A 46713-nucleotide genomic window follows, 5' to 3' on the forward strand; every position below is an offset into this window, starting at 1 on the left:
CTTACCGAAGTCGACCATCTCTTCATAGAAGTCGGCACGCAACTTCTCCGTAGCCAGTCGCTTCTTTAATAAAGCCACTTCCTGCTTGAGCTTCTCATAATCTGCAGGAGTCACATCCTTGCCTTGCTTCTTCATCTCTTCAGCGATTTGGGGGTTACACGACTCAAAGGTACGAAGAATTCGATAGAAAGAAGAACGCGACAGACCTGTTTCCTGAAAAATCTCTGCGCGTGATTTTTTCTCAACATAATACATCTCATAGATCCGATGATGATTTTTCACCCGATCCAGGGCAGATGACAGACATAATGGTTGATTCTTTTCCATAATTTGGGAGTTTAGGAGTCAACCTATTTTAAAAGAAGACAGGCTTACAATGCGCCGAAACCGATACAGCATGGTTGTTTTTATCGAATAAGCAGCTATTTTGGCATATCTTCTCAAAAATAAGCGTAACTTTGCAGCCTCATTCCTAACGAAATAGAGAAGTAAAAATATAATTTAAAGAAAAGAGTATGAAAGCAAAACAGTTGGCTATGTATGCCTTGATTCCATTAATCGCGGCATCGTGCATACAGGATGAGGCATTGAACTCAGAAGCGGCTATCGACGCCTGCATTGGCAACGATGTACAATTGGTTGACATCAATGCCGACTCAAAAGTAATCAATATATACGTACACAAGGCAGCCGACCTGTCGAAACAAAACTTGAAGTTTGTCTATCCGCAGGGCGCCACTCTGAAAGTAGATAAGAGGGAACGGGGCGATACGGAAAAAACGTACGATTTCAGCACCCCTCCCCATTCACGAAACTTTACGGTCACCTCGGAGGACGGGAAGTGGCAACCGACCTACAAAGTCAATGTGATTCCTGCGGAATTGCCGACCTCCTATCATTTTGAAAAATTAATCGTCTCTGCCGACACGCCATACGACATCTTTTATGAGTTCGATCGGGGAACCTCACAGGAAATCTCCAAAGTATTGCAATGGTCGAGCGGGAATCCGGGATATAAACTCACGGGAATGCCGAGTACGAACACAGACTACCCGACACAACAAACGGCTCACGGATACAAAGGAAAAGCTGTTAAATTAATCACTTGCGATACGGGCAGCCTCGGCGCAACAGTAGGCATGCACATTGCCGCAGGCAGTCTGTTCATCGGAGCCTTCGAACCGGGCAGCGCATTGAAAGCTCCCCGCAAAGCGACAAAGTTCGGCTACCAGTTCTACAAACGCCCGCTGGAGTTACGCGGATATTACAAATATAAAGCCGGTGAGGTATACACCGAAAACGGGAAGCCTAAAAGCGGCATCAAAGACAAATGCGATATTTATGCCGTCATGTACGAAGCCGACAATAATTCATTTACGCTCGACGGCGACAATGTCTTTACATCCGACAAGCTGGTGATGAAAGCGCAAATCGACCCCAAAGACATTATTGAATCGGAAGAGTGGACAGCATTCAACTTACCTTTCAAACCGGTCAAAGGAAGAAATCTGGATATGAAGAAATTAAAGGAAGGAAAATACAAAATCAGCATCGTGCTCTCTTCGAGCGCAGACGGAGCTTATTTCAAAGGAGCTATCGGGAGCACGCTTTATGTAGACGAAATGGAACTTATCTGTGACAAATAAAAAGACAAAAGAAATGAGAAAATATACCTCGACCGGCATCATCACGGCATTATTACTGATGATTGCCTTTACCGCAAAAGCTCAAGAAGACAGAACCAAAGGAATCATATGGGCATCGCTCCACGGATGGGAATATGAGATGAAAGCGGGATTCAGCATCGGAGGAACCTCTCCTCTTCCTCTGCCCGAAGAAATACGCAAAATAGACAGCTATGCGCCGGGAATCGCGATTTCCATCGAGGGAAACGCTACCAAATGGTTCAACAACGAATGGGGATTGACGGTAGGAGCACGACTGGAAAACAAAACCATGACTACCGAAGCCACCGTAAAAAACTACGGCATGAAAATAATCAATACCAATGGAGGAGAGCTGGAAGGGCTTTGGACAGGCGGTGTGAAAACACAGGTGAAAAACTCCTATCTTAGCATTCCGGCTGTTGCCAACTACAAAATAAGCAAACGTTGGAAAGTTTCGGCAGGTCCCTACATCTCCTACCTCATCGAACGGAACTTCTCCGGACATGTATATGAGGGACATCTTCGCACTCCCGACCAGACCGGTTCGCGGGTAGACTTCAGCGGCGAAAGCATTGCAACCTACAACTTCTCCGAAGATCTTCGCAAATTCCAATGGGGAATGCAGTTGGGAGGCGAATGGAAAGCTTTCAAGCACCTGAATGTTTACGCAGACCTCACTTGGGGATTGAATGACATCTTCAAGAAAGAATTCGACACCATTACATTTGCCATGTATCCCATCTATCTGAATGTAGGATTCGGGTATGCGTTCTAATATACTTCTAATATACGGTATTAATAAAAAAAGATGGCACGCTTCGTACATGAATCGTGCTATCTTTTTATATACGTCATTCTACAATCAATTCAAAATCGTCTACTATCAAAGTACTTCCCGGAGCTCCGCTATATTTATCTCCGTTCTTACTTGAAGAACAAATAATCGCAAAACGATACTTGGCTGTGGGATCGTATACCTTTTTATAATCGAACTTCAAATCAAAAGACTTCCAGTCCGCTTGATTGCCTCCTTCCAAAGAAGCGATGGCGACAACTCTATCGGAGGTGTATATATTATCCTCTCCGGAAGCGCCTGTGAGGCAGTCGCTCAGGTCTGCCTGATATTCGTCCGTCACATACAACACTGCCTTAATAGCAAATTCATCTGCAACCCCCGGCTTTTTGACGGGTTTATTGGGCACAGTTCCTTCTGCAGAATAATACTCTTCGCCCGCTGTATACTTGTACCAACCCTTCAGAGACTTAGGCTTTTTATCGAAAGGAATACCGAATTTCGTACTTTTCAAAGGATTAGACACATCTAAACGAAATTCACCCAAAAACAAAGATCCGGTTGTCACTTTAGGAGTTGCGGGGAACCAGAGAATAGGCGGCGCACCTTTTGTATCCACAGTTTCTATCTTTGCTGCCGACTTACCGGAATGCGCATCATCTGTTTGAGTAACCACATACTTCTTCGCCTTATCGAAAATTAAAGAGACTCCCGCATTGCTCGAACTCCATCCTGCCGGTGCATAATATGTTTTATCACCTTCGCCGCCGGCTTTCATCCAAGTTTCGAAATCGTTTTTCAACTGAAACAAAGGAGTAGAAACGTTATACTTCTTTACAGTACCATCTTCTGCCGTCAGTGTATAGGTCACAATCTTACCATTTGAGAAATCTTGTTCTTCGGAAGGATTCGGAACGATCTCCGTCCTGTCAGAGAAAGTAATCGTCGGAGTCATTTTTTCCAGTTTATTCTGCTTCGTTCCATCCTGAACACGGAAGAAAATCGTGCCGGATACCTCATCAATAACAGGCTGCTGAGTGATAAAATCGTATTTCTCATCGAAAGTAAACGATAAAATCTTCGCTTCGGAACTCTCGCTTCCGCTCAGTCTCTCACCTTCATAATTCACTTCCACTTTCATCGAAAGCTCGGCAACATCCACTTTGATATCCATATTAACACTTCCTTTTCCAACAGTGCCCGACACGGAGGTTTCGCACTTTCCTACCACGAGATTCAAAGTCTGTTTGCCTGTGAACAAATAAATATCACCTTTTTGACTTAATTCACATTTATCCACCGAAATATCTCCAATGACTAAATCATCTTCACCCACACGAATAGAGAAGTTTCTCAATTCCAACTTTATTGCGCTGTCTGAAGCTTTCGTTATATAAACTTTCTGAACCAAATCATCGGCAACCGGTTCGGGGATACCCACAATATACACATCCATCTTTCCCTTATACGTACCGGCAATCTCTTTTTCCACCGGATACTTTATCTCATCGTTATCGCTGCTACAAGCAGTGAAAAGACTCATTGAACTAATCAATGCCAATAAACAAAATAAAACTTTTTTCATAATAAAAACTTTTTTAATTACTAATACCAAGTATTCCTCATTTCTGCAAAATAAAGCGGACAAAACATCTTCTGCAGAACAAAAACTCTGCAAAGTAAGCAATTAACTCCCACTCCCACAAGGTCTATTCTTTATTTTATATGGTCTATTCTTCAGATTATGGCATTGGCTCAACAACAAAAGCTCTATAAGCGCATAAATATACACCGGGCTTTTATCGGCTATATGGATAAAAAACAGCAAGGCTGCCTCATCTTCATGGGCAGCCTTACTGAATTAACGTGTATCCACAACGGGCATGAGACTAAAGACTACTCTTCCTGTTCGTCTAAGGACTCTGCATATTCCATCTCTCCTTGAACAATAAAAAAGATTTCTTCGGGATCGTACTCCCCCATCTCATCTTTACGGGCTTCTTCCACGATGTATGATACAATCGCGTCCAAATCTACTTCTATACAGCCGTCTTTATCGGGTTGTACATCTAGAATACCACTTTCGGAATAATATTCATCGATCAAATCGATAAAATAATACAATTCATCGTCGGAGAATTTCTCTTTCAGCTCTTGGGGCAAATAGTTCTTGATAAATTCAATTGTTTTTTCATCATCGGCATCTGCCAATAAAAAATCATCTTCCAGTCCCATGTCTTTAAGAATTAAGTGATACGTAATATATGAATAAAGCGCCCCGTATTAAAGGAGCTTCTCTATTTTCTCCACAAAAACCGGCTTACCGACAGCACCTACCTGCTTGTCTACAATCTCACCGTTTTTGAAGAAGAGCACAGTAGGAATGTTTCTAATTCCATACTCGGCGGAAACGTCATCATTCTCGTCGACATCGCATTTCCCGATAATCACTCGATCTTTATATTCTTCCGCCAATTCTTCAATGATTGGACCTACCATTTTGCAAGGGCCGCACCAAGGAGCCCAAAAGTCTATAACCACAGGCTTGCCTTCGGCCAACACTTCTTTGTAATTGCTGTTTGTAATTTCTAAAGCCATTTTCTTAATTTTTTATATACGAATATAACGTCATTATTAGGATATTGTTCACGCCACAAATATAATTAATTTATATGGAATCCCAGTTCCGGCCGTTCTTTTAAATAAGATATCAACTCCCTGCCCACCGACAGCTTCACCGGACGTGAGAACAGATCTACGCACATGCGATTCGCATCCGTATCATCGGTTATTTTGAAATAAAGCTCCGTTGTTCCGGGCTTTTCTTTAATCAATGTAGAAAGCTCGGCAATCAATGCTGAATTCAACGCAGATAAAGGAATAAGAACAGTCATCTTCTGCACCAGCTCCTCCTTTACATCCGGCAGAAGCTCGATAGAGGTAATTTTAACCTCCAACTCGTCTTTCCTCCATTGTTTCGGTTGGCAACGCGCTTTAATATACAAGAATGTTCCTTCATAGAGATACCCTTGATAAGCGACCCAGTCGTTTCCCCAAAAGGGAATCTCAGCCGAACCGGAATAATCTTCTATTTTGGCTATTCCATACGGATTGCCATTTTTGCTGATTCCTTTTCGGACACCGGTCACGATGCCCCCCATCGTAATTTCCCGTCCCGACAATGCCGCCTTATCCTCAAGCTCTGCCATTCGTGTATTGCATACGTGCTCCAACACAATAGAAAACTCATCCAGCGGATGAGCGGAAATATAAATTCCCACCAACTCCCGTTCCCGATTCAAACGATCAAGATCATTCCACCTCTCCACATTTTGAGGGATTTCAGGAGTTGCAATATCAATCAGATTTTCACCACCAAACAGAGAGTTGACTGCATCCGCTTTATCTGCCTGATAACGGTTTCCATACCGCATCAGCGTTTCCAAAAAGACTTCGCCTTTGGAATTGACTGCGAAATATTGCTCTCGTTTCAATTCCGGGAAACTGTCAAAGCCACCTGCCAAAGCCAGACACTCCATATTCTTTTTATTACAGGCATTCAGATTCACTCGCTGCACAAAATCGAATATGCCTTTAAACGGCCCGTTGTTCCGGCGCTCTTCCACAATACTTTGTACAGCTCCTTCTCCGACACCTTTTACGGCTCCCAATCCGAAACGGATATTCCCTTCGTTGTTGACCGTGAATTTCAAGTTACTTTCATTCACATCCGGACCTAAAGTCTGAATACCCATCGCTTTACATTCGTCCATCAACTTTGTGATATCCGTAATGTTCGACAAACTCCGGCTCATCACCGCCGCCATATACTCAGGCGGATAGTTGGCTTTTAGGTAAGCCGTTTGGTAAGCTACCCACGAGTAGCAGGTCGCGTGCGATTTGTTGAAAGCGTAAGAAGCGAATTTCTCCCAGTCTGCCCAAATCTTCTCAAGCACTTTCGGATCATGCCCGTTTTTCTGTCCTCCTTCGATAAATTTAGGCTTCATATGATCCAGTTTGTCGCGCAATTTTTTACCCATCGCTTTACGAAGAGCGTCGGACTCTCCGCGGGTAAAGCCGGCAAGCAAACGCGATAGAAGCATCACTTGCTCCTGATATACCGTAATACCATACGTATCTTTGAGATATTTCTCCATGACAGGGATATCATACTCGATGGGCTTGCGTCCGTGCTTGCGATCGATAAAATCAGGAATATAATCCATCGGACCGGGACGGTAAAGAGCATTCATAGCAATCAAATCTTCAAATGTAGAAGGCTGCAATTCACGCAGATATTTCTGCATACCGGCAGATTCAAACTGAAATGTGCCGATGGTCCGTCCTTCACTGTAGAGCTTATATGTAGCCGCATCGTTGATGTCGATCGCATCGATATCTACTGTCTTGCCATATCGCAAACGAATATTTTCAACAGCTTCTTTGATAATAGAAAGAGTCTTCAACCCAAGAAAGTCCATCTTGATAAGTCCGGTATCTTCAATCACCGAGCCTTCGTATTGCGTAACGAGCATTTTTTCACCGGTTTCCTTATCATCGGCAGTACTTACCGGAACCCAATCGGTGATATCGTCGCGACAGATAATGGTTCCGCAAGCATGCACGCCCGTGCCTCTGACATTGCCTTCCAACATTTTGGCATATTTAATCGTATCACGTACCAACGGATCGGAGGAAGCCTCTGCGGCCTGCAATTCAGGCACATACTCAATAGCATTTCTCAAATTCATTTTTTTATCCGGAATTTTGTCCGGAATAAGTTTGGTCAAGCGATCGGACTCCGAAAGCGGTAATTTTTGAACTCGGGCAACATCTTTGATCGCCAACTTTGTCGCCATGGTTCCGTAGGTGATTATATGAGCAACTTTCTCCTGCCCATACTTGTTGGTCACCCAACGAAGCACTTCTCCACGACCATCATCGTCGAAGTCCACATCAATATCAGGCAACGAGATTCGGTCGGGGTTCAAAAAGCGCTCAAACAGCAAATCATATTGAATAGGATCAATCTGAGTAATTCCCAAACAGTAGGCTACTGCCGAACCGGCTGCCGATCCTCGTCCGGGACCGACCGAAACTCCCAACTCCTCACGCGCTGCATTGATAAAATCCTGCACAATCAAGAAGTAACCCGGGAAACCCATTGTTTTCATGATATACAACTCGAAGTTGAGGCGCTCTCTCACCTCATCCGTCAATGGATCGCCATACCTTTTCTTTGCACCGTCGAAAGCAAGTTTAGCCAAATAATCACCTTCCAATTTAATACGATATAATTTATCATACCCGCCCAAGCGTTTAATTTTATCCAGCCCTTGCTCTTCGCTCAACACTACCTGCCCGTTTTCATCTTGCGTAAACTCATCAAACAAATCCTTTTCCGTATATTTCCGCCGATATCCTTCTTCCGTCCCGAAATCTTCAGGAATAGCAAAGGTCGGCATGATAGGAGCATGATCAATGGAATAATACTCTACCTTATTTAAAATCTCCAACGTATTACTCAAAGCTTCGGGTACATCGGCGAAAATTTCATTCATCTCTTCACGCGTCTTCATCCATTCCTGCTTAGTATAGAGCATACGGGTAGGGTCGTCTAAATCTTTGCCTGTGCTAAGGCAGATCAAACGATCGTGAGCTTCCGCACTTTCTTCATCCACAAAATGAACATCATTTGTACAAATCAGTTTCACCCCAAACTTCCGGGAAAACTCCATCAAATATTTGTTCACTTTCACCTGCATCGGGTAGCATTCATGATTGGCACGGGGCACCGTAGCTTTATGACGCTGCATCTCTAAATAAAAGTCATCGCCAAAAACTCTTTTATACCATTGTATAGCTTCTTCAGCTTCGGCAAATTGATCGGCCGTAATTCGCCGTGGAACCTCTCCTCCCAAACAGGCTGTACTGACAATCAATCCTTCGTGATATTTTTCCAGTTCGGTTCGATCGGTGCGCGGACGCATGTAATAACCACGCGTCCAAGCATGCGATACCAGTTTAATCAAATTGTGATACCCTTGTTTATTCTTTGCAAGCACCACCAAATGATAACCGCTTTGGTCCGGTTTTCCCTCTTTCAAGTCCATTGTCCGGCGAGCCACATACATCTCACATCCGATGATAGGCTTAAACAATTTACTCTCAGCCTCCGCTATTTGGGCCTTGCAATCTGCTATCTCCTCTTCTTTATTTCCCGATTGCACGGTGCCGTCCTCTATTCCTGCGATCCGCTTCTTCAGCGCTTTTATTTCTGCCTGTGGTCCGCTATTCTTCTTATTGACATAATTGGTAAACTCCTTTATTCCAAACATACTTCCATGATCGGTCACAGCAATCCCTTTCATCTCGTTTTGCATGGCCTTGTCGACCAAACGGCTGACACTGGCCTGCCCATCCAAAAGCGAGTATTGCGTATGAACATGTAAATGGACAAAATCCTGCATAATAATACTGATAAGTAAATAAATTAATGCCATAAAATTACGACCTCCCCCATTATAAACCAAAATAAACTCCAAAAAGTTATCAACACTCGCATTTCTATCCTCAATTACTTGCTGATATTTTAAAATAACTCTATTTTTGCAGCGAATATCATTAAAAAGCATACATGAGCCGACTGAAAAAATTAAAAAAGATACGCATTCACCGGGAAGGAACACATATTTTAGCGGGTAGTCTTCTACTGCTGCTATTGATCAATGCATCGCTTTATTGGGGAATAGATTGCAAAATACCTTTCTATGCAGCAGCAATAATCAGCATTTTCATTTATTTGCTGATGGTAAACTTTTTCCGCTGTCCCATTCGCTTCTTCGGTGAAGATACCGAAAAGATCGTCGTAGCTCCTGCCGATGGGAAAATCGTTGTAGTAGAAGAGGTGGAAGAAAACGAATACTTCCACGACCGCCGATTGATGATTTCAATATTCATGAGTATTGTAAACGTACATGCCAATTGGTATCCCGTAGACGGAACAGTTAAAAGGGTGTGCCATCATAACGGCAATTTCATGAAAGCTTGGCTACCCAAAGCCAGCACCGAAAACGAACGCTCTACCATTATCATTGAAACACCGGAGGGAATAGAAATATTAACCCGCCAAATCGCAGGAGCCATAGCACGCCGGATTGTCACCTATGCCGAACCGGGTGAAGAATGCTACATTGATGAGCACATGGGGTTCATAAAATTCGGCTCACGGGTAGATGTATATTTACCTTTAGGAACAGAAGTTTGTGTTTCTGTGGGGCAATTAACCACCGGAAACCAGACGGTTATTGCCAAACTCAAATAATCCGGTCAGAATGACACATTCCATAAAAAGCAATCTTCCCAATACAGTAACCTGCCTGAATCTTTTCTCCGGCTGCATTGCTTGTGTTATGGCCTTTCAGGCTCGGTATGATTTGGCTTTATTGTTTATTATCCTAAGCGCAATATTCGATTTTTTCGATGGACTATTAGCTCGTTTACTCCATGCACATTCCGCAATTGGAAAAGATTTGGATTCATTGGCCGATGATGTCAGTTTTGGAGTTGCCCCTTCGCTAATCGTTTTTTCCCTCTTTAAAGAGATGGTTTATCCGGCATACATCCTTTCTTTGGCTCCTTATATACCGTATGCAGCTTTTCTTATTTCTGTGTTTTCGGCTATACGATTAGCCAAATTCAATAACGACACACGACAAACCACTTCTTTTATCGGTCTTCCGGTACCTGCCAATGCATTGTTTTGGGGATCTTTAGCAGTAGGAGGACATTCTTTTCTGATTTCCGATTATTGTCATCCCGTCTGCTTATTGCTTTTGGTATGTCTTTCATCCTGGTTACTGGTATCGGAAATTCCAATGTTTTCTCTTAAATTCAAGAACCTTTCCTGGAAAGACAATAGAATCAGTTTCATTTTTCTGCTGGGATGCGTACCCCTTCTGATATTCTTAGGAATAAGTAGTTTTGCAGCAATTATCGTATGGTATATTCTGCTTTCCCTTCTAACAAGAAAAGGAGAATAAACAATATTCCGGCACGATTGTTGTAAGATTACCTAATATCGTGTTACTATAAACAAAACTAAACCCTATGAGTATAATTTTATTTCTACTCTTTTTTTTCATTATAATTCTCTTATTCGGGCTTTCTATCATAATAGCCATTCTAAGAGCTATTTTCGGATTCGGTCGCAACTCATCCCGACATCAGCGTGCAAACTTCGAACAGAGAGACACTCACCAACATACAAATAGAAAAGCGAACTCTCACTCCGGATATGATTATGAAGTCGACGATTTTTCCGATAGTGGGCAAAAACAAAGCTCCAAGAAGATATTCAGCAAAGACGAAGGAGAATATGTAGACTTTGAAGAAATAAAAGACGATTCTTCTGTGTAATAACAATATATACAAAGAGATTACTTCTTTCTCTTAGTGATAAAAAAATCTTTCATTAACTGGGCACAATGGTCTGCCAATACCCCTTTCACAACTATCGTTTTAGGATGTAAAGATTGAGAGGCATATTTTTGATACCCACGTTTTTCATCCTCCGCTCCAAACACAAGTTTCCCCATCTGCGCCCAAGCGATAGCCCCCGCACACATTACACATGGTTCTACCGTTACGTAAATAGTGCATTCATTTAAGTATTTTCCGCCAAGCACGTTGGCAGCAGCGGTAATAGCTTGCATCTCGGCATGAGCCGTCACATCATTCAATGTTTCAGTCAAATTGTGTGCCCGGGCAATGATTCGCTCTTTACAAACAACCACAGCACCCACAGGAACCTCTCCTCTTTCGGCAGCTTTCGAAGCCTCTATTAAGGCTTGCTTCATAAAATAAGCGTCATCCAATATCATATTAACGTCTCATATCGTGTTCACCAAAAAGTGTCGGATAATCTTCTTCCATATTTTTATGGATGAACATCAAAATCGTTTCGCGCAACCAACGTGATTTATTGGTTATCTTATATTTTTCCAGATAGCGATCGACGATTAACTGCTCATCTTCGCTCAACAAAATACTCATACGACGTTCGCGTTTGACGCATTCCGGATGTAAATTTAAGCTTCTTCGACTCTTTTTTTTCATATCTTCTGCAAAATTACTTTTACTTCCGTAAAAACAAAGAATAAAAACAGTAAATTTGCAATGATGAGTCTACATTATAGACATTTACACATGTATAAACAGATAAATAGTGATCATGGCAGAGCATAATGAATTGGGAAAGGCAGGAGAAGACGCAGCAGCTCTTTATCTGAAAGATGAAGGATATGTTATTCTTCACCGTAATTGGAGAAGGGGGCATTTGGAGTTAGATATTGTAGCTGAAAAAAATAACGAATTAGTCGTTATAGAAGTGAAAACCCGCAGAAATACCGAATTCGCTCTTCCACAAGATGCAGTAAACGCATTAAAAATAAGGCGGACCGTACGCGCCACTGATACGTATATGAAACTGTTTCAAATAGATGTTCCGGTACGATTCGACATTATAACTGTGGTAGGTGAGAAAAAGAATTTTAAAATAGAGCATATAAAAGAGGCGTTTTACCCTCCCTTGTTTTAGTCCCAATGGGACGGAAGCAATCCAAACAAAGGGAGATGCCTGCCAACAACTCTCTCAGAGTTAATAGCCGATCCTTTTATTAAACGATATAATTGCTATCTTTGTACGCCAATCTAAAAACATCAAAAATGATTTATCAGCTCTTTGCTCCATCAGAAATCAAAACGAGCATTCAATTACCATCTTCTAAAAGCATCAGCAATCGCGCGCTGATAATCAACGCATTGAGTAAAGGGAGGTATCCCATCGAAAACCTATCCGACTGCGACGACACACGGGTAATGATAAAAGCATTGAGTGAAGAAAAAAAGACAATCGATATTATGGCAGCCGGAACAGCCATGCGCTTTCTGACAGCTTATTTAAGTGTAAATCCCGGGAAATATATTATCACAGGCACAACAAGAATGCAACAACGTCCTATTGAAGTACTAGTCAATGCACTTCGTGAATTAGGAGCTGACATAACGTATGTGAACAACGAAGGTTTTCCCCCGTTGCTTATAAAAGGGAGAGAACTAAAAGGTAATGAAATCACATTGAAAGGAAACATCAGCTCTCAGTACATTTCTGCCCTACTTATGATAGGACCTGTCCTTCAGAATGGATTAACACTTCGCCTGAGTGGAGAAATTATTTCTCGTCCTTACATTGATTTAACCTTACAGATAATGAAAGATTTTGGCGCAAAAGCAGAATGGGTAACATCCAATAGCATCACTGTCGCTCCACAACCTTATTGCAGTACTCCTTTTAAAATAGAAAATGATTGGAGCGCAGCTTCCTATTGGTACCAGATAGCGGCTCTATCAGGCAAAGCTGAGATAGCATTACCGGGATTGTTTAAAAGTAGCTTTCAAGGAGATAGTCGTGGAGCGGAATTATTCTCCCGTTTAGGAATTACAACAAAGTTCACCGCCCAAACAGTGGTGATTACAAACGAGAATACCCGCCCACAATACTTTGAAGAAAACCTTATTGATATTCCCGATTTAGCCCAAACATTTGTGGTTACTTGCGCTTTATTAAATATCCCCTTTCGCTTTTCAGGATTGCAAAGTCTAAAAATAAAAGAAACAGACCGAATAGAAGCTTTAAAAACAGAGCTCAGGAAATTAGGTTATATACTGAAGGATGAGAACGATTGCAGCTTGGTATGGGACGGTACCCGCTTTGAAGCAGAAAAGCATCCTATTATTCAAACTTATGAAGACCACCGGATGGCAATGGCTTTTGCTCCAAGTAGCTTTATTTTTCCCGGCATCAGAATTGCGAATCCCGGCGTTGTCTCTAAATCGTATCCCGGTTATTGGAAAGACTTAACAATGACCGGATTCCAAATTAAAGAGATAAAATAAATATCCTACCTGTTCCGGTCTTTCACATGTGTCGATTCATTAATAGATTTGAACGAAATATGTTCGCGGATGATTACAAGTCCCGAGACGCAGTTATTTAAAGTTTTTCTAAAAAATGCTTTATGAATGTAGAATCTGTCAGAGAATATTGTTTGAGTAAAAAAGGCGTCACCGAATCTTTTCCGTTCGATGAAACATCGCTTGTCATGAAAGTAATGGGGAAGATGTTCGCTCTTATCGACTTGGAAAAAGCCAATGTCATTGCGTTAAAATGCGATTCCGAACGCGCCTTCAATCTACGTGAACACTACGCAGGGATTGAAGGAGCCTATCATTTCAATAAAAAATACTGGAATAGCGTACGATTCGATATGGATGTAAACGACCAACTTTTAAAAGAGCTGATCGATCATTCGTACGAAGAAGTCATAAAAAAATTCACTAAGAAATTACGCGCCGAATATGATTCCATTCTTTGAATTGTTTCCTATGCCGCTAATACATCTCCATAAAACCCATTCTACGAATACTTGGCTACGGGAATTATGCCAACGACAAAACGTAGAAGCATGGACTACCGTCCTCGCCGATTTCCAGACCTCCGGAAGAGGGCAGCGGGGTAATTCGTGGGAATCGGCTGATTCTAAAAACTTATTATTCAGTTTTGTTATTTTTCCTGATTTTCTCGAAGCGAGTCGACAGTTTCTGATCTCTCAAATTATATCTTTAGGCATAAAAGAAGAATTGGATACTTATACGAAAAACATTTCCATCAAATGGCCGAATGACATCTATTGGAAAAACAAAAAGATAGCAGGCATACTCATCGAACACGATCTGATGGGAGAAAAACTATGCCGAAGCATTGCAGGCATTGGGATCAATATCAACCAAGAAATATTTTACAGCTCAGCTCCCAATCCTGTTTCATTATTCCAAATCACAGGCAAACAATATGAAACCGTTGGTATTTTGAAAAACATTTTGCTTCGGATTCAATCTTATTATAACGACCTTTGTATGAATAGTACCGACTCAATCGAGGCATGTTACAAGGAATCGCTTTTCAGAAAAGAGGGACTTCACCCATATAAAGATGTTAACGGAGAATTCTTCGCGCGAATAGTAAACGTAGAACCTCAGGGCAAACTGATTCTGGAAGATGAAAATTTAAAAATGAGGGAATATATGTTTAAAGAAGTAGAATATTTATCAATATAACACTATACAATTATCAAATTAACATTATCTTTGACGATTATTTTTTGTTATCTAAAAACAGTCTCAACCCAATGAAAATAACATCTTATAAATTATCCGGCGTTTTGCTTATCTTGCTGACAACCATCCTAATGTCTTGCAAAGACGATGAAACGCTACAAGGAAGTGGAATTACGAAACAAGAATGGAGTGAAGGCCAAACATATACCATTCTTGCAGGAAAAGAGAAGACGGTCGCTTTTACTACAAAGGCCAGTTGGATAGCTCAAAGCAGTTCTTCTACATTAGTATCATTAAATAAAAACTCCGGAGGAGCGGGACAAAACACGCTAATCATAAGAGCGCACAACTCATCGGATAAAGAAGCGATCATTACCATTCGCGTAAGCGGTTATAGCACCCAAAGCAGTTTTAAAGTCAAAATAAAGATTAATGAAGAGGATAAAGACAGGGAGATAAACTATCTTGTAGATGACTATTTAAAACGAATGTATTTATGGAATGAAGAGTATAAGACTCTTACTCCTGATTTCACGTTAGCCTACGATAAGTTTGTAAAGCAAACACTCGTAAGCATGCGAACAAACAATTTAGATAAGAAAGTTCATCAAGAAAGTGACGGACAGATTCGTTATTCATTATACTCCTATATACGTAAGCTTGATCCGGATTTACAGTCGGATACGCGAGCAGGAAAAGATAAGATAGAAAAAGAGAAAGAATACAGCTATGGCTTTGTCGGACTACAACCAGTGCAAGAGCTCTCTTCATCAAAAGGGTTCTTTGTGATACAAGGAGTACATCCCGGTTCATCGGCAGATCAAGCCGGCTTGAAACGAGGAATGGAAATACATAAAGTCGGTGGAGAGTCGATTTCTATAGAAGAATGGGAGGATATATATATCAGTTTAATAGCCGGTGATTCCCGGTCTACACAACAAGTGACCGATAAAGACGGAAAAGTTTATAATATCAACTCCGGACCGATAGAAGTGAATCCGGTTATTTACAGTCATGTAAAGAATATCCATTCGCATAGAATCGGGTATTTGGTATATAGCAAATTCGATGCCGGATTCGATCAGGAATTGTTCGATGTATTCAAGAAATTCAAAAAAGAAAACATTACGGACCTCATTCTTGACCTCCGCTACAATGGAGGAGGGCATGTAATATCCGCTCAATTAATCTCCAGTTGCATTGCCGGAAGCACATACGAGGGAAAGGTGTTTTCTTCATACCGATACAATGAGGAGCGAATGAAAGCAATCGGCAACAAAAAGAGAACAGACCCGTTTTTATACTCCACATACGAAAATCTGAACACTTCGCTTGCTGAAGGAGCGATGAACTTATCCAAGGTCTATTGCCTTGTCAGCGGGCAGACAGCCTCAGCCAGTGAACTTGTGATTAATTCATTAAGAGGTATCGACATAGAAGTCATCCTCATCGGTGGGCAGACAAACGGCAAAAACGTAGGAATGGAAGGAACCGAGTTCACAACTAAAGCGGGAACCTACGAATTCTTCCCTATCACTTTTCAATCCTATAATGCCAAAGACTTTGGAGACTATGAGAACGGATTCGACCCCGACCATATTATAAATGAGAATAATCCTCGAGGCAAACAGTTCGAAGGATACAAAGAATTCGGTGCTGAAGACGAACCATTATATGCAAAGGCCATCGGCCTTATCACAGGCAAACCCTCTAAGATGGATAGAAGTACACGGGCGGAAATAGAGCAACCGAAACTGATACTACAGGTTCCTGAGATCCGGCAGATTGGAATGATAAAATAAATACAGCAAATAGAAAAAGAGGTGAACCGTACATCATCGGTTCACCTCTTTTTCTACGATAGATATTTTATCTAATGTCCTTCGGGCTTCTGTAGAAGGAAACTTTGATACAACCTTTTGCAGAGAAACGCGTGCGCGCCGGTAAGCGTTGGAAAAAAGCTTCGACATCTTATCACGGTAATTGGCATATTGCATCTTTGTTGGAGCAGAAAGTTTTTTATAGTCATTCTCCAGCTGCTCTTTCTCTTTCTCTGCCATCAAGTAATAATAATTGCCCAGAAATATATTCGCAGCCAGATTATCGCCATCCAATTGTAATATTTGTTCGTATATACCGACTGCTTCTTTCTCATGACCACGTCCTACTTGCATCTCAGCGCAACTCACCAGATAGTCGATATGATCAGGCTGCTTCTGCAACAATTCTCTGTAAAACAAATAAGCTTTATCGTAATTCCGATTCTTTTTATACCCCTCAGCCAACTCATAAGCCAACTTTAAAGCAATAGCATTGCTCTTATCTACATTTGTCCAATAAAACATTTCCGAACGCTCTATTTTGAGTTTGACAGCCTGACGAAAATAACTGACCGCCTGCCCTTGTTGATTGGATTCAATGGCAGTGGCAGCTTTATACAACATTTCGTCCGCAGTCTGTGCCGCTACCACCACAGGTAACGAAAATAAAGAAAAAAAAATAGCTATTAGGGGCTTCATAATCTGATGTATACCGAAATTATTTTTAGGATTATGCAAAGATAGGAACAAATGGATAAAATAGAAAAAGAAACATGAAAAAACGCAGATATGAACTTGACCGGATATAAAACATACCCTCTTTTCTGTACATATCCACGCTTCAACAAAGCAGATACGAGTCCTTTTTTAGTTCAACTCTTTAAATCATTTTGTATCCGAATGTTCTAAGGACTCTACAGGCTGAATTTCATTCCAGGGTTTGAAAGCGACCCTGACATCCTTATGCTCATTGATAACAAAAGTCTGTTCCGGTTCCACCGAGCGAATAACGACACCGTTAATTTTCCAATACTTAATTGTCCATGACTTGGAATGACTGGCAACAAAATGCACTTTCGTTCCTTTTACAAGCTCTGCCGGAGATTCCAGTTCTTTAACCGTCTCTGAAACCTTATCACTCGGCACCGGTTTAGCCGAAAGCGTACCTTCACCCTGATCTACTCCGAATACCAGCACTACTTTTTCTACTGTGGGAGGGGGAGGAAGAGAAGGAGAATTATCGTCATCGTCGCAAGAAAACGCAAAAAGCGCAAGTCCACATAACAAAATAACGGCAGGGAACAGATACCTAATCCGCTTCCTTAAGCCGACTCTTTCTTTTCTCATAGATGTTTTCATAAGTTAATAGTTTAGTTTACAAACAAATATACGATTTTATTATGAATAAACAAGCTTTTGAACAATAAAAGATGTTATTAGCAGTTCTTATTTTACCTTATTTTATTGATTCTTTGAACTGCTATTAAGGATATAATAAAAAAACATACCTTTGCCTGAGAAAAGAACAATCTCCACCCGAAAAACGTTGCAACAAGATGAGAGAAAAAAGACAAACTACCATAAACAGGCAGATTCTACAGATCGCACTTCCTTCAATCGTTTCCAATATTACCGTGCCTCTTTTAGGACTTATCGATGTGGCCATCGTAGGACATTTGGGCGCTCCGGCTTACATCGGGGCCATTGCCGTAGGAGGCATGCTATTTAATATCATTTACTGGATTTTCGGATTTCTGCGCATGGGCACAAGCGGAATGACTTCACAGGCATACGGACGGCATGATTTGAACGAAACCACCCGGCTGCTGATACGTGCCGTCGGTATGGGAATGTGTATTTCTCTCCTCCTGATTGTCTTTCAATATCCGATATTGAAAATAGCGTTCATACTGATACAAACTACTGAGGAAGTGAAGAATCTGGCTACAGTCTATTTCCATATTTGCATTTGGGGAGCTCCCGCCACACTGGGGCTTTACGGCTTTGCGGGTTGGTTTATCGGCATGCAGAATTCGAGGTTTCCCATGTACATCGCCATCATTCAAAACATCATCAACATCTTCGCCAGTCTTTGTTTCGTTTATCTGCTGCACATGAAAGTAGAGGGGGTAGCTGCCGGAACACTTATTGCCCAATATGCGGGATTCTTTATGGCTATTTGGCTCTGTCTGCGTTACTACCGCATCCATCGCAAACAAACATATTGGAAGGAAGTGATACGTAAGCAGGCCATGTACCGTTTCTTTCAGGTAAATCGGGATATTTTTCTCCGGACGCTCTGCCTGGTCATCGTCACCCTGTTTTTCACATCGGCGGGGGCTGCGCAAGGAGAAATCATATTAGCAGTCAACACATTGCTTATGCAGCTCTTCACTCTCTTCTCTTACGTCATGGACGGATTTGCCTATGCGGGCGAAGCGTTGGCGGGGCGGCATATCGGTGCACGTAACCGGACTGCACTTCGGAATACTGTCCGGCAACTTTTCCGCTGGGGCATCGGACTCTCTTTGAGCTTCACCCTGCTGTATACCATCGGAGGAAAACCCTTTTTAGAATTACTCACCAACGAACGGTCGGTGACCGATGCGGCCGAAGAGTACTCCTATTGGGCCATAATCATTCCCATAGCGGGATTCGCAGCTTTCTTATGGGACGGAATCTTCATCGGTGCTACCGCTACGCGCGGCATGCTTTATTCGATGTTCATTGCCACCGGCGGTTTCTTCGCCGTATATTACACTTTCAACTCCTTTCTGGGAAACCATGCCCTATGGCTTGCCTTTATTATCTACCTCTCGGCACGGGGCATTGCACAAACCGTACTCGGAAAGCGGATATTAAGCACAACCGACGTATAACTATCCGTGGCAAGCAATCTCCGAACCGACATTCCGCAACATTCTTCAAACAGTTTGCCTCCATTTCCATTTTTCTGTTGTATCTTTGCCTTAAACAAAAAATCAGAAAATATGGCAAAGTATAGAAGAATTCTGCTGAAACTCAGCGGAGAAAGCCTGATGGGAGAAAAGCAATACGGCATTGACGAAAAGAGACTGGCTGAATATGCCACCCAGATTAAAGAGATTCACGAACAAGGCATACAAATAGGTATCGTAATCGGCGGAGGAAATATTTTTCGCGGACTGAGCGGAGCAGGACGAGGATTCGACCGTGTAAAAGGCGACCAGATGGGCATGCTGGCAACCGTTATCAACAGTCTGGCTCTGAGTTCCGCATTGGTGGCCGTCGGAGTAAAAACACGCGTGCTGACCGCCATACGCATGGAGCCTATCGGTGAGTTTTACAGTAAATGGAAAGCCATCGAATATATGGAAAACGGCGAAGTAGTCATCATGTCCGCCGGAACGGGTAATCCCTTCTTCACCACAGACACCGGATCCTCACTTAGAGGTATTGAGATCGAAGCCGATGTAATGCTGAAAGGCACCCGGGTAGACGGAATTTATACTGCCGATCCGGAGAAAGATCCTACTGCCACTAAATTTGCCGACATCACTTACGATGAAGTATTAAGCCGTGGACTGAAAGCGATGGATCTGACAGCCACTTGTATGTGTAAAGAAAACAACCTGCCTATCATTGTGTTCGATATGGATACGGCGGGAAACCTGAAAAAAGTAATCGCCGGCGAAGGAATAGGCACATTGGTACACAACTGATCGTTATCCGATACGCAACACCCTTAACCGAAAACGATAAAAGAGAATCCGGGTGATGCATCCGTATGCAGATATTTGGCGACACACCCATTCAGACCCGCCCACAGGCGACATCATCGAAACCCGACCGACAGGTATAAATGGCATTAAACTCAATCTACACCAATCGGCGGGCTTTCTTGTATAAACAGAAAACCTGAGATACTTGTAAAGCACATTTCAAATTGTCAAGAAGAAGTTCGGAATCAATGTTCCTCCGTAGCTTTCATTCACACTTACCCGGCAATATCTCGTTTAGAAAAATAGAGATTTAATTTTAGGAAAATAGGTTTGAGAATGAAGTCCTCAAAAGTTTTAACCAGGCAGAGAAAACCCTTTGTGTGACTTTTTTGTATATATTATAGCATAGCGTTCAATTTCTTTTGAATATTTATCGGAAAAATGATTCATTTTAATTGCTTTATTCAAAAAAAGAATGATTTTATGCATTTTATTCGAAGATATTGCATATTTTTGCGCCAACAATCAGAATAATTATACAATGAAAAAGAAAGCAGACCGATTAGATGCCATCAAGATGATTATCTCCAGCCAAGAGATCGGCTCTCAGGAGGAGCTGTTGCAAGAGTTGAATCGCGAAGGCTTTGAGCTGACACAAGCCACTCTCTCACGGGACCTGAAACAACTGAAAGTTGCCAAAGCGGCAAGCATGAGCGGGAAATACGTATATGTACTGCCCAACGACATCATGTACAAGCGATCTACAGAACAATCTCCGGGAGAAATGCTGCGAAGCAACGGATTCATTTCGCTGCAATTTTCGGGAAACATTGCGGTCATCCGCACCCGCCCGGGCTATGCCAGCAGCATGGCTTACGATATCGATTCGCAAAACTTTGAAGAAATATTGGGAACGATAGCCGGCGATGACACCATCATGCTCGTTCTACATGAGGGAATCACACATGCCGCATTGCGTCGCAGCTTGTCTTTGGTTATTCCGAATATCAAGTAACTATACCTCTTTTATTTATCAAAAAATGGATGCTAAAGAAATAGATGTTATGGTAGCCGACGCCTCACACGAGGTTTACGTTGACACTATTTTAGAAACCATTCGGCAGGCTGCCGCTGTACGCGGCACCGGTATTGCCGAACGAACCCACGAATACCTGACAACCAAAATCAGAGAAGGAAAAGCCATCATTGCGCTCTACGAAGAAACATTTGCAGGGTTCACCTACATCGAATCGTGGGGGAACAAGCAGTATGTAGCCACTTCGGGGCTGATCGTTCATCCGGACTTCCGCGGACTGGGACTCGCCAAACGTATCAAGCAGGCTTCGTTCCAGCTGGCACGGTTGCGGTGGCCGAAAGCGAAGCTATTCAGTCTGACTTCGGGCGGAGCGGTGATGAAGATGAATACGGAGTTAGGCTATGTACCTGTCACTTTCAACGAGTTGACCGACGACGACGCTTTCTGGAAAGGATGTGAAGGATGCACCAATCATTCCATATTGATGGCCAAGGAGCGCAAATTCTGCATATGCACGGCTATGTTGTACGATCCGATGGATCCGAAAAACATTAAAAGAGAACAAGAGAGACAATTTTTTTAAGGAAAAGAAATACGGCACTATGGAAGAAAAAAAGAAGAAAAAAGTAGTGGTTGCATACAGCGGCGGGTTAGACACATCGTTCACCGTCATGTACCTCACCCGGGAAAAGGACTGCGAAGTGTACGCCGCCTGCGCGAACACCGGAGGATTCAGTGAAGAACAGCTGAAAACCAACGAAGAGAATGCCTACAAGTTGGGCGCGGTGAAATACGTCACTCTGGACGTAACGCAGGAGTATTACGAAAAGAGTTTGAAATACATGGTTTACGGAAATGTGTTGCGCAACGGCACTTATCCGGTCTCCGTAAGTTCGGAACGTATTTTTCAGGCACTGGCTATCGCACGATACGCCAACGAGATCGGGGCGGACGCCATTGCCCACGGATCTACGGGAGCGGGAAACGACCAGATTCGTTTCGATATGACCTTTCTCGTACTGGCTCCGAACGTAGAAATCATCACATTGACGCGCGACATGGCCTTGAGCCGTCAGGAAGAAATAGACTATCTGAACAAGCATGGCTTCCATGCCGACTTTACCAAACTGAAATATTCCTACAACGTCGGCTTATGGGGAACATCCATCTGCGGAGGAGAAATTCTCGACTCGGCGCAGGGACTGCCGGAAAGCGCCTATCTGAAGCACGTGAAGAAAGAGGGTAGCGAACAGCTGCGCCTCACCTTCGAAAAAGGTGAACTGAAAGCCGTGAACGACGAAAGATTCGATGATCCCATTCAAGCGATTCTGAAAGTGGAAGAGATAGGCTCGGCTTACGGCATCGGGCGAGACATGCACGTGGGCGATACAATCATCGGCATTAAAGGGCGCGTAGGATTCGAAGCCGCCGCTCCGATGCTTATCATCGGCGCTCACCGTTTCCTCGAAAAGTATACACTGAGCAAGTGGCAGCAGTATTGGAAAGATCAGGTGGCCAATTGGTACGGCATGTTCTTGCACGAAAGCCAGTATCTCGAACCGGTGATGCGCGACATTGAAGCGATGTTGAAAGAGAGCCAACGCAATGTGAACGGCACGGCGATTCTCGAACTGCGTCCTCTCTCCTTCTCTACCGTAGGTGTGGAGTCGGAAGACGATTTGGTAAAAACCAAGTTCGGAGAATACGGAGAGATGCAGAAGGGATGGACGGCGGAAGATGCCAAAGGCTTTATCAAAGTGACTTCCACCCCGCTTCGCGTCTATTACAACAACCACAAGGACGTAGAATTATAAATGAAGTAAACTTAAAAACTAATAACATGATAAAAGCAGGAATTATTGGTGGAGCGGGCTACACTGCGGGCGAACTGGTCCGTCTGTTGCTCAACCACCCGGAAACCAAAATCGTATTTATACACAGCAACAGCCATGCGGGCAAAAGAATAACGGATGTACACGAAGGATTGTACGGGGAAACCAGCCTCGTATTTACAGACGAACTGCCCCTGAACATGATTGATGTGCTTTTCTTCTGTACGGCTCATGGCGACACAAAAAAATTTCTGGAAAGCCACAACCTGCCGGAGAACCTGAAAATTATCGACCTCTCAATGGATTACCGCATACAAAGCGACGATCACGATTTCATTTATGGATTGCCGGAGCTGAACCGGCGCGCCACCTGCACGGCAAAGCACGTGGCAAATCCCGGATGCTTCGCCACCTGCATTTCGTTGGGGCTTCTCCCGCTGGCGAAGAACCTGATGCTGAAAGACGACGTGACGGTCAACGCAATTACCGGAAGCACGGGAGCAGGCGTGAAACCCGGATCCACCACACATTTCAGCTGGAGGAACAATAATATCAGCGTATACAAAGCTTTCGATCATCAACATATTCCCGAAATCAAGCAATCGCTAAGACAACTGCAAAACAGTTTCAACGCAGAAATCGACTTCATCCCTTATCGGGGAGACTTCCCGCGTGGGATCTTCGCCACAATCGTAGTGAAAACGAAAGTCGGCATCGAAGAAATCGAGCGCATGTACGAAGAATATTACGAAAGAGACTCTTTCGTACACATCGTGAAAGAAAATATCGACCTGAAGCAGGTGGTAAATACGAACAAATGCCTGATTCACTTGGAAAAGCATGGCGACAAACTGCTCGTTATCTCTTGCATCGACAATCTGCTGAAAGGAGCTAGCGGTCAGGCTGTTCACAACATGAACCTGATGTTCAATCTCGAAGAAACCGTCGGGCTGCGGCTGAAGCCGAGCGCTTTCTGACATCATCAAAAGAAAAACCTCGAGAAGGAGGCCGGTATGCACGCCATGGGCGTGCGCCAATCGACTGTCTCCTTTCGGATTTTCTTTCCAGAAGCACGAACATCTTTGGGCGGAAGCAACCGGCTCTGCACGTAACGAGCTGCGGAGATACGTACAAAAGCAATGCGGACAATGTGTCAGAAACGGGAGAACTTCGCACGCGATGCAGCTGTGGCAGTGCGGCACACAACATTGAAGTATAAACGTTAATCAGTAAAAAATGAATTTATTCGACGTATATCCTTTGCATGACATCAACATAGTAAAAGGAAAAGGAAGCAAAGTCTGGGACGACAAAGGCACGGAGTATCTCGACCTTTACGGAGGACATGCCGTAATCTCCATCGGCCACTGCCACCCTCACTATGTGGAAATGATCAGCAAACAGGTATCGCAGCTCGGTTTTTATTCCAACTCGGTGATCAACCCGCTGCAACAACAGCTCGCCGAACGGTTGGGCAAGCTATCGGGCTACGAAGAGTATTCGTTGTTTCTTGTCAACAGCGGAGCCGAAGCCAACGAGAACGCATTCAAACTGGCCTCGTTTCACAACAAACGCACGCGGATCGTTTCATTCGAAAAGGCTTTCCACGGGCGCACTTCACTGGCGGTAGAGGCTACAAACAATCCCGCCATCATCGCTCCGGTCAACCGTAACGGACATGTCACTTATCTCCCGCTGAACGACATCGAGTGTATGGAGCGCGAACTGGACAAAGGCGATGTTTGTGCGGTGATTATCGAAGGCATACAAGGTGTGGGCGGCATACAGATTCCCTCCGCAGAATTCATACAGGCACTTCGCGAACACTGTACTTCGACCGGAACAATCCTGATTCTGGATGAGATTCAAAGCGGATACGGCCGCACCGGAAGATTCTTTGCCCATCAGTTTTGCGGCATCAGGCCCGACATCATCACAGTAGCCAAGGGCGTCGGAAACGGATTCCCGATGGCAGGTGTCCTGATAAGCCCGATGTTCACTCCCGTATACGGACAGTTGGGGACAACTTTCGGAGGCAATCATTTGGCATGTGCCGCCGGCCTTGCCGTGATAGATGTAATGGAGCAAGAAAACCTGATGGAGAACGCCGCGCAAACAGGCGAATATCTGTTGCAGGAGCTTCGCAAGCTCCCGAAAATCAAAGAAGTGCGCGGACGAGGATTAATGATCGGAATCGAATTTGAAGAACCTGTAAAACAACTGCGCAGCAGGCTTATCTACGAGAAGCACGTATTCACCGGAGCAAGCGGCGCTAATGTGCTCAGACTCTTGCCCCCGCTCTGCCTCAGCATGGAAGAAGCCGACGATTTCCTCACCCGCTTTGCCGAATTGCTTTAAGGGCATGTCCGGCAAAGAGCTTTCCTACTTTCGTAAATGCTTCAAACATCGGGAAGAGTATAAAAAATCATAGAACTCGCTCCAACGAACCGTTTTTTTCATACCTTTGTTCCGTATGCTGACGCAAGAGCTGTTTCGCCTCAAAATCAGCATTGTGACCAAAAGATCTTTCTAAATTACTAACCTTAAAAGCATGAAAGCACTATGATGAAGAAAGCAGTCATTATCCTTTTATTAGGGTTGATATTCGGATGTCAGGACGACTACCGGACAGAAGTTTGGACTATCGCTTCCGAAGAATGGTACAAACCCGGGGGAGTACAGACATCGGGATATTGGGTTCGCAGGTTCGGCGCAAAAGAATGGGAACGGTTCACAGATCCGATTGAGGGCTTCTCGAAAATCTACCAACAGGGAAAAGAATACGTCATTGAAGTGGGAATCACCGACAGGGATATCTACGTTGCCGATCTGTCCGACGAAAAGTATACATTGCGCAGAGTGATATCGTGCAAAGTAAAGACAAGCGATGTACCTGAGCCCTAAACCCAACAACAGATATCGCCTTTGGCAACATTGAAAAGGAATGGACGCTTTGTCCTGAAGCGTCACTTTGACAAAAGCCGCTTTCGATGTGTGTGAATATGGTGAGTACCTGAAAACTATACCTTATCGAATATAGATTGATTGCTGCGGTGTACATATATGGGCACCGTGGTGTACATATATGGCTACCACGGTGAGTATATATGCCCACCACGGTAGCTATATATAGCCACCACGCTGAGTATATATGAACAACACGGCAAGTATGTATGGCGGGCATGATGAATCGCATTTCTAAAAACGCCCATATCTTATCCGGGCGATTCTTTGTTTTTTCGCAATTTACCGTTACCTTTGCCTTTATCAATTCACCAAAAATAAGCGCATATGAAAACAGCCATTATCGGTGCAGGAAACATGGGCGGCTCTATTGCCCGTGGCTTGGCAAACGGGAGTTTGATCACAGAATCAGATATCATCGTATCTAACCCCAGCGCAAACAAACTGGAACAGCTGAAAAAAGAATTCCCCGCTATTAAAACCACCCACAACAACGCGGAAGCGGCAGCAGGAGCGGACATTGTGATTGTAGCCGTGAAACCCGGCATTATGAAAGCAGTTGTCCGCGAATTGAAATTAAAAAGCAGGCAGATTCTTGTTTCCGTGGCGGCGGGCATCAGCTTCGAAGAGCTGGCACACTTTGGCATACTGCCGGAAATGCCGATGTACCGTGTGATTCCGAACACAGCCATCTGCGAACTGGAAAGCATGACGCTTGTCTCCGCACGCAATACAAACAGCGAGCAGGACGAGTTTATCCTTAGCCTGTTCAGAGAGATGGGAATGGCTATGATAATACCCGAAGAGAAAATGGGTGCCGCCACCGCCTTGGCCTCATGCGGTATAGCCTATGTACTGAAATATATACAAGCTTCGATGCAAGCCGGTATCGAGATGGGGCTTTCTCCTGAAAACGCGATGGCAATGATTGCCCAATCGGCTAAAGGAGCGGCTGCCTTGATCTTGAAGCACCAAAGTCATCCGAGCATAGAGATAGACAAAGTGACCACTCCGGGCGGAATAACCATCAGAGGACTAAACGAACTGGAGCACAACGGATTTTCTTCGGCTGTAATCAAAGCCATGAAAGCAGCTCTCTCATAGCCTGAAAGAGCAGGCAGGCAAGAAGAAACCGCGGCAAGAGATAAAAACAAATTCATAACTTAATATCAAAACACAAAGGTAGTGAAGCGGATCCGGCGGATGGTTGGAAACATTCGCCCGCAGGTCGGTTGCGCTGCCTCTATTTTTACTGTATTATGGACGATCAAATCAGACAAATAGCAGAACGCCTCCGCGGCTTGCGGGATGTGCTGGAGCTGACTCCGGAAGACATCGCTCGTGACAGCGATATTTCTGTCGAAGAATATAAGCGGGCAGAAACAGGCGACTATGACATTTCCGTGAGCATGCTGCAAAAAATAGCACGCACGTACAATATCGCCCTCGACGCGCTTATGTTCGGTGAAGAGCCGAAAATGAGTTCTTACTTTATCACTCGTGCAGGCAAAGGAACCAGTATCGAACGCAGCAAAGCTTATAAATACCAATCGCTGGCGGCAGGATTTATGAATCGCATTGCCGATCCGTTCATCGTCACCGTTGAGCCGAAACCGGAAAACGAACCCATCTTTTACAACAGCCACAACGGGCAGGAGTTCAACCTCGTGCTCGAAGGACGGATGCTTATCAGCATTGAAGGCAGAGACTTAATATTGAACCAAGGAGACAGCATATTCTTCAACTCCAAACTCCCACACGGCATGAAAGCGCTCGACGGCAAAACGGTGCGTTTTCTTGCAGTAATCATGTAAAACAATTATGATAGAAAGATTTTTAGCGCAAACCACTTTTACTTCACAAGAAGATTTCATCAAAAACTTAAAAATAAACGTTCCGGAGAACTTCAACTTCGGTTACGATGTAGTAGATGCGTGGGCAGCCGAACAGCCCGACAAGAAAGCTTTGCTCTGGACAAACGATAAAGGGGATTTTCTTCAGTATTCGTTTGGCGACATGAAGCACTATACAGACCGGACGGCTTCGTACTTCCAAAGTCTCGGTATCGGGCGGGGCGATATGGTGATGCTTATTTTAAAACGCCGTTACGAATTCTGGTTCAGCATCATCGCCCTTCATAAACTGGGAGCGACGGTGATTCCCGCCACTCATCTGCTGACTAAAAAAGACATTGTATACCGATGCAACGCCGCCGATATCAAAATGATTGTAGCCGCCGGCGAAGAGGTCATTTTGCAGCACATTCAGGATGCCATGCCCGAGTGTCCGAGCGTAAAGCATCTGCTCAGCGTAGGTCCCGATGAAGCAGAGGGATTCAAAGACTTCCATCAAGGAGTGAGCAACGCCGCTCCTTTCGTACGCCCCGCACACGTGAATACGAACGATGATATATCGCTTATGTATTTCACTTCGGGAACAACGGGCGAACCGAAGATGGTGGCCCACGATTTCACTTATCCGTTGGGACACATCGTCACCGGGAGTTTCTGGCACAACCTGAACGAAGACAGCCTTCACCTCACCATTGCCGATACCGGTTGGGGGAAAGCGGTATGGGGAAAGTTGTACGGACAATGGATAGCGGGGGCCAACGTCTTCGTGTACGACCATGAGAAATTTACGCCTGCCGACATTTTACAGAAAATACAGGATTTCCGGGTCACTTCACTCTGCGCCCCTCCCACCATCTTCCGCTTTCTTATCCACGAAGACCTTACCAAATATAATCTTTCTTCGCTCCGGTATTGCGCCATCGCAGGCGAGGCTCTGAATCCCGCCGTATTCGACACCTTCAAGAAGCTGACGGGAATCAAGCTGATGGAAGGGTTCGGGCAGACAGAGACTACGCTGACCGTAGCAACCATGCCGTGGATGGAGCCTAAGCCGGGCAGCATGGGATTGCCCAATCCGCAATACGATGTAGACCTGATAGACCATGACGGCCGTTCTGTGGAAGCCGGAGAGCAAGGACAAATCGTTATCCGCACCGATAAAGGCAAACCGCTCGGGCTCTTCAAAGAGTATTACCGGGATGCGGCACGTACGCGCGAAGCCTGGCACGACGGCATCTACTACACAGGGGATGTGGCATGGAAAGACGAAGACGGTTATCTTTGGTTTGTAGGCCGTGCCGATGATGTAATTAAAAGTTCGGGCTACCGCATCGGGCCTTTCGAAGTAGAAAGCGCATTGATGACTCATCCGGCGGTAGTGGAATGCGCCATTACGGGAGTGCCTGATGAAATCCGCGGGCAAGTGGTGAAGGCAACAGTGGTGCTTGCAAAAAAATATAAAGAGCAAGCGGGAGATGCTTTGATAAAAGAACTCCAAAACCATGTGAAGAGGGTGACAGCTCCTTACAAATATCCGCGCGTTATCGAATTTGTAGAAGAACTCCCCAAAACGATAAGCGGCAAAATCCGCCGGGTAGAGATCCGCCGGAACGATAAAAGATAACCAAAGTATGTCGTCTCCCTACATATTGAACGTGGAATTACACAGAAGGCAAATTCGAATCGTGTAACTCTGCGTTCAATAAAATGTCGCCCTACAAACCGTGTAGCTTCACATAAAAATATTTATCTGCTTTTCTTTACATACACTCTTCAGGCTATTCTATCGCCTACCGCAGCACAAAGGATATATTTCCATACATTCATACCCTATCCGCTAAATATTTCTTCTTACATAAAACTTCCTCACAGCAAACCAATAACATCTTTTAATAAATAGATATATTTTTTCTTGTTTTTTCCTCTTATTTTTGCGGCCTGTTTTTCAAACTCTACAAACAATAAACATTATGATAAAAAATAGACAAAGCTCTCAAGTAAGAGTATTCTCCGGAACTCCATGGGAAGTAGCCCATGTGAAAAGTCTTTTAAATCAAGCCTATATTCAAGCCTTTACAAAAGAAGATGGCTTAAATGGCATTCAGATTACAGTACCATACGAAGATTATAGCGCTGCCATACGCATTATCAATGAAAAGACCGCATAAATCTGTGGTCTGCACAGTTTCTAAATTGAGGAATTTCTGGGTAGTAATTCCTCAATTTGTGTAATACATCCACACTTCTCTACAAAAACGCTTCTTATCTCCATCACACACTCTACTGATTATCTGCATATTAATAAAAAAGATAGTTTTGGCACGGCTCTTGCCTTTTAAACTGGCATGAGAACAAACCCAATTTTATTCACACTTTAAAAAATTAGAATTATGAAAAAGGTATTAGTAGCATTAGCGATGATTATGGGAATGGGAACTTCTGCCGTGTTTGCACAAGCACCTGTTGATAGTCCTTCTACAGAACAAACTTCACAAGTTCCTCAAGACGAATTCGTTAAAATGGATGTAAAAGATCTTCCGCAAACAGTAATTGAAGCTTTGGCCAGAAAGCGTGCGGGAGCAGGGATTAAAGAAGCATTTGTTGCAGAAAAAGAATCAGGTGCCATTTACAAAATCGTACTCATCGTAACAAAGAAAGAAGATAGAAGCACCATAGAAGAAACGGTTTTTATAAATGAAAAGGGAGAGTTCATCGAAGAGCAAAACGTTTGATCTTAAAAAAAGGTAGAATTGTTTGTTTACTTGCTAGGGAGGGTATCCGAAAAGGGTACCCTCTATTTTTTCTAAAAGTAAATCGCTGTTAGCTACCCTTTGGCTACCTATAAAAAAGCCCTCACTAAATCAATCATTTAGCGAGGGTAGTGTACTCGAAGCGGGACTTGAACCCGCACAGCCGCAATGGCCAAGGGATTTTAAGTCCCTCGTGTCTACCGATTCCACCATTCGAGCATCCTTTAAAAAAGAGAGCGGAAAACGAGACTCGAACTCGCGACCCTAACCTTGGCAAGGTTATGCTCTACCAACTGAGCTATTTCCGCGCTTTTCAACGGATGCAAAGATACATCGTTTCCTCGTTTCTGCCAAACTTTTTTAGATAAAGTTTACCGAAAACGAAGTTTACTATCCGGAAAAATTAGAAACAAATCCAACACACAAAGTCTCTTTTTCGGATATTCATCATTGCTTCCATAGTACAAAATGACTCCCAATGATTAAAGTGCGTCCGACAGTCATTGGGGATTTTCTTTATTCGCTTCTCTATGAGGCAATAAGAATCGGGAACGTTCAGTTTGCACTCCGGATAAAATGCGACCATAAATCGGCAGACGCAATTATCTTCATAGTTTTTAGGAGGAGTATCGGACAAACCTCATTGAAACTTTCGATCTCTGCCTGTATTACCAGGCGCAGGTTGTCCGGCGAAGTCGAAAATGCTCATCAGAAAGTGGTTATTGATCCAACAAAGCCTTTTCCGCAGCCTCCATCTTATGAAAATGGAAGCCGTCCATGACTTGCTTCATCAATCTCTCGATTTCCTGATTACACAAATTGCCGATACTGCCTTCATGCGTATGACGAACTTGTTTGTCGTGACTGAAGAGATCGGCCTCGATGTCCAAACCAACTTTTTTATAAGCATCACGGAAAGGTATTCCCTCGCGAACCAAACGGTTGACCTCTTCTACACTAAAGATAAGCTGGTATTTATCATCGTCAAGAATATGTTCGTTTACTTTCATCTCACCCACAATAAAAGCAGTCATCTGCAAGCAATCTTTCAACTCCTGAAACGCAGGAAGAAAGACCTCTTTTATAATCTGCAGATCACGGAAATAGCCTGAAGGAAGATTGTTGGCAATCATCATGATCTGTTGCGGAAGAGATTGCAGCTTGTTGCATTTGGCACGAACCAGTTCGAACACATCGGGATTCTTTTTATGCGGCATAATACTCGACCCTGTAGTGCATTCATCGGGCAGACGCACGAAACCGAAGTTCTGGCTGTTAAACAAACAGGCGTCGTATGCCAATTTGGAAACTGTTCCGGCAATGGTAGCCAACGCGAACGCCACGTTACGTTCGGTTTTACCCCGACCCATCTGAGCATAAACCACATTGTAATTCATAGAATCGAAACCGAGCAGCTCGGTGGTCATCGTTCTGTTCAGTGGAAAAGAAGAACCGTATCCCGCAGCAGACCCCAAAGGATTGCGGTTGCAGGTCTTAAAGGCAGCCTGCAGAAACTGCATATCGTCTACCAGACTCTCGGCATACGCGCCGAACCATAACCCGAAAGAAGAAGGCATTGCAATCTGCAGGTGTGTGTAACCGGGCATGAGAATGTTTTTATACCGTTCGCTTTGGCGAATCAATACATGAAACAACCGCTCCACATCTTCAGCCACTTCTTTGATTTGCGCACGGGTAAAAAGTTTCAAATCCAGCAACACCTGATCATTGCGCGAGCGCCCGCTATGGATTTTCTTGCCGATATCACCCAAACGGCGAGTCAGCATCAGTTCTACCTGAGAATGCACATCTTCTACTCCATCCTCGATCTGAAACTCCCCGCTCTCGGCAGAGGCATAGATAAGCTTCAGTTCGTCCAGCAATTGCCTTAATTCATTTTTCGACAACAAGCCGATGCTCTCGAGCATCGTAATATGAGCCATCGAGCCTATTATATCGTGCTTGGCCAGATAAAGGTCCATTTCACGATCGTGTCCTACCGTAAAACGCTCAATTTCCTCGTTCACCTGCACGGATTTTTCCCAAAGTTTCTGCGCCATCTCTCTTAAATGATCAATATTGAACAACAGCCAGCATTTCGACCATTTTCTCAAGTCCGTCTTTCAACGGCTTTTGTACCATCGCTTTCATAAACGGATTGACTTCCATGCCGACAGTCAGTTTTATCTTACATTCCTCCGGAGCCGTCTCGACAATCTGTATCCACAGGTTAAAAGGCAACGGAGACTGAGTTGTCGCGAACTTGATACATTTACAAGGCTCACGCTCCACGATTTGGAGGGTCAACGACCCAACGGGAGAAACACTGAAGCTCAAGGTGTCGGAATCGAAACTCAGACCTTGTATTTTATCTTGCGGCAAACGGTCTTTCACCGCTTCCAGATTCTTCAGATCGGACAACTTGGCATACACACGCTCTTGGCTGCAAGGTATTACCTTAACACTACTCTCAATTTTATTCATATATATGTATTTGTAATGAACGAATGCATTCTTCTGTTCAATGAAAGGTTGTGTAAATCTTGTATTTAATCGATGTCTTTTTTGAATAAAAAAAGGACTGTCGGGATTACAATGCCCGAAAAGTCCTCTTCAAAAAAACATAATTAACCAAAAGTCCTTATTTTCCGGCATCCCAATGTGCGGGATCTTTACGCCATTCGTTTAAAGTTGGTATATCTTGCTCCTCAATATATTTCGTACGAAGAGCAACCTCCAACACCGCTTCATAATTAGTTAGTGTAACTAAAGGTACTTTAGCGTCTTTAAAAGCCTTTTCCGCCACCGGGAAACCATAAGTAAAAGCCGCAACCATACCTATAACGTCACAACCGTCTCGACGAATAGCTTCTACCGCTTTCAAACTGCTCCCACCGGTAGAAATCAAATCTTCCACAACCACTACTTTCATGCCGGGGCGGAGTTCTCCCTCAATCAGATTCTCCAGCCCATGATCTTTAGGCGTGGAACGAACATACACAAACGGCAAATTCAAAGCATCGGCAACCAAAGCTCCCTGAGGAATAGCTCCTGTGGCAACACCGGCGATAGCATCTACCTGACCGAACCTTTCCAAAATCAGCCGGGTAATTTCAATCTTCACAAAATTACGAAGAGAAGGGTAGGATAGAGTTTTACGATTGTCGCAGTAAAAAGGGGATTTCCATCCGGAAGCCCAAGTAAAGGGATTGGCCGGTTGAAGTTTTATCGCTTTAATTTTCAAAAGCTTTTCTGCAAATAATCTCTCTAAGTTTTTCATAAATAAACGAGCTAGCTATTAATCATTCGCTGCAAAATTACAGAAATAGAATGAGATTCAAAAGAAAGCAGCTGTTTATTTTTCATTTTCTTGCAAATGCTGAAAAACCAGCTTCTTTTGAATGTCCGTTCGCCATAGGATTCAAAACGAAAAAAGTGTTGTAAAAAAGACTTATAAATATATACAAACAAGTAAAGAGACTCCTTTTCAGGAAACCTGCAAACAAGAGCCGGCAGATTCAAAAGCAGTATCTTTCAGTCCTCTTCTTTCAAGTCGATACACAGCCTGATATATTCCCATTCAAATCCCCGGCTCATCGCAAACCGCGCTAGTTTGGCATTCCGTTCATATTCGTTTTCCGCACGGACGTTTTTTCGCTTGGCACGCAACAACTCGCGAAGCACCGACAAATAATGCTCGTCATCGATCTCGTCCAGATAACGACACACTGCTTCCGCCGGGATTTTCTTCTGATAAAGCCCTTGCGCTATTTTCTTTTTCCCCCACTTGGAAAAGCGGAATTTATCGTTGACATAAGCGCGGCAAAAGCGTTCGTCGTCTATATATTTCTCGGCTTCGAGCCTATCCATTATACGTTCGGCCACATCGGGCGCGATTCCCCAACGCCGCAACTTTTCATTTATTTCTTCCCGGCAATGTTCGGATGCCGAGCAATACGAAGCGGCACGCACCAATGCTTCATTCTCCGTCATTTGTCTATTCATAAGTCTGCTGCAACCATTCTATCGTTCCCAAACATATCTTTTATCACACGTACATTCCCGTATCCGCTCCCTTCGAGCATGAGGGCGGTTTCCCGTCCGTAAGCGCGATTGATTTCGAAATACAGCTTCCCTTCCGGAAGCAGCATCTTTCGCCCCAACGCGGCAATCCTGCGATAAAACCGCAAAGGGTCGCTATCGGGAACAAACAACGCCTGCTCCGGTTCCCATTCGAGGACATTGGGCTCCATCGTCTGCTTCTCAGACTCGGTCACATAAGGAGGATTGCTTACAATGACATCGTAAACGGGAACCTCGCACTCCGGTTCGGTTTGCGCATCGGACAGCACATCGATCTTCTTCAAAGCTACGTTCGCCTCCAACTCCTTATTGTTGGCACGAGCCACAGCCAATGCGTCTTCCGAAACATCCCAAGCGTCCACTGCCGCTTCCGGCAGCCTCTTATCCAAAGAGATTGCGATACATCCGCTACCCGTTCCGATATCGAGCAAACGAGCGGCTTGCGGATTTTCCCGTACAATTAAATCTACCAACTCCGCTGTCTCGGGACGAGGAATCAACACACCGGGAGCCACTCGGAAACTCCTTCCGCCAAACTCCGCATACCCGCGAATATACTGTATCGGCTCATTCTTTCGCAGCCGGGAAACAATGTTTTCCAATTCGCGCTGTTTGCTTTCAGATAAAATTATATCTTTGCCCATGTAAATATCAAGAGCTTTCAGTCCCAGCATATCGCAACAGATCAGCATCAAAAGAGCGCGCAGCTCTTCCGGCGGATAAAGTTCCTGCAATGACTGGCGGATGTAAGCGGTGATTTGATTCATTATTCCGTATATTTGATTTGCAAAAATAAGAATAAATAAAACGAAGCACACCGATGGAAGAAGAAAAATATATGAGACGTTGCATCGAACTTGCCCAAAACGGGCGGAACAACGCCGCGCCCAATCCCATGGTAGGAGCTGTCATCGTTCACAACGGACGGATAATAGGCGAAGGATACCACGTTCGTGCCGGCGGCGCACACGCCGAAGTAAACGCAATACGGTCTGTCGAAGACCCGTCTTTACTGAAACGGTCGACAATCTACGTCAGTCTGGAGCCTTGCTCCCATTACGGGAAAACGCCTCCCTGCGCCGACCTGCTCATCGAAAAGCAAATTCCCCGCATCGTAATAGGGTGTCAAGATCCTTTCTCGGAAGTCGCAGGACGAGGGATCGACAAATTGCGCGACGCGGGCAGAGAAGTAACAGTCGGAGTTTTGGAGCAAGAATGCAAGGCGTTGATTCGACGGTTCATTACTTTCCACACGCTCCGTCGCCCCTACATCACCCTTAAATGGGCAGAATCGGCAGACCGTTTCATCGACCGGGAACGCACAGGCGGAAGGCCGGTCATACTGTCGTCTCCTTTTACTTCCATGCTGACACATAAAAGAAGAGCCGAAAACGACGCGATTATGACAGGAAGACGAACCGCCCAACTCGACAATCCTTCATTGACCACACGCCACTGGCACGGGCGCAATCCCATACGCATTGTTTTAGACCGCAGCCTGTCTCTTCCCGCAAACTTGGAGATTTTCAACGGAGATGTCCCTACCTTGGTCTTTTCAGGGCGTGAAGCCCCCGACAGAGAGAACGTCACTTACATCCCGGTGGACTTCAACGAACGTCTTCTACCCCAAATCATGGAGCATCTCTATCGGCGGAACATCCAATCTGTTTTAATAGAAGGAGGCAGACAACTGCTCGATACGTTCATCAACGACGGGCTGTGGGATGAAGCGTTCGTAGAAAAATGTCCGCAACTGCTAAAAGGCGGCGTAAAAGCGCCCGATATACATTCGCCGGCAAACTGCTTCATCGAAAATCATTTTGGAAGAATGTTCTTGCATTACACCAATGAAAGCAACGTTAAATAACCGATTTTGCATGTTTTATGCCAATAAAAACAGCATTATTATCTATAATTTTATATAAAACTTATCGGGAATGTACAATATCGGGAAAAATGTTCCTATTTTTGCAACTTGTAAATAAACACAATCTTTCAAATGAAAATAAAGTTTTTATCAATCATTGCGAGCTTCTTCCTAGCATCGTTCGTCATAACGTCATGCCTTGACAATGATAAGAATAATATTGAATACAGTTCGGACGCGACAATACACGCATTCGAGCTCGACACCATAGGTCGCGGGATTACTTATAAATTCACTATCGACCAGATGAAAGGGGAAATTTACAACGAAGACTCCATTCCCGTCCATGCAGACACCATCGTCGACCGCATTCTGATAAAAAAAATGGCTACCGCATCGGGAATCATAACGATGAAAGACAAAAGCGGGCAGGACTCCATAATCAACCTTTCCGATTCGTTCGACCTTAGAAAGCCTGTTGTCTTTACAGTCTACGCGCCGGATATGCAGAACAAAAAAACGTACAAAGTAGACGTGCGCCGTCATAAGCACGACCCCGACTCTCTGCTGTGGACTTACATCGGAAAGATACAAGACGAAATTACCGGCGCGCAAAAAACCGTACGTTTCAAAAACGGATATTACCTCTACTCTGTTGTAAACAACACGCTGAAAGTATACCAAAGCAATGACTTGAAACAATGGGACGGCGGCAAAGCCACTACAGGCATCACCGACGGACTGCCCACCTCCATCATCGCATTCGATGAAGAGAAGCTCCTGCTTGCCTCTTTCGCCAACAAGGTATACGAGTCTGCCGATGGCATTTCATGGAAAGAGTCTGATAAGATAAAAGGAAGCATCAGTACTTTGGTGTCACTATGGGAAGGTCCCGAAGGAGACCGCAAGTTGACTTACATCAAAGAAGAAAACGAAGAAAAATATATATGCGAAGTGGCGGAAAGTTTCTCGGAAGAATCAGAAAAAAAGATAAAACTGCCCGCAAACTTCCCGACGGAAGACTTTTCGTACACTACCATTAAAAAAGAAAGCAATACCTATAATATTATAGTGGGCAAACACTTTCCTTCCGTAGCCATTGATCCGGAAACAACCACCACCATTGTATGGGGATACGACGGGAATATATGGACCGATCTGAGCCCTGCAACAAACCCCGTAAGTTACTGTCCGGAGTTCGAACATCCTGTAATTCTTCATTACAACAATCAACTTTACATCTGGGGCGATGAATTCAAATCCATATATACCTCTAGGAATGAAGGTGTAAGCTGGAGTCCTGCAAATCCTAAATTTGCATTTCCCCATCAGAATAAGGGTGAGATAAATACCGGGAAATCGTTATTCGAAGGACGTACCAACTTCTCTGTTATACATGATACTGAAAAAGATTATATATATGTACTGTTCAGCACATCTAATGTAGCTGCCGCAGAAAACAACATCGACCACCGCAGCCAGGTTTGGCGCGGTCGTTTGAACAGTTTGTGGTTTCTTCACAGCCGCCGCTAAGAAGATAGAAGATAATCGGTTGAATTCGTTTTTCAGGAAAATCAAAAAAGAAGCAGATGTCCTATCTAGAACAAATAGACAAAAATCGAATCCCCCGGCATGTAGCCATTATAATGGATGGCAACGGACGCTGGGCCAAACTACAAGGGAAAGAACGTACCTATGGACACCAAGCCGGTGCCAAAACGGTACATACGATTATTGAAGAAGCAGCGCGTTTAGGAATTAACTTCCTTACTTTATATACATTTTCCACAGAAAACTGGAATCGTCCGCAGGAAGAGGTGACCGGTTTAATGAATCTGCTCTTGGAGTCTATCGAACAGGATACTCTGATGAAAAACAACATTCGTTTCCGTGTCATCGGCGATTTCGAAAAACTGCCTGTCGAGGTGCAAGAAAGCTTGTCGTCGTGCATAACATACACTGCCGGCAACACCGCCATGACTTTGGTATTGGCGCTCAGCTATTCTTCGCATTGGGAAATAACCGAAACAATACGTAAGATCACAGTGCTTGCCCAAACCGGTAAAATCTCACCCGAACAAATCACAGACAGCTTTGTAAGCTCTCATTTGCAAACCTGTTTTATGCCAGACCCCGATTTGTTGATCCGAACAGGAGGAGAAATACGATTAAGCAATTACCTATTATGGCAATGCGCTTACTCAGAACTTTATTTCTGCGACACGTTTTGGCCTGATTTCGATAAAGAAGAATTTAGGAAAGCGATTTACGAGTACCAGCAAAGGGAACGCAGATTCGGAAAAACAAGTGAACAAATCAGTTAGTATAACTTCGAAACATCAAATTAATAATATAAATGCATTATCGTACATCCTTTATATTCGCTACGTTTATCTGCCTGTTCGGCTTTGCACCGACAGGAGTTGCGCAAAACTCCAATATTGATGACAACTCTACTCCTGTGATTCTATACTCGGGTACACCCAAAAAGTATGAAATAGCAGACATCAAAGTTGAGGGAGTAAAGAATTATGAAGACTACATATTAATAGGATTATCGGGCCTGTCTGTGGGACAAACCATAACAGTCCCGGGAGATGAAATAACCGGAGCCATCAAACGGTATTGGCGACACGGGTTATTCTCAAATGTCCGCATTACAGCCGAAAAGATAGAAAACAACAAGATTTGGCTAAGAATTCAATTGACACAGCGGCCGCGTATCGCGGATGTACATTACTACGGCGTGAAGAAGTCGGAACGTACTGATTTGGAAGGGAAACTCGGAATGGTGAAAGGAATGCAAATCACTCCGAATACGGTAGACCGTGCCAAGACCCTGATCAAACGTTACTTCAACGACAAAGGATTTAAAAATGCAGAGGTGAATATCACGCAAAGAGACGACGCTTCGAGCGATAATCAGGTGATAGTGGATATCAACATTGACAAAAAAGAAAAAATAAAAGTACACGAGATTCAGATTGCAGGAAACCACGCCATTAAAGCCTCCAAACTGAAACGGGTAATGAAGAAAACCAATGAAAAAGGAAAACTTCGCAATCTGTTCCGCACAAAGAAATTTGTTCCTGAAAATTATGAAGCAGACAAACAACTGATCATAGACAAATACAATGAGCTGGGATATCGCGACGCGAAGATTGTAGAAGACAGCGTATCTTCCTATGATGAAAAAACAGTCAATGTTTACCTGAACATCGATGAAGGACAAAAATACTACTTGCGTAATGTAGCGTGGGTGGGCAACACTCTTTACCCTTCGGAAGAACTGAACTATCTTCTCCGCATGAAGAAAGGAGACGTGTACAACCAGAAGTTGCTGAACGAAAGGATATCGACCGATGACGACGCCATCGGCAACTTGTATTACAACAACGGTTACCTTTTCTACAATCTCGACCCCGTAGAGGTGAACATCGTGGGAGATTCTATCGACCTCGAAATGAGAATATCGGAAGGAAGACAGGCAACCATCAATAAGATTAAAATCAGCGGTAACGACCGCTTGTATGAGAATGTGGTACGCCGCGAACTCCGTATTCGTCCGGGACAGTTGTTCAGTAAGGAAAACCTGATGCGTTCTTTGCGCGAAATTCAGCAAATGGGGCATTTCGACCCGGAAAAACTTCAGCCCGACATTCAGCCGGACGGCATGAACGGTACGGTGGATATCGGTCTGCCTTTAACTTCGAAAGCCAACGACCAGATAGAATTCTCCGCCGGCTGGGGACAGACAGGCGTTATCGGTAAGCTGAGCCTGAAGTTTACGAACTTCTCGTTAGCCAACTTATTGCGCCCGGGCGAGAATTATCGGGGAATTTTACCGCAGGGAGACGGACAGACGTTGACCATCAGCGGACAAACCAATGCGAAGTATTATCAATCATACAGCATCTCATTCTTCGATCCCTGGTTTGGAGGAAAACGCCCGAACTCATTCTCGGTTTCGGCTTTCTTCTCCATACAGACCGATATCAGCAGCCGTTACTATAACTCCAGCTATTTCAACAACTACTACAACAGCATGTATAGCGGCTATGGGGGCTATGGTATGTATAATTACGGCAATTACAACAACTACGAGAATTATTACGACCCGGACAAATCCATCAAGATGTGGGGGCTTTCCGTAGGTTGGGGTAAGCGTTTGAAATGGCCCGACGACTACTTTACGCTTTCCACCGAATTGGCTTATCAGCGCTATACGTTGAAAGACTGGCAGTATTTCCCGGTAACCAATGGTAAATGTAACGACTTGAGCCTTACTTTGACGCTGGCACGCAACTCCATCGACAATCCGATCTTCCCGCGTGTAGGGTCCGACTTTTCTTTATCGCTGCAACTTACTCCTCCCTACTCTGCTTTCGACGGGAAGGACTATAAAGGATACTACAACGCAGACGGAAGCATTACCCAGGACAATATGAACAAGCTTCATAAATGGGTGGAATATCATAAGTGGAAGTTCAAAGCCAAAACATATACTCCGCTGATGGATTACATGGCACATCCCAAATGCCTTGTGCTGATGACGCGTTCCGAGTTCGGTATGGTAGGGCACTACAATGAATATAAGAAATCTCCTTTCGGCACATTCGACGTGGGTGGCGACGGAATGACGGGATACTCAAGTTACGCGACGGAAAGCATAGCCTTGCGCGGATACGAAAACAGTTCTTTAACGCCCTATCGCCAGGAAGGATATGCTTATACGCGTCTCGGTCTCGAATTAAGATATCCGCTGATGCTTGAAACGAGTACAAATATCTATGTATTGGGTTTCTTGGAAGCAGGTAACGCATGGCATGACATCAAAAAATTCAATCCGTTCGATTTGAAACGCTCCGCAGGTGTGGGTGTCCGTATCTTCCTTCCGATGATAGGAATGATGGGTATCGACTGGGGATATGGTTTCGACAAAATCAATGGCGCCAAACAATACGGTGGAAGCCAGTTCCACTTTATCTTGGGACAAGAATTCTAATGTATCACCAAAAAACTAAACGTTATGAGAAAATCCATTCTATCCATCATGCTGCTGTTTGTCATCAGTCTGACAGCGGGCGCACAGAAATTCGCACTGATTGATACGGAATATATCTTTAAAAAAATTCCCGCGTATCAGCGTGCAAACGAACAAATGCAACAAGCCACGAAAAAATACCAAAATGAAGTGGAAGTTCTGGCAAAAGAGGCTCAGAAGATGTTTCAAGATTATCAATCAAAAGCATCCGGCCTTTCCGCATCCCAGAAAACAAAGAAAGAGGATGAAATCGTAGCTAAAGAAAAGGCTGCCGCCGAACTGAAACGCAAATATTTCGGTCCGGAAGGCGAATTGGCAAAAATGAGAGACAGGCTGATAACTCCTATCCAAGACGATATTTATGAAGCGGTAAAAGCAATATCAGAGTCGCACGGATACTCTATGATTATGGATAGAGCATCGGCGTCGGGGATTATTTTCGCCACGCCCCGTATCGACATTAGCGATCTGGTGTTAAGAAGATTAGGATATTCAAATTAATTTCATACATTTGCAGAGAGAAAAAACTAAAATCACTCAAATAATTTATAGAACTATGCTTAAAAAAATTACAATCTTTATCTTGCTTGCACTCCCGATGAGTGTATTTGCACAGAACTTTAAGTTTGGTCATATCAATGCGCAGGAAATCATTACCGTAATGCCTGAGTTTACAAAAGCGCAAAATGACCTTCAAGCTTTGGAAAAACAACTGACCGACGAGCTGAAAAGAACGCAAGACGAATTCAATAAAAAATATCAAGAATTCCAACAGGCAATATCCAAAGACTCGCTTCCTGCCAACATTGCGGAAAGAAGACAGAAAGAACTTCAAGATATGGCTCAAAGACAAGAGCAATTCCAACAGGACGCAGCGCAGCAAATGCAAAAAGCACAAGCAGACTTGATGACTCCTATTTATAAGAAACTGGACGATGCGATTAAGGCTGTGGGAGTTTCCGAAGGAGTAATATATATCTTCGACCTTGCCAGGACTTCTATTCCCTACATTAACGAATCACAAAGCACTAACTTAACCAACAAGGTTAAAAATCAATTAGGTATTAAGTAAAAGATAAATAAAAAAGATCTGGTAAGAGAAGGAAAAAGATATGCGAATATCCTTTTTTCCTTCTCTTTTTTCATATAAATTTGTGCTCACAAAATAAAGTCTCATGAAAAACAGTTTGCCTCAAGCACCGGGACCTATCGGTGTGTTCGACTCCGGATACGGGGGATTGACCATCCTTAATAAGATAAGAGAGGCGTTGCCGCAGTATGATTATATCTACTTGGGAGACAACGCTCGCTCTCCCTACGGGTCGCGCTCTTTCGAAATCGTATATAAGTTTACGTTAGAAGCGGTCGACAAACTGTTCGAAATGGGATGTCATTTAGTGATACTGGCTTGCAACACAGCTTCCGCCAAAGCCTTGCGCAGCATTCAAACGAACGATTTACCCGATATCGATCCGAACCGCCGTGTGCTCGGAGTTATCCGCCCTACTGTGGAATGTATCGGCAGCATCACAGAAAGCCGGCATATCGGAGTGTTGGCAACGGCAGGCACCATCAAATCCGAATCGTATCCGCTCGAAATTCAGAAGTTGTTTCCGGATATCCGCGTCAATGGCGTAGCTTGCCCGATGTGGGTTCCGCTGGTAGAAAACAATGAGTCGCAAGAAGAGGGCGCCGACTATTTTATTCAGAAATACATCAACCAACTGCTGCAAAAAGATCCGGAAATAGATACGGTAATTCTCGGATGTACTCATTATCCTCTGCTCCTTCCCAAAATCCGACAATACATGCCGCAACCTATACGCATCGTTTCGCAAGGAGAATATGTGGCCGAAAGCCTTAAAGAATATCTGAACAGACATCCGGAGATGGATGCCCGGTGCACGAAAAAAGGGGGTTGCCTTTTCTATACCACAGAGGCGGAAGAGAAGTTCAGCGAATCGGCCTCGATATTCTTAAACCAACCCATCAGTGTAAAGCGTATTTCTATCGAAAAAACATAAAATCGCTAATCTTTTTCTTACTTCCCACTGTTATATTATATAGTAATAAAACCTATGGATTATGAAAGAAGAAAAATATACCAAGTCGGTTGAGGTATTCAACGGCTCTCTGTGGGAAGCCGAAGTCATTAAAGGATTGTTGAAAAGCCATGGAGTTCCGTGTGTGATACAAGACGGCAACTTAGGAGCGATAGCTCCTTATATAGATCCGCAAGTATCCCTGTTGGTTACCGAAGATCAATACGAGACCGCCAATAAGATTATTGAAAGCAATAAAGAGAAAGACAACGACTGACAGGAAATCCGTTTATATACACATTGAGCAATGCTTCAAAAGAAGCCTTTGCCATAGAAAAGGCTCCGGCAGGGAAGAGTCGGTCATACTAAAATAATCTCAATTCCTCTTTTTTTGAGCACCTCTACCATGTAGGCAGGAGCATTGGTATCGGTAATTATACGGCTGACTTTATTGAGATCGCATATCTTACTGAATCCTCTCTTCTCAAACTTGGAAGAATCGGTCAGCACAATCACTTCGTCCGCAGCGGCGATCATTTGTTGATTGATATAAGATTCGTTCGCATTGCTTGTAGTAAAGCCGTGATTCAAATCAATCCCGTCGACTCCGATGAACAGCTTATTGCAAGAGAATGTTTCGAGAATATTCTCCGCAAAATGTCCTATGACGGACGCCGAACTCTTACGCATAATGCCTCCCAGCTGAATGACTTCGATATTGGGGCTGTAGCAAAGCGCCAAAGAGACCTTTATGGCTGAGGTTATAACAGTCAGGTTACCTTGTATTTCGATATTCTTGGCAAAAGCCAGCAGAGTGGTTCCGGAAGCTATGATAATTTTATCATCGGCTTTCAGCAATTTATTGGCAGCCTTGGCAATCCGTTCTTTTTCTTCCGTATGCAACTTCTCTTTGATATCGATATGCGTATCTGAGATCAACAAATTCGGGGTACTTGCGCTTCCGTGATAGCGTATCAGCAATTTACGGTCTTCCAGATATTGAAGATCTTTTCGGATAGTAACCTCTGAAACATTAAGTTGGTCGCTTAATTCCAGCACCTTTACGCAACCTTTTTCTTTCAATTGCTCCAAGATGAATTTATGTCTTTGAATCGCATTTCTCATACCCAAATAAAATATTAGAATACAAAGTTAGATTAATTACACGTTATATACATATTTTTTACGATTATTTATTGTTAAAGCTCCAATGAACAGGCAAATACAGACGTTTATTTAACAAATTTTCAGTCTCTTCGTAAAGGAGAAACAATGACGAAAACCATGTGAAAACCATCGAGAAACAACTCTTTCTATACAAAGTCATTGAAAAATAGATTGCAACATACAAGTCCGAAGATCAATGTCTGTTCATTGGAATTTGAAGAACCATTTCAACAAGAGCGGACACAAAAAGCCGGCCGAACAGACGTTATACCGGTACGAAACGCCCGCTTCATTTACTTGAATGGATTCTTCACCAACTAAGAATACAGCGGTCTACGGCTAATACGAGACCACCGCCTCATGCGCCTTAGGATTCTCCGCGTTTTTTTTCACTCCCCATTCGCCGGTCACATATTTATAGCCGCCTTGCGGAACATCGTTCGAATATTCTATAATACAGTTCGGATCGGATTCCCAGTATTGTTTCACGGTTTTATCGCCCATCACTTTCTCTATCTTTTTATCATCCGGATTCAAAATGAGCTTCAGACCTACGGACGTATTCATCATTTCCATATCACCGCGGCTATTGCCTGCTGCAAAGAGGGGGGCCGTTTTAATAAAAGTGTTGATCACTTCAGCCTTACCTTCATCTTGCGGCACAGGGAAGACAAGCTTGTCTGTAACAACATTGCCGGCAGTCACCAAAGATCTCACTCCAAGAATCCGATCTTCCCAAAAGCCCAATTGCTCTTTGCAAAAACGCTGGTAAAGCAATTCCGGTGAAGCGGAAACAATCCAGACCTCAAAATCAAAATTCTTTAAATTCTCAATAAGGGCTTTCATCTCAGGATACATTTTATGCTGATATTTCGCATGAAACATATCGTTCCCGATATTTTTAATCTCTTCAGGTGTCAATCCGCTCAGAAAGCGTATACGATTCTGAACGTACTCAACCCCCACATTGTCGCCATGAAGCAATTGATCGATAATCTTCATCTTCTCTTTCGAAAGAGCATCGGTTTTTCCTTCGTAATTCACTTTGGCATAATTATACAACGCTTCATCTGCCAGATAGTACGGACATTGTCCGAACAGTGTTCCATCACAATCGAAGACAGCCACTTTACGGATGTTCATGGTGACGGTAGATTCCATGAAAGCTTCCAACTTAGCATTCGTAGCCTCTGTAAATCCCTTGATAGGTTTGTAGCGAAATGTCTGCGCTTCTAATTGCAAGGAAGCGACCAATACCCAAACAAATGTCAACGACACTGTCCGCATAATTAAATTAGATGTTTTCATAACTAAAATATTTAAGAATTAATAATAATGCAGATTCCGCCGAAAAAGAAAAGGGAACCTGAATAACAATCTCTCCCGGTAAACTCCTTGCGGGCGATGCTCTCCAACGTGGAGAAAGGAACCCGAATCATAAAGTCCGGCAGTGAAGCCTCAATCTATAAAATAAAAAAGGTTGTTTCCCCGAAGGGAAACTTTATTTTCCCGCTTGGGAAACTTTTGTTTCCCCGGTGGGAAACTTTTGTTTCATCAGTGGGAAACTTTTGTTTCATCAGCGGGAAACTTCCGGAACTCATAAGCCTTTGCAACATTCGGTGTGGTTTAATGTTTTTAGTTGACCACTTTACGGCTTATTTTCAAAGTGGGTTGACTCAGTTAATACTTATTTTTATTACAAGTTGACGCTCGTTTTTGGCTATTTGCTATTTAGGTTGACTTTAAAAAATATCAAACAATAACCAGTAAGAGTATCTCAGGGTATGATTCCTTTCTTGCCCCTCGACCTGTGGTTGTGTAGGATATTCTTTGTCGGTCAATGCAAAGTTAGTGATATTTTCCTAAGCAACAACCTCTTTGATGGCTTTCTCGCGGTAGCTGATCCATCTTTTTTTT

At 43.7% G+C, this 46713-nt stretch carries 47 protein-coding genes and 2 tRNA genes; 31 read left to right on the plus strand and 18 right to left on the minus strand.

What is annotated here, in order from left to right; all coding sequences use genetic code 11:
- Positions 1-327: hypothetical protein (locus tag C234_RS0109950; RefSeq protein WP_211231531.1), on the minus strand; the 327-nt coding region annotated here is incomplete at its 3' end.
- A 188-nt stretch (positions 328-515) separates the two neighbouring features.
- On the opposite strand from C234_RS0109950, the gene C234_RS0109955 reads away from it, so the two are divergent.
- Complete coding sequence (locus C234_RS0109955; protein WP_027325638.1) at positions 516-1646, plus strand: PCMD domain-containing protein; 1131 nt, start codon at positions 516-518, stop codon at positions 1644-1646.
- 13 nt (positions 1647-1659) lie between these two features.
- Entirely contained in the window at positions 1660-2442 is a 783-nt protein-coding gene (locus C234_RS0109960; protein WP_027325639.1) for a porin family protein, read from the plus strand.
- Between the two features lie 76 nt (positions 2443-2518).
- Here the strand turns inward: C234_RS0109960 and C234_RS0109965 are convergent, their stop codons facing one another.
- From C234_RS0109965 to dnaE, 4 genes are all read right to left on the minus strand, one after another.
- Positions 2519-4045 (minus strand): PCMD domain-containing protein, encoded by a 1527-nt coding sequence (locus C234_RS0109965; protein ID WP_034537437.1) that lies wholly within the window; start codon positions 4043-4045, stop codon positions 2519-2521.
- A gap of 311 nt (positions 4046-4356) precedes the next feature.
- The gene (locus tag C234_RS0109970) at positions 4357-4695 is read right to left on the minus strand and encodes a hypothetical protein (RefSeq protein WP_027325641.1); all 339 of its coding nucleotides are present in this window, start codon (positions 4693-4695) and stop codon (positions 4357-4359) included.
- 48 nt (positions 4696-4743) lie between these two features.
- The gene (trxA, locus tag C234_RS0109975) at positions 4744-5058 is read right to left on the minus strand and encodes a thioredoxin (RefSeq protein WP_027325642.1); all 315 of its coding nucleotides are present in this window, start codon (positions 5056-5058) and stop codon (positions 4744-4746) included.
- A 65-nt stretch (positions 5059-5123) separates the two neighbouring features.
- Positions 5124-8930 carry a DNA polymerase III subunit alpha gene (dnaE, locus tag C234_RS0109980; RefSeq protein WP_027325643.1) on the minus strand — a complete coding sequence of 1269 codons (3807 nt, stop codon included), beginning with the start codon at positions 8928-8930 and terminating at the stop codon, positions 5124-5126.
- Positions 8931-9097: 167 nt separating this feature from the next.
- On the opposite strand from dnaE, the gene C234_RS0109985 reads away from it, so the two are divergent.
- From C234_RS0109985 to C234_RS0109995, 3 genes are all read left to right on the plus strand, one after another.
- Positions 9098-9784, plus strand: coding sequence for a phosphatidylserine decarboxylase family protein (locus C234_RS0109985; protein WP_027325644.1), 687 nt, complete (start codon positions 9098-9100; stop codon positions 9782-9784).
- 10 nt (positions 9785-9794) lie between these two features.
- Positions 9795-10502, plus strand: a complete 708-nt coding sequence (gene pssA / locus C234_RS0109990) for a CDP-diacylglycerol--serine O-phosphatidyltransferase (RefSeq protein WP_027325645.1) — start codon at positions 9795-9797, stop codon at positions 10500-10502.
- A 67-nt stretch (positions 10503-10569) separates the two neighbouring features.
- Positions 10570-10878, plus strand: coding sequence for a DUF4834 family protein (locus C234_RS0109995; protein ID WP_027325646.1), 309 nt, complete (start codon positions 10570-10572; stop codon positions 10876-10878).
- A 20-nt stretch (positions 10879-10898) separates the two neighbouring features.
- On the opposite strand, the gene C234_RS0110000 is transcribed toward C234_RS0109995, so the two are convergent.
- Together C234_RS0110000 and C234_RS0110005 are read right to left on the minus strand one after the other, a co-directional pair.
- A complete protein-coding gene (locus tag C234_RS0110000; RefSeq protein ID WP_027325647.1) occupies positions 10899-11339 on the minus strand; it encodes a nucleoside deaminase in 441 nt (146 codons plus the stop codon).
- A 4-nt stretch (positions 11340-11343) separates the two neighbouring features.
- Positions 11344-11577: a hypothetical protein gene (locus C234_RS0110005; protein WP_027325648.1), complete on the minus strand. Its 234-nt coding sequence runs from the start codon at positions 11575-11577 to the stop codon at positions 11344-11346.
- A 115-nt stretch (positions 11578-11692) separates the two neighbouring features.
- Here C234_RS0110005 and C234_RS0110010 point away from each other — a divergent pair, with 115 nt between their 5' ends.
- The 5 genes from C234_RS0110010 (at position 11693) to C234_RS0110030 (ending at position 16439) form a co-directional block, all read left to right on the plus strand.
- Positions 11693-12058 (plus strand): YraN family protein, encoded by a 366-nt coding sequence (locus C234_RS0110010; RefSeq protein WP_027325649.1) that lies wholly within the window; start codon positions 11693-11695, stop codon positions 12056-12058.
- Positions 12059-12186: 128 nt separating this feature from the next.
- Positions 12187-13416, plus strand: a complete 1230-nt coding sequence (locus C234_RS0110015) for a 3-phosphoshikimate 1-carboxyvinyltransferase (protein WP_027325650.1) — start codon at positions 12187-12189, stop codon at positions 13414-13416.
- Positions 13417-13538: 122 nt separating this feature from the next.
- Positions 13539-13895, plus strand: a complete 357-nt coding sequence (locus tag C234_RS0110020; RefSeq protein WP_027325651.1) for an MmcQ/YjbR family DNA-binding protein — start codon at positions 13539-13541, stop codon at positions 13893-13895.
- Positions 13879-14637: a biotin--[acetyl-CoA-carboxylase] ligase gene (locus C234_RS0110025; RefSeq protein WP_027325652.1), complete on the plus strand. Its 759-nt coding sequence runs from the start codon at positions 13879-13881 to the stop codon at positions 14635-14637. The genes C234_RS0110020 and C234_RS0110025 overlap by 17 nt, the downstream gene beginning before the upstream one ends.
- A 71-nt stretch (positions 14638-14708) precedes the next feature.
- On the plus strand, positions 14709-16439 hold the full coding sequence (locus C234_RS0110030; protein ID WP_027325653.1) for a S41 family peptidase: 1731 nt from the start codon (positions 14709-14711) through the stop codon (positions 16437-16439).
- Between the two features lie 33 nt (positions 16440-16472).
- Here the strand turns inward: C234_RS0110030 and C234_RS0110035 are convergent, their stop codons facing one another.
- Both C234_RS0110035 and C234_RS0110040 read right to left on the minus strand, forming a co-directional pair.
- Positions 16473-17156: a tetratricopeptide repeat protein gene (locus C234_RS0110035; RefSeq protein ID WP_027325654.1), complete on the minus strand. Its 684-nt coding sequence runs from the start codon at positions 17154-17156 to the stop codon at positions 16473-16475.
- Positions 17157-17342: 186 nt separating this feature from the next.
- The gene (locus tag C234_RS0110040) at positions 17343-17804 is read right to left on the minus strand and encodes a hypothetical protein (RefSeq protein WP_234179492.1); all 462 of its coding nucleotides are present in this window, start codon (positions 17802-17804) and stop codon (positions 17343-17345) included.
- Positions 17805-18013: 209 nt separating this feature from the next.
- On the opposite strand from C234_RS0110040, the gene C234_RS0110045 reads away from it, so the two are divergent.
- The 13 genes from C234_RS0110045 to C234_RS0110110 all read left to right on the plus strand — a co-directional run bounded on the left by C234_RS0110045 (position 18014) and on the right by C234_RS0110110 (position 30575).
- Positions 18014-19336: an MATE family efflux transporter gene (locus tag C234_RS0110045; RefSeq protein ID WP_027325656.1), complete on the plus strand. Its 1323-nt coding sequence runs from the start codon at positions 18014-18016 to the stop codon at positions 19334-19336.
- 111 nt (positions 19337-19447) lie between these two features.
- Positions 19448-20158, plus strand: coding sequence for a UMP kinase (gene pyrH / locus C234_RS0110050; protein ID WP_027325657.1), 711 nt, complete (start codon positions 19448-19450; stop codon positions 20156-20158).
- A gap of 541 nt (positions 20159-20699) precedes the next feature.
- Positions 20700-21173 (plus strand): arginine repressor, encoded by a 474-nt coding sequence (locus C234_RS0110055; protein ID WP_027325658.1) that lies wholly within the window; start codon positions 20700-20702, stop codon positions 21171-21173.
- Between the two features lie 25 nt (positions 21174-21198).
- Complete coding sequence (locus C234_RS0110060; RefSeq protein WP_027325659.1) at positions 21199-21777, plus strand: GNAT family N-acetyltransferase; 579 nt, start codon at positions 21199-21201, stop codon at positions 21775-21777.
- 19 nt (positions 21778-21796) lie between these two features.
- Positions 21797-23008, plus strand: coding sequence for an argininosuccinate synthase (locus tag C234_RS0110065; RefSeq protein ID WP_027325660.1), 1212 nt, complete (start codon positions 21797-21799; stop codon positions 23006-23008).
- Between the two features lie 26 nt (positions 23009-23034).
- A complete protein-coding gene (argC, locus tag C234_RS0110070) occupies positions 23035-24003 on the plus strand; it encodes an N-acetyl-gamma-glutamyl-phosphate reductase (RefSeq protein ID WP_027325661.1) in 969 nt (322 codons plus the stop codon).
- A gap of 259 nt (positions 24004-24262) precedes the next feature.
- On the plus strand, positions 24263-25384 hold the full coding sequence (locus C234_RS0110075) for an aspartate aminotransferase family protein (protein ID WP_027325662.1): 1122 nt from the start codon (positions 24263-24265) through the stop codon (positions 25382-25384).
- 204 nt (positions 25385-25588) lie between these two features.
- Positions 25589-25930, plus strand: a complete 342-nt coding sequence (locus C234_RS0110080; protein WP_027325663.1) for a DUF4377 domain-containing protein — start codon at positions 25589-25591, stop codon at positions 25928-25930.
- Between the two features lie 387 nt (positions 25931-26317).
- Positions 26318-27094: a pyrroline-5-carboxylate reductase gene (gene proC / locus C234_RS0110085; RefSeq protein ID WP_027325664.1), complete on the plus strand. Its 777-nt coding sequence runs from the start codon at positions 26318-26320 to the stop codon at positions 27092-27094.
- Between the two features lie 155 nt (positions 27095-27249).
- Positions 27250-27804, plus strand: coding sequence for a helix-turn-helix domain-containing protein (locus tag C234_RS0110090; protein ID WP_027325665.1), 555 nt, complete (start codon positions 27250-27252; stop codon positions 27802-27804).
- Positions 27805-27811: 7 nt separating this feature from the next.
- A complete protein-coding gene (locus C234_RS0110095; protein WP_027325666.1) occupies positions 27812-29467 on the plus strand; it encodes an AMP-binding protein in 1656 nt (551 codons plus the stop codon).
- A gap of 346 nt (positions 29468-29813) precedes the next feature.
- Complete coding sequence (locus C234_RS0110105) at positions 29814-30011, plus strand: DUF2007-related protein (protein ID WP_027325667.1); 198 nt, start codon at positions 29814-29816, stop codon at positions 30009-30011.
- A 222-nt stretch (positions 30012-30233) separates the two neighbouring features.
- Complete coding sequence (locus C234_RS0110110; RefSeq protein WP_027325668.1) at positions 30234-30575, plus strand: hypothetical protein; 342 nt, start codon at positions 30234-30236, stop codon at positions 30573-30575.
- A gap of 152 nt (positions 30576-30727) precedes the next feature.
- On the opposite strand, the gene C234_RS0110115 is transcribed toward C234_RS0110110, so the two are convergent.
- The 7 genes from C234_RS0110115 to prmC all read right to left on the minus strand — a co-directional run bounded on the left by C234_RS0110115 (position 30728) and on the right by prmC (position 35443).
- Positions 30728-30812 (minus strand) — tRNA-Leu (locus tag C234_RS0110115).
- A gap of 16 nt (positions 30813-30828) precedes the next feature.
- Positions 30829-30901, minus strand: a tRNA-Gly gene (locus tag C234_RS0110120).
- 411 nt (positions 30902-31312) lie between these two features.
- Positions 31313-32653, minus strand: coding sequence for an argininosuccinate lyase (argH, locus tag C234_RS0110125; RefSeq protein WP_027325669.1), 1341 nt, complete (start codon positions 32651-32653; stop codon positions 31313-31315).
- Between the two features lie 13 nt (positions 32654-32666).
- The gene (locus C234_RS0110130) at positions 32667-33077 is read right to left on the minus strand and encodes an SRPBCC family protein (RefSeq protein ID WP_027325670.1); all 411 of its coding nucleotides are present in this window, start codon (positions 33075-33077) and stop codon (positions 32667-32669) included.
- A 157-nt stretch (positions 33078-33234) separates the two neighbouring features.
- Entirely contained in the window at positions 33235-33873 is a 639-nt protein-coding gene (pyrE, locus tag C234_RS0110135) for an orotate phosphoribosyltransferase (protein ID WP_027325671.1), read from the minus strand.
- 254 nt (positions 33874-34127) lie between these two features.
- Positions 34128-34598 carry a regulatory protein RecX gene (locus C234_RS0110145; protein ID WP_027325672.1) on the minus strand — a complete coding sequence of 157 codons (471 nt, stop codon included), beginning with the start codon at positions 34596-34598 and terminating at the stop codon, positions 34128-34130.
- A complete protein-coding gene (gene prmC, locus C234_RS0110150) occupies positions 34595-35443 on the minus strand; it encodes a peptide chain release factor N(5)-glutamine methyltransferase (protein WP_027325673.1) in 849 nt (282 codons plus the stop codon). The genes C234_RS0110145 and prmC overlap by 4 nt, the downstream gene beginning before the upstream one ends.
- Before the next feature lie 53 nt (positions 35444-35496).
- On the opposite strand from prmC, the gene ribD reads away from it, so the two are divergent.
- The 8 genes from ribD (at position 35497) to C234_RS0110195 (ending at position 43906) form a co-directional block, all read left to right on the plus strand.
- The gene (gene ribD / locus C234_RS0110155) at positions 35497-36543 is read left to right on the plus strand and encodes a bifunctional diaminohydroxyphosphoribosylaminopyrimidine deaminase/5-amino-6-(5-phosphoribosylamino)uracil reductase RibD (RefSeq protein WP_034537427.1); all 1047 of its coding nucleotides are present in this window, start codon (positions 35497-35499) and stop codon (positions 36541-36543) included.
- A gap of 132 nt (positions 36544-36675) precedes the next feature.
- A complete protein-coding gene (gene bamI / locus C234_RS0110160; RefSeq protein ID WP_027325675.1) occupies positions 36676-38076 on the plus strand; it encodes a BamI family beta-barrel-assembly machinery protein in 1401 nt (466 codons plus the stop codon).
- Between the two features lie 56 nt (positions 38077-38132).
- The gene (locus C234_RS0110165; protein ID WP_027325676.1) at positions 38133-38867 is read left to right on the plus strand and encodes an isoprenyl transferase; all 735 of its coding nucleotides are present in this window, start codon (positions 38133-38135) and stop codon (positions 38865-38867) included.
- 32 nt (positions 38868-38899) lie between these two features.
- Entirely contained in the window at positions 38900-41548 is a 2649-nt protein-coding gene (locus C234_RS0110170) for a BamA/OMP85 family outer membrane protein (protein WP_027325677.1), read from the plus strand.
- 24 nt (positions 41549-41572) lie between these two features.
- The gene (locus C234_RS0110175) at positions 41573-42088 is read left to right on the plus strand and encodes an OmpH/Skp family outer membrane protein (RefSeq protein ID WP_027325678.1); all 516 of its coding nucleotides are present in this window, start codon (positions 41573-41575) and stop codon (positions 42086-42088) included.
- A 55-nt stretch (positions 42089-42143) separates the two neighbouring features.
- On the plus strand, positions 42144-42659 hold the full coding sequence (locus tag C234_RS0110180; protein ID WP_027325679.1) for an OmpH/Skp family outer membrane protein: 516 nt from the start codon (positions 42144-42146) through the stop codon (positions 42657-42659).
- Between the two features lie 103 nt (positions 42660-42762).
- The gene (gene murI, locus C234_RS0110190; RefSeq protein ID WP_027325680.1) at positions 42763-43611 is read left to right on the plus strand and encodes a glutamate racemase; all 849 of its coding nucleotides are present in this window, start codon (positions 42763-42765) and stop codon (positions 43609-43611) included.
- Positions 43612-43672: 61 nt separating this feature from the next.
- A complete protein-coding gene (locus C234_RS0110195; RefSeq protein WP_027325681.1) occupies positions 43673-43906 on the plus strand; it encodes a DUF2007-related protein in 234 nt (77 codons plus the stop codon).
- Between the two features lie 83 nt (positions 43907-43989).
- On the opposite strand, the gene C234_RS0110200 is transcribed toward C234_RS0110195, so the two are convergent.
- Positions 43990-44754, minus strand: a complete 765-nt coding sequence (locus C234_RS0110200) for a DeoR/GlpR family DNA-binding transcription regulator (RefSeq protein ID WP_027325682.1) — start codon at positions 44752-44754, stop codon at positions 43990-43992.
- A gap of 381 nt (positions 44755-45135) precedes the next feature.
- The gene (locus C234_RS0110210; RefSeq protein ID WP_027325683.1) at positions 45136-46104 is read right to left on the minus strand and encodes an HAD family hydrolase; all 969 of its coding nucleotides are present in this window, start codon (positions 46102-46104) and stop codon (positions 45136-45138) included.
- Between the last annotated feature and the right edge of the window lie 609 nt (positions 46105-46713).

The organism is Bacteroides pyogenes DSM 20611 = JCM 6294, assembly GCF_000428105.1.
Taxonomy (GTDB): Bacteria; Bacteroidota; Bacteroidia; order Bacteroidales; family Bacteroidaceae; genus Bacteroides; species Bacteroides pyogenes.

What these genes read in the sequence shown, in the direction of transcription:
- C234_RS0109955 (WP_027325638.1), top strand. Translation starts at nt 516, where the DNA reads ATGAAAGCAAAACAGTTGGCTATGTATGCCTTGATTCCATTAATCGCG.
- C234_RS0109960 (WP_027325639.1), top strand. Translation starts at nt 1,660, where the DNA reads ATGAGAAAATATACCTCGACCGGCATCATCACGGCATTATTACTGATG.
- C234_RS0109965 (WP_034537437.1), bottom strand. Translation starts at nt 4,045, where the DNA reads ATGAAAAAAGTTTTATTTTGTTTATTGGCATTGATTAGTTCAATGAGT.
- C234_RS0109970 (WP_027325641.1), bottom strand. Translation starts at nt 4,695, where the DNA reads ATGGGACTGGAAGATGATTTTTTATTGGCAGATGCCGATGATGAAAAA.
- trxA (WP_027325642.1), bottom strand. Translation starts at nt 5,058, where the DNA reads ATGGCTTTAGAAATTACAAACAGCAATTACAAAGAAGTGTTGGCCGAA.
- dnaE (WP_027325643.1), bottom strand. Translation starts at nt 8,930, where the DNA reads ATGCAGGATTTTGTCCATTTACATGTTCATACGCAATACTCGCTTTTG.
- C234_RS0109985 (WP_027325644.1), top strand. Translation starts at nt 9,098, where the DNA reads ATGAGCCGACTGAAAAAATTAAAAAAGATACGCATTCACCGGGAAGGA.
- pssA (WP_027325645.1), top strand. Translation starts at nt 9,795, where the DNA reads ATGACACATTCCATAAAAAGCAATCTTCCCAATACAGTAACCTGCCTG.
- C234_RS0109995 (WP_027325646.1), top strand. Translation starts at nt 10,570, where the DNA reads ATGAGTATAATTTTATTTCTACTCTTTTTTTTCATTATAATTCTCTTA.
- C234_RS0110005 (WP_027325648.1), bottom strand. Translation starts at nt 11,577, where the DNA reads ATGAAAAAAAAGAGTCGAAGAAGCTTAAATTTACATCCGGAATGCGTC.
- C234_RS0110010 (WP_027325649.1), top strand. Translation starts at nt 11,693, where the DNA reads ATGGCAGAGCATAATGAATTGGGAAAGGCAGGAGAAGACGCAGCAGCT.
- C234_RS0110015 (WP_027325650.1), top strand. Translation starts at nt 12,187, where the DNA reads ATGATTTATCAGCTCTTTGCTCCATCAGAAATCAAAACGAGCATTCAA.
- C234_RS0110020 (WP_027325651.1), top strand. Translation starts at nt 13,539, where the DNA reads ATGAATGTAGAATCTGTCAGAGAATATTGTTTGAGTAAAAAAGGCGTC.
- C234_RS0110025 (WP_027325652.1), top strand. Translation starts at nt 13,879, where the DNA reads ATGATTCCATTCTTTGAATTGTTTCCTATGCCGCTAATACATCTCCAT.
- C234_RS0110030 (WP_027325653.1), top strand. Translation starts at nt 14,709, where the DNA reads ATGAAAATAACATCTTATAAATTATCCGGCGTTTTGCTTATCTTGCTG.
- C234_RS0110035 (WP_027325654.1), bottom strand. Translation starts at nt 17,156, where the DNA reads ATGAAGCCCCTAATAGCTATTTTTTTTTCTTTATTTTCGTTACCTGTG.
- C234_RS0110040 (WP_234179492.1), bottom strand. Translation starts at nt 17,804, where the DNA reads ATGAGAAAAGAAAGAGTCGGCTTAAGGAAGCGGATTAGGTATCTGTTC.
- C234_RS0110045 (WP_027325656.1), top strand. Translation starts at nt 18,014, where the DNA reads ATGAGAGAAAAAAGACAAACTACCATAAACAGGCAGATTCTACAGATC.
- pyrH (WP_027325657.1), top strand. Translation starts at nt 19,448, where the DNA reads ATGGCAAAGTATAGAAGAATTCTGCTGAAACTCAGCGGAGAAAGCCTG.
- C234_RS0110055 (WP_027325658.1), top strand. Translation starts at nt 20,700, where the DNA reads ATGAAAAAGAAAGCAGACCGATTAGATGCCATCAAGATGATTATCTCC.
- C234_RS0110060 (WP_027325659.1), top strand. Translation starts at nt 21,199, where the DNA reads ATGGATGCTAAAGAAATAGATGTTATGGTAGCCGACGCCTCACACGAG.
- C234_RS0110065 (WP_027325660.1), top strand. Translation starts at nt 21,797, where the DNA reads ATGGAAGAAAAAAAGAAGAAAAAAGTAGTGGTTGCATACAGCGGCGGG.
- argC (WP_027325661.1), top strand. Translation starts at nt 23,035, where the DNA reads ATGATAAAAGCAGGAATTATTGGTGGAGCGGGCTACACTGCGGGCGAA.
- C234_RS0110075 (WP_027325662.1), top strand. Translation starts at nt 24,263, where the DNA reads ATGAATTTATTCGACGTATATCCTTTGCATGACATCAACATAGTAAAA.
- C234_RS0110080 (WP_027325663.1), top strand. Translation starts at nt 25,589, where the DNA reads ATGATGAAGAAAGCAGTCATTATCCTTTTATTAGGGTTGATATTCGGA.
- proC (WP_027325664.1), top strand. Translation starts at nt 26,318, where the DNA reads ATGAAAACAGCCATTATCGGTGCAGGAAACATGGGCGGCTCTATTGCC.
- C234_RS0110090 (WP_027325665.1), top strand. Translation starts at nt 27,250, where the DNA reads ATGGACGATCAAATCAGACAAATAGCAGAACGCCTCCGCGGCTTGCGG.
- C234_RS0110095 (WP_027325666.1), top strand. Translation starts at nt 27,812, where the DNA reads ATGATAGAAAGATTTTTAGCGCAAACCACTTTTACTTCACAAGAAGAT.
- C234_RS0110105 (WP_027325667.1), top strand. Translation starts at nt 29,814, where the DNA reads ATGATAAAAAATAGACAAAGCTCTCAAGTAAGAGTATTCTCCGGAACT.
- C234_RS0110110 (WP_027325668.1), top strand. Translation starts at nt 30,234, where the DNA reads ATGAAAAAGGTATTAGTAGCATTAGCGATGATTATGGGAATGGGAACT.
- argH (WP_027325669.1), bottom strand. Translation starts at nt 32,653, where the DNA reads ATGGCGCAGAAACTTTGGGAAAAATCCGTGCAGGTGAACGAGGAAATT.
- C234_RS0110130 (WP_027325670.1), bottom strand. Translation starts at nt 33,077, where the DNA reads ATGAATAAAATTGAGAGTAGTGTTAAGGTAATACCTTGCAGCCAAGAG.
- pyrE (WP_027325671.1), bottom strand. Translation starts at nt 33,873, where the DNA reads ATGAAAAACTTAGAGAGATTATTTGCAGAAAAGCTTTTGAAAATTAAA.
- C234_RS0110145 (WP_027325672.1), bottom strand. Translation starts at nt 34,598, where the DNA reads ATGAATAGACAAATGACGGAGAATGAAGCATTGGTGCGTGCCGCTTCG.
- prmC (WP_027325673.1), bottom strand. Translation starts at nt 35,443, where the DNA reads ATGAATCAAATCACCGCTTACATCCGCCAGTCATTGCAGGAACTTTAT.
- ribD (WP_034537427.1), top strand. Translation starts at nt 35,497, where the DNA reads ATGGAAGAAGAAAAATATATGAGACGTTGCATCGAACTTGCCCAAAAC.
- bamI (WP_027325675.1), top strand. Translation starts at nt 36,676, where the DNA reads ATGAAAATAAAGTTTTTATCAATCATTGCGAGCTTCTTCCTAGCATCG.
- C234_RS0110165 (WP_027325676.1), top strand. Translation starts at nt 38,133, where the DNA reads ATGTCCTATCTAGAACAAATAGACAAAAATCGAATCCCCCGGCATGTA.
- C234_RS0110170 (WP_027325677.1), top strand. Translation starts at nt 38,900, where the DNA reads ATGCATTATCGTACATCCTTTATATTCGCTACGTTTATCTGCCTGTTC.
- C234_RS0110175 (WP_027325678.1), top strand. Translation starts at nt 41,573, where the DNA reads ATGAGAAAATCCATTCTATCCATCATGCTGCTGTTTGTCATCAGTCTG.
- C234_RS0110180 (WP_027325679.1), top strand. Translation starts at nt 42,144, where the DNA reads ATGCTTAAAAAAATTACAATCTTTATCTTGCTTGCACTCCCGATGAGT.
- murI (WP_027325680.1), top strand. Translation starts at nt 42,763, where the DNA reads ATGAAAAACAGTTTGCCTCAAGCACCGGGACCTATCGGTGTGTTCGAC.
- C234_RS0110195 (WP_027325681.1), top strand. Translation starts at nt 43,673, where the DNA reads ATGAAAGAAGAAAAATATACCAAGTCGGTTGAGGTATTCAACGGCTCT.
- C234_RS0110200 (WP_027325682.1), bottom strand. Translation starts at nt 44,754, where the DNA reads ATGAGAAATGCGATTCAAAGACATAAATTCATCTTGGAGCAATTGAAA.
- C234_RS0110210 (WP_027325683.1), bottom strand. Translation starts at nt 46,104, where the DNA reads ATGAAAACATCTAATTTAATTATGCGGACAGTGTCGTTGACATTTGTT.